The organism is Patescibacteria group bacterium (assembly GCA_018897195.1).
Taxonomy (GTDB): Bacteria; Patescibacteriota; Patescibacteriia; order Patescibacteriales; family UBA12075; genus JAHILH01.
On sequence record JAHILH010000004.1, the window covers coordinates 57,672 to 115,342 of the forward strand.

Annotated in this window: 59 protein-coding genes and 1 tRNA gene (2 of these 60 cut by a window edge); 19 read left to right on the forward strand and 41 right to left on the reverse strand. The window is 36.1% G+C overall.

What is annotated here, in order from left to right; translation table 11 throughout:
• The 12 genes from KKD45_03585 to KKD45_03640 form a co-directional block, all read right to left on the reverse strand.
• Nucleotides 1-45, reverse strand: partial view of a hypothetical protein gene (locus tag KKD45_03585; GenBank protein ID MBU4309580.1) — the beginning only. The gene continues 882 nt to the left of window position 1, outside the view; the window shows 45 of its 927 coding nt (coding positions 1-45); it begins with the start codon at nucleotides 43-45; its stop codon lies beyond the left edge, outside the window.
• A gap of 14 nt (nucleotides 46-59) precedes the next feature.
• On the reverse strand, nucleotides 60-1,118 hold the full coding sequence (locus tag KKD45_03590; GenBank protein MBU4309581.1) for a hypothetical protein: 1,059 nt from the start codon (nucleotides 1,116-1,118) through the stop codon (nucleotides 60-62).
• Nucleotides 1,119-1,147: 29 nt separating this feature from the next.
• Nucleotides 1,148-1,414 carry a hypothetical protein gene (locus KKD45_03595; protein ID MBU4309582.1) on the reverse strand — a complete coding sequence of 89 codons (267 nt, stop codon included), beginning with the start codon at nucleotides 1,412-1,414 and terminating at the stop codon, nucleotides 1,148-1,150.
• A gap of 39 nt (nucleotides 1,415-1,453) precedes the next feature.
• Nucleotides 1,454-2,563, reverse strand: a complete 1,110-nt coding sequence (locus KKD45_03600) for a 4Fe-4S cluster-binding domain-containing protein (GenBank protein MBU4309583.1) — start codon at nucleotides 2,561-2,563, stop codon at nucleotides 1,454-1,456.
• Complete coding sequence (gene hxsB / locus KKD45_03605; GenBank protein ID MBU4309584.1) at nucleotides 2,553-4,013, reverse strand: His-Xaa-Ser system radical SAM maturase HxsB; 1,461 nt, start codon at nucleotides 4,011-4,013, stop codon at nucleotides 2,553-2,555. The genes KKD45_03600 and hxsB overlap by 11 nt, the downstream gene beginning before the upstream one ends.
• 5 nt (nucleotides 4,014-4,018) lie before the next feature.
• Complete coding sequence (locus KKD45_03610; GenBank protein ID MBU4309585.1) at nucleotides 4,019-4,231, reverse strand: hypothetical protein; 213 nt, start codon at nucleotides 4,229-4,231, stop codon at nucleotides 4,019-4,021.
• Between the two features lie 11 nt (nucleotides 4,232-4,242).
• Nucleotides 4,243-4,692 (reverse strand): His-Xaa-Ser system protein HxsD, encoded by a 450-nt coding sequence (gene hxsD, locus KKD45_03615; protein ID MBU4309586.1) that lies wholly within the window; start codon nucleotides 4,690-4,692, stop codon nucleotides 4,243-4,245.
• 93 nt (nucleotides 4,693-4,785) lie between these two features.
• Entirely contained in the window at nucleotides 4,786-6,306 is a 1,521-nt protein-coding gene (locus tag KKD45_03620; protein MBU4309587.1) for a UbiA family prenyltransferase, read from the reverse strand.
• Between the two features lie 10 nt (nucleotides 6,307-6,316).
• Nucleotides 6,317-8,119: a YcaO-like family protein gene (locus KKD45_03625; GenBank protein MBU4309588.1), complete on the reverse strand. Its 1,803-nt coding sequence runs from the start codon at nucleotides 8,117-8,119 to the stop codon at nucleotides 6,317-6,319.
• 12 nt (nucleotides 8,120-8,131) lie between these two features.
• Complete coding sequence (locus tag KKD45_03630; protein ID MBU4309589.1) at nucleotides 8,132-9,508, reverse strand: class I SAM-dependent methyltransferase; 1,377 nt, start codon at nucleotides 9,506-9,508, stop codon at nucleotides 8,132-8,134.
• A 6-nt stretch (nucleotides 9,509-9,514) separates the two neighbouring features.
• A complete protein-coding gene (locus KKD45_03635; protein ID MBU4309590.1) occupies nucleotides 9,515-10,465 on the reverse strand; it encodes a U32 family peptidase in 951 nt (316 codons plus the stop codon).
• An 89-nt stretch (nucleotides 10,466-10,554) separates the two neighbouring features.
• Entirely contained in the window at nucleotides 10,555-11,409 is an 855-nt protein-coding gene (locus KKD45_03640; GenBank protein MBU4309591.1) for a carotenoid biosynthesis protein, read from the reverse strand.
• A 596-nt stretch (nucleotides 11,410-12,005) separates the two neighbouring features.
• Between KKD45_03640 and pyrH the strand changes: the two genes are divergently transcribed.
• From pyrH to recA, 6 genes are all read left to right on the forward strand, one after another.
• Complete coding sequence (pyrH, locus tag KKD45_03645) at nucleotides 12,006-12,689, forward strand: UMP kinase (protein MBU4309592.1); 684 nt, start codon at nucleotides 12,006-12,008, stop codon at nucleotides 12,687-12,689.
• 10 nt (nucleotides 12,690-12,699) lie between these two features.
• Complete coding sequence (locus tag KKD45_03650) at nucleotides 12,700-14,226, forward strand: YifB family Mg chelatase-like AAA ATPase (protein ID MBU4309593.1); 1,527 nt, start codon at nucleotides 12,700-12,702, stop codon at nucleotides 14,224-14,226.
• A gap of 71 nt (nucleotides 14,227-14,297) precedes the next feature.
• Nucleotides 14,298-15,734, forward strand: coding sequence for an extracellular solute-binding protein (locus tag KKD45_03655; GenBank protein MBU4309594.1), 1,437 nt, complete (start codon nucleotides 14,298-14,300; stop codon nucleotides 15,732-15,734).
• Nucleotides 15,735-15,752: 18 nt separating this feature from the next.
• Nucleotides 15,753-16,280: a pilin gene (locus KKD45_03660; protein ID MBU4309595.1), complete on the forward strand. Its 528-nt coding sequence runs from the start codon at nucleotides 15,753-15,755 to the stop codon at nucleotides 16,278-16,280.
• A gap of 77 nt (nucleotides 16,281-16,357) precedes the next feature.
• Entirely contained in the window at nucleotides 16,358-17,032 is a 675-nt protein-coding gene (locus KKD45_03665) for a helix-turn-helix domain-containing protein (protein MBU4309596.1), read from the forward strand.
• Nucleotides 17,033-17,138: 106 nt separating this feature from the next.
• A complete protein-coding gene (gene recA / locus KKD45_03670; protein MBU4309597.1) occupies nucleotides 17,139-18,182 on the forward strand; it encodes a recombinase RecA in 1,044 nt (347 codons plus the stop codon).
• Between the two features lie 63 nt (nucleotides 18,183-18,245).
• Here recA and efp read toward each other — a convergent pair whose 3' ends face one another.
• From efp to rpsF, 4 genes are all read right to left on the reverse strand, one after another.
• Complete coding sequence (gene efp, locus KKD45_03675; GenBank protein ID MBU4309598.1) at nucleotides 18,246-18,803, reverse strand: elongation factor P; 558 nt, start codon at nucleotides 18,801-18,803, stop codon at nucleotides 18,246-18,248.
• A 23-nt stretch (nucleotides 18,804-18,826) separates the two neighbouring features.
• A complete protein-coding gene (gene rpsR, locus KKD45_03680; GenBank protein ID MBU4309599.1) occupies nucleotides 18,827-19,042 on the reverse strand; it encodes a 30S ribosomal protein S18 in 216 nt (71 codons plus the stop codon).
• A 28-nt stretch (nucleotides 19,043-19,070) separates the two neighbouring features.
• A complete protein-coding gene (locus KKD45_03685) occupies nucleotides 19,071-19,502 on the reverse strand; it encodes a single-stranded DNA-binding protein (GenBank protein ID MBU4309600.1) in 432 nt (143 codons plus the stop codon).
• 91 nt (nucleotides 19,503-19,593) lie between these two features.
• Complete coding sequence (gene rpsF / locus KKD45_03690) at nucleotides 19,594-20,130, reverse strand: 30S ribosomal protein S6 (protein ID MBU4309601.1); 537 nt, start codon at nucleotides 20,128-20,130, stop codon at nucleotides 19,594-19,596.
• A gap of 303 nt (nucleotides 20,131-20,433) precedes the next feature.
• Between rpsF and KKD45_03695 the strand changes: the two genes are divergently transcribed.
• From KKD45_03695 to KKD45_03705, 3 genes are all read left to right on the forward strand, one after another.
• Nucleotides 20,434-20,943 carry a class I SAM-dependent methyltransferase gene (locus KKD45_03695; protein MBU4309602.1) on the forward strand — a complete coding sequence of 170 codons (510 nt, stop codon included), beginning with the start codon at nucleotides 20,434-20,436 and terminating at the stop codon, nucleotides 20,941-20,943.
• Nucleotides 20,944-21,042: 99 nt separating this feature from the next.
• On the forward strand, nucleotides 21,043-22,002 hold the full coding sequence (locus tag KKD45_03700) for a ribose-phosphate pyrophosphokinase (protein MBU4309603.1): 960 nt from the start codon (nucleotides 21,043-21,045) through the stop codon (nucleotides 22,000-22,002).
• Between the two features lie 85 nt (nucleotides 22,003-22,087).
• Nucleotides 22,088-23,266 (forward strand): hypothetical protein, encoded by a 1,179-nt coding sequence (locus KKD45_03705; protein MBU4309604.1) that lies wholly within the window; start codon nucleotides 22,088-22,090, stop codon nucleotides 23,264-23,266.
• Nucleotides 23,267-23,316: 50 nt separating this feature from the next.
• Here KKD45_03705 and ychF read toward each other — a convergent pair whose 3' ends face one another.
• Complete coding sequence (gene ychF, locus KKD45_03710; GenBank protein ID MBU4309605.1) at nucleotides 23,317-24,381, reverse strand: redox-regulated ATPase YchF; 1,065 nt, start codon at nucleotides 24,379-24,381, stop codon at nucleotides 23,317-23,319.
• Nucleotides 24,382-24,647: 266 nt separating this feature from the next.
• Between ychF and KKD45_03715 the strand changes: the two genes are divergently transcribed.
• The 5 genes from KKD45_03715 to KKD45_03735 all read left to right on the forward strand — a co-directional run bounded on the left by KKD45_03715 (nucleotide 24,648) and on the right by KKD45_03735 (nucleotide 30,605).
• Nucleotides 24,648-25,334, forward strand: a complete 687-nt coding sequence (locus KKD45_03715) for a response regulator transcription factor (protein ID MBU4309606.1) — start codon at nucleotides 24,648-24,650, stop codon at nucleotides 25,332-25,334.
• Nucleotide 25,335: 1 nt separating this feature from the next.
• The gene (locus KKD45_03720) at nucleotides 25,336-26,586 is read left to right on the forward strand and encodes a PAS domain-containing sensor histidine kinase (GenBank protein ID MBU4309607.1); all 1,251 of its coding nucleotides are present in this window, start codon (nucleotides 25,336-25,338) and stop codon (nucleotides 26,584-26,586) included.
• Between the two features lie 122 nt (nucleotides 26,587-26,708).
• Complete coding sequence (locus tag KKD45_03725; GenBank protein ID MBU4309608.1) at nucleotides 26,709-26,975, forward strand: metal-sensing transcriptional repressor; 267 nt, start codon at nucleotides 26,709-26,711, stop codon at nucleotides 26,973-26,975.
• Nucleotides 26,976-26,980: 5 nt separating this feature from the next.
• The gene (locus tag KKD45_03730) at nucleotides 26,981-28,360 is read left to right on the forward strand and encodes a sulfite exporter TauE/SafE family protein (GenBank protein MBU4309609.1); all 1,380 of its coding nucleotides are present in this window, start codon (nucleotides 26,981-26,983) and stop codon (nucleotides 28,358-28,360) included.
• 46 nt (nucleotides 28,361-28,406) lie between these two features.
• Nucleotides 28,407-30,605, forward strand: coding sequence for a heavy metal translocating P-type ATPase (locus tag KKD45_03735; protein ID MBU4309610.1), 2,199 nt, complete (start codon nucleotides 28,407-28,409; stop codon nucleotides 30,603-30,605).
• 204 nt (nucleotides 30,606-30,809) lie between these two features.
• Here the strand turns inward: KKD45_03735 and KKD45_03740 are convergent, their stop codons facing one another.
• From KKD45_03740 to KKD45_03770, 7 genes are all read right to left on the reverse strand, one after another.
• On the reverse strand, nucleotides 30,810-32,264 hold the full coding sequence (locus tag KKD45_03740) for an ATP-binding cassette domain-containing protein (protein ID MBU4309611.1): 1,455 nt from the start codon (nucleotides 32,262-32,264) through the stop codon (nucleotides 30,810-30,812).
• Nucleotides 32,265-32,358: 94 nt separating this feature from the next.
• On the reverse strand, nucleotides 32,359-32,754 hold the full coding sequence (locus tag KKD45_03745) for a response regulator (GenBank protein ID MBU4309612.1): 396 nt from the start codon (nucleotides 32,752-32,754) through the stop codon (nucleotides 32,359-32,361).
• A 69-nt stretch (nucleotides 32,755-32,823) separates the two neighbouring features.
• Complete coding sequence (queA, locus tag KKD45_03750; protein ID MBU4309613.1) at nucleotides 32,824-33,894, reverse strand: tRNA preQ1(34) S-adenosylmethionine ribosyltransferase-isomerase QueA; 1,071 nt, start codon at nucleotides 33,892-33,894, stop codon at nucleotides 32,824-32,826.
• A gap of 18 nt (nucleotides 33,895-33,912) precedes the next feature.
• Nucleotides 33,913-34,458 carry a PH domain-containing protein gene (locus tag KKD45_03755; GenBank protein MBU4309614.1) on the reverse strand — a complete coding sequence of 182 codons (546 nt, stop codon included), beginning with the start codon at nucleotides 34,456-34,458 and terminating at the stop codon, nucleotides 33,913-33,915.
• A gap of 3 nt (nucleotides 34,459-34,461) precedes the next feature.
• A complete protein-coding gene (locus tag KKD45_03760; protein MBU4309615.1) occupies nucleotides 34,462-34,716 on the reverse strand; it encodes a hypothetical protein in 255 nt (84 codons plus the stop codon).
• A 20-nt stretch (nucleotides 34,717-34,736) separates the two neighbouring features.
• Nucleotides 34,737-35,759: a Holliday junction branch migration DNA helicase RuvB gene (ruvB, locus tag KKD45_03765; protein MBU4309616.1), complete on the reverse strand. Its 1,023-nt coding sequence runs from the start codon at nucleotides 35,757-35,759 to the stop codon at nucleotides 34,737-34,739.
• A gap of 36 nt (nucleotides 35,760-35,795) precedes the next feature.
• Nucleotides 35,796-36,473, reverse strand: a complete 678-nt coding sequence (locus KKD45_03770; GenBank protein ID MBU4309617.1) for a class I SAM-dependent methyltransferase — start codon at nucleotides 36,471-36,473, stop codon at nucleotides 35,796-35,798.
• Between the two features lie 88 nt (nucleotides 36,474-36,561).
• On the opposite strand from KKD45_03770, the gene tsaD reads away from it, so the two are divergent.
• A complete protein-coding gene (tsaD, locus tag KKD45_03775; protein MBU4309618.1) occupies nucleotides 36,562-37,599 on the forward strand; it encodes a tRNA (adenosine(37)-N6)-threonylcarbamoyltransferase complex transferase subunit TsaD in 1,038 nt (345 codons plus the stop codon).
• A 55-nt stretch (nucleotides 37,600-37,654) separates the two neighbouring features.
• Here the strand turns inward: tsaD and ppsA are convergent, their stop codons facing one another.
• Nucleotides 37,655-40,045 (reverse strand): phosphoenolpyruvate synthase, encoded by a 2,391-nt coding sequence (gene ppsA, locus KKD45_03780; GenBank protein ID MBU4309619.1) that lies wholly within the window; start codon nucleotides 40,043-40,045, stop codon nucleotides 37,655-37,657.
• A 65-nt stretch (nucleotides 40,046-40,110) separates the two neighbouring features.
• On the reverse strand, nucleotides 40,111-40,425 hold the full coding sequence (locus tag KKD45_03785; GenBank protein ID MBU4309620.1) for a hypothetical protein: 315 nt from the start codon (nucleotides 40,423-40,425) through the stop codon (nucleotides 40,111-40,113).
• Between the two features lie 159 nt (nucleotides 40,426-40,584).
• On the opposite strand from KKD45_03785, the gene KKD45_03790 reads away from it, so the two are divergent.
• Nucleotides 40,585-40,669: transfer RNA gene (locus tag KKD45_03790), tRNA-Leu, on the forward strand.
• A 162-nt stretch (nucleotides 40,670-40,831) separates the two neighbouring features.
• Here the strand turns inward: KKD45_03790 and polA are convergent.
• On the reverse strand, nucleotides 40,832-43,627 hold the full coding sequence (gene polA, locus KKD45_03795; GenBank protein ID MBU4309621.1) for a DNA polymerase I: 2,796 nt from the start codon (nucleotides 43,625-43,627) through the stop codon (nucleotides 40,832-40,834).
• Between the two features lie 641 nt (nucleotides 43,628-44,268).
• Between polA and KKD45_03800 the strand changes: the two genes are divergently transcribed.
• Both KKD45_03800 and KKD45_03805 read left to right on the forward strand, forming a co-directional pair.
• Nucleotides 44,269-44,421 carry a hypothetical protein gene (locus tag KKD45_03800; GenBank protein ID MBU4309622.1) on the forward strand — a complete coding sequence of 51 codons (153 nt, stop codon included), beginning with the start codon at nucleotides 44,269-44,271 and terminating at the stop codon, nucleotides 44,419-44,421.
• Nucleotides 44,422-45,531: 1,110 nt separating this feature from the next.
• Nucleotides 45,532-45,690, forward strand: a complete 159-nt coding sequence (locus KKD45_03805) for a hypothetical protein (protein ID MBU4309623.1) — start codon at nucleotides 45,532-45,534, stop codon at nucleotides 45,688-45,690.
• Nucleotides 45,691-46,235: 545 nt separating this feature from the next.
• Here the strand turns inward: KKD45_03805 and KKD45_03810 are convergent.
• From KKD45_03810 to KKD45_03865, 12 genes are all read right to left on the reverse strand, one after another.
• Nucleotides 46,236-46,982, reverse strand: coding sequence for a hypothetical protein (locus tag KKD45_03810; protein ID MBU4309624.1), 747 nt, complete (start codon nucleotides 46,980-46,982; stop codon nucleotides 46,236-46,238).
• A gap of 83 nt (nucleotides 46,983-47,065) precedes the next feature.
• Entirely contained in the window at nucleotides 47,066-48,022 is a 957-nt protein-coding gene (gene yvcK, locus KKD45_03815; protein ID MBU4309625.1) for a uridine diphosphate-N-acetylglucosamine-binding protein YvcK, read from the reverse strand.
• Between the two features lie 5 nt (nucleotides 48,023-48,027).
• Nucleotides 48,028-48,363, reverse strand: a complete 336-nt coding sequence (locus KKD45_03820; protein ID MBU4309626.1) for an MscL family protein — start codon at nucleotides 48,361-48,363, stop codon at nucleotides 48,028-48,030.
• A 19-nt stretch (nucleotides 48,364-48,382) separates the two neighbouring features.
• Nucleotides 48,383-49,135 (reverse strand): 6-phosphogluconolactonase, encoded by a 753-nt coding sequence (locus tag KKD45_03825; GenBank protein MBU4309627.1) that lies wholly within the window; start codon nucleotides 49,133-49,135, stop codon nucleotides 48,383-48,385.
• Nucleotides 49,136-49,256: 121 nt separating this feature from the next.
• Nucleotides 49,257-49,547 (reverse strand): hypothetical protein, encoded by a 291-nt coding sequence (locus tag KKD45_03830; GenBank protein ID MBU4309628.1) that lies wholly within the window; start codon nucleotides 49,545-49,547, stop codon nucleotides 49,257-49,259.
• A 3-nt stretch (nucleotides 49,548-49,550) separates the two neighbouring features.
• Nucleotides 49,551-51,995 carry a phenylalanine--tRNA ligase subunit beta gene (pheT, locus tag KKD45_03835; GenBank protein ID MBU4309629.1) on the reverse strand — a complete coding sequence of 815 codons (2,445 nt, stop codon included), beginning with the start codon at nucleotides 51,993-51,995 and terminating at the stop codon, nucleotides 49,551-49,553.
• Nucleotides 51,996-52,013: 18 nt separating this feature from the next.
• Complete coding sequence (gene pheS / locus KKD45_03840; GenBank protein MBU4309630.1) at nucleotides 52,014-53,039, reverse strand: phenylalanine--tRNA ligase subunit alpha; 1,026 nt, start codon at nucleotides 53,037-53,039, stop codon at nucleotides 52,014-52,016.
• 79 nt (nucleotides 53,040-53,118) lie between these two features.
• Entirely contained in the window at nucleotides 53,119-53,502 is a 384-nt protein-coding gene (locus tag KKD45_03845; protein ID MBU4309631.1) for a hypothetical protein, read from the reverse strand.
• Nucleotides 53,503-53,864: 362 nt separating this feature from the next.
• Nucleotides 53,865-54,062: a hypothetical protein gene (locus KKD45_03850; GenBank protein MBU4309632.1), complete on the reverse strand. Its 198-nt coding sequence runs from the start codon at nucleotides 54,060-54,062 to the stop codon at nucleotides 53,865-53,867.
• Between the two features lie 78 nt (nucleotides 54,063-54,140).
• A complete protein-coding gene (locus KKD45_03855) occupies nucleotides 54,141-54,647 on the reverse strand; it encodes a hypothetical protein (protein ID MBU4309633.1) in 507 nt (168 codons plus the stop codon).
• Between the two features lie 3 nt (nucleotides 54,648-54,650).
• Nucleotides 54,651-55,061: a hypothetical protein gene (locus KKD45_03860; GenBank protein MBU4309634.1), complete on the reverse strand. Its 411-nt coding sequence runs from the start codon at nucleotides 55,059-55,061 to the stop codon at nucleotides 54,651-54,653.
• Between the two features lie 4 nt (nucleotides 55,062-55,065).
• A complete protein-coding gene (locus tag KKD45_03865; protein ID MBU4309635.1) occupies nucleotides 55,066-55,311 on the reverse strand; it encodes a hypothetical protein in 246 nt (81 codons plus the stop codon).
• A gap of 312 nt (nucleotides 55,312-55,623) precedes the next feature.
• On the opposite strand from KKD45_03865, the gene KKD45_03870 reads away from it, so the two are divergent.
• A complete protein-coding gene (locus tag KKD45_03870; protein ID MBU4309636.1) occupies nucleotides 55,624-56,091 on the forward strand; it encodes a response regulator in 468 nt (155 codons plus the stop codon).
• A gap of 60 nt (nucleotides 56,092-56,151) precedes the next feature.
• On the opposite strand, the gene KKD45_03875 is transcribed toward KKD45_03870, so the two are convergent.
• Together KKD45_03875 and KKD45_03880 are read right to left on the reverse strand one after the other, a co-directional pair.
• Nucleotides 56,152-57,156, reverse strand: coding sequence for an NAD(P)/FAD-dependent oxidoreductase (locus tag KKD45_03875; GenBank protein MBU4309637.1), 1,005 nt, complete (start codon nucleotides 57,154-57,156; stop codon nucleotides 56,152-56,154).
• A gap of 50 nt (nucleotides 57,157-57,206) precedes the next feature.
• Nucleotides 57,207-57,671: the 3' portion of a pentapeptide repeat-containing protein gene (locus tag KKD45_03880; protein MBU4309638.1), read on the reverse strand. The gene runs 114 nt beyond the window's last position; 465 of the gene's 579 nt are visible here — the last part of the coding sequence; its start codon lies beyond the right edge, outside the window; its stop codon occupies nucleotides 57,207-57,209.

A 57,671-nucleotide genomic window follows, 5' to 3' on the forward strand; every position in this document is an offset into this window, starting at 1 on the left:
CAAATTTATATTTTCTACTATCTCCCTTTGATGATCATCCAACATCGTTTAAAATATTATCAATCCTTAGAAAAAATCGCCAAACACTCTTCGTGCATAATTTTATTATCTGAGTCTCTTTGTGGAATTTTTTCACATAACTGCTGGTCTTTTTTTTCTTTGACGGCGTCAAGGGCATATTTTTCATAACAAAAATTGTCGTGAAAAAAATTATTTACCTCAGTCTTCAAATTATAATCATCATCCATGTTTAAGACAATACAATATTCACGCATAAATCTATCGTTAATCATGTCACAAATCCCCTTGTCAGAGGTCTTGGAGGCTTTTGATAAATAAACAGTCGACTGGCAACGCTTTTCCGCCCTCTCGGCCTCTAATTTACAGCCGATAGTACCGCCGTCGTCTTGCTTGCTCTTAATACAATCATTTGCGGCAATGCTTCTGTCAAAGACGCACATATCAGGATTTCCCGCCGCCATCGCAAAACACAATTTCTTGTCATATTGATCGTTAACAAGATTGCAATGATCTGCCGAGCCGTCAACAAGCGCCAACACTATTAATTTAGCATCATCTGTCAAATTGCTAATAACTTTATCACTATAATCTTTCAAAGACACCAACTTATAGTAAAATGAGTTGCAATTTTCCATTAATTCTTTTGAAAAAGAATTGCAATTATTATTATCCCTAGCAACCAACATGCGAATCATGGCATAATTATAGTACTCATCACCACTAAAATAGTCAGGTGTATTTTGAGAAAAAAAATCGGCAGCTAAGCAGATATTCAAATCGTTAAATTTCGACGACGGTTCCTTTTCTAATGTAGCCGGGTTTAAGCCATTGCCCAGGACTGATGGTTTTACAAATTTTAGAAAATCTGCATCAGTTGGATTTGGGGAAATTACATCATCAGAAGCTGGCGCTTGGCAAGCAGCACCATTATTATTACTATCACTGCTCGGGCTCCACGGTAAGGATAAAATTAACCCAGAAAGCGCCACACCTGGACTAATATGATTCTTCCAGGCGTAACTAAAGACTAAAATTATAACGGAAAGATAGGTCAATGACACGACCAATAATAAATAAAAAAGAATTTTTTTGAGCATATTTATAATTTGTAAAAAATAACAACCTACTAGCACCAACCACCTTCACTGTGTGAGCCATGAGAGGCGTGAGAGGCGTGAGAGGCGTGAGAAGCGTGAGAACAGTGCTGTGAATGAATACATAATTGTGCATTTGCGTCATGAACCTGCGCAACACCGCCGAGCATGGCGGCGACACCAATCAGGGCCAATCCCATCTTCGCGCCATTTTTCTCCACCATTTTTCCCTCCTCGCTAAGAAGGAAGGTTTTTAACTCTTTTTTAATTTTTGGTAATTTTTGAGACTTATTTTTCATATGTATATTTTAACACATTAAAAACTTTTAATCAACTTACTAGAATCTATATGTTTTAATAAATTTAGCGTTCAATTCCAATTCTTTTTTTATAGACAGGAATGTCTTAATGTAAATTTTTGAGATAAAACAATAATTCTCCCAGTGACTGTCGCCATCATTGTGTTGATAATAAATATAATGGCCGACGGGACAAAAACAATATTTGGCGTAATGACAGCGAGCACAGCCTAGTCCGCTATTTTTTAAAAAACCATTTCTAAGCTCTAATAACAAATCCGCTCTTTTCTCGTCATCCAGTCCAGCCTCTGCACTGCCAACGATATATGTTGAGCGTTCAGCCTTTTTTAAAGAAAGCACCTTGTCGCATACATAAAAATCTCCATCGATATTAAGATTTATTTTATTACATTGCCTTGCCTTATCAAGATTTACTTCATTAACAAAGCTGTCTAATAAATTGTTCTTAAAAACATCTCCCCCAACGTCAAATAAGCCAATATAATACTTTTTAAATTCCTTAAAAAAATTGACCAAGTGCCCTAAATCATCACTACTCCACGTGGCGTACAAATCCGGTAAAAAATTAATGACAGAAAACTTCTTGGCGTGTAAAAATTTTATATTCTGCATCAAAGTCTTTATGTCACGCGGTGCAAAAACCAAGGAAGAGGTTATGCCTGACTGGTAAACGTCTATACTGTTTATATTTTTAAAAATCAACTCAAAACTAGAATTAGCAGATTCTTTTAAAGGGCGATTAGCGTCGTGACAATTCTTATCTCCGTCAATGCTTACCTGGATGTTAATTTTATTTTTTTTAAAAAACTCAATTTTATCTATATCCAAAAGCGTTCCATTGGTTGCCAATTTATAGCTAAGAGAAATTTTTTTCTCCTTAGCTTTATTTGTGGCATACTGATAGACTCTTTTTATTAATGAAAATTCTACAAGGGGCTCGCCACCCAAAAAATTAATCATTTTTTTCTGCCCCGGACCGTCCAATAAAATATCCACCGCTTTTCTAATCAGTTCCTCATTAAGGGTAGAATCTCCGTCGTCGGATCGGTCAACAAAACAATATTTGCAATTCAAATTGCACTTGCCGGTAAAGAACAGATTTAATACTGATGGGTTATTATTTAACATCCTCCTCATGTCTTTCAAACCATTTTTCAAATATTTTACGATATTTTTTATTTTTAAGTTTCAAAAATAAATAATCAAACATAGCCTTATTCATCTTGCAACGATCAGTGTTTGATAATTGTGGAAACAATGTCCCATATTCCATGAAATTAATTAAAGGACAAGTGCCACAATACGGCTTATAAGCACAATTCATGCAACTCACATGACCATCAAGAACCGACGACAAACAAGTAGTCTTTGTCACATCATTGTCTATCAGGTCATTATATCGACTCTCGTTTACGTTACCAATCTGAAAATTATCATATCCCATTTTCTTTGCCATTCTGCCTTCATCGCAAGTATAGACTCTTCCATCATAATCAAAGGCCATCTGGCCTATGCCGGCGCCACATGGGGAACGCATCTCCAAATAACCGGAGTCCGTACCTTGTAATACTTTTTTAAGTGCCAAAAATGACATTCTTTCTACAAACAATAGTCCCTCCGAATTTAATTTTAAAATATAGTCCATCGCCTCCTTATAAAAATCAATAAAATCCTCGATTTTATAGCCTATCACATCAATGTGTTGCTTTGCCAAACCGATTGGACTCAAGGGCCGCAAAAAAATATTCGTAAAATCACATTTTATATATTCATCAATTATTTCCTTGGCATGTGGCAAAGAAAAGCGACTTACGGTTAAAATGGCATTCAACCTATCAATATGTTTTTCCTCGGACTTTTTTCTATTCAGCTTTATAACCCCCTGAATGTATTTAATTTTTTTAACAACCGCATCATAGCTATTACCATCTTCTAAATATACCCTATTTTTATTATGAATATTTTTTGGTCCATCAAAAGAACAACTAATATTCACTCTATTCTCCTCTAAAAATTTCATCTTCTCTTCATCAATCAGTGTTAAATTAGAGACCAGGCTGATTTTTAAATCCTTTTTAACTTCCTTGTTTAGCTCCCGTGCGTATTTAACGATAAACTTTAAAACTGGCCAATTCAAAAGAGGCTCCCCTCCCTGCAACTCAATGCCAATTCCTTGCGATGGGGTATTAAACAGCACGTCAATAGTTTTCTTGGCCGTAATCTGTGTCATGTTATAACCGTTAGATTGATGACTCTCAGGCGTCGCCTGACAGTAAAGACAGCGATGATTACACCTGGCGGTCAGCACGAGAATAAACAAGCTCGGCCCGCTCATGGCAGACTGATTCATTCTGAGATATTCACCAGCCAAATCTAATATTTTCTTATCGTCTGTTTTGTAAAATCCCTTTACGACTAATTCATTTTTGACTTCTTTTTTAGCGATATCTTTTCCACCCACAAAATCATCAAAATCACTTTGACCTAAAATCATCCAACCGCCACTGGCGCTTGTCAACAGAACATCTTTGCCAATATTTCTAAATCTAAAAAATGCCAAATTATTGTTTTTCGTCATACATATTATTTTACGCTTAAAAAAAGAGCGTAATTTTTAAACTCATTACTTATACCCGCTACATCATCAACAACGGGTAATTCAACCTCATAATACTTTGGGGTATTTTTCAATAAAATCTTCTCCTTACTGATCCATGAAAATTCGCTCATTGTCGTTTTGATAGCGCCTTCACTATAAATAGCCTTATTAAATTTTAATAAATTTTTTTCTTTCATCTTATTAAAAACTAAATAATTTTTTTAATATTCAAAGAGTCTGACTCATAATCACCGCCATCGATTTTTTCTAGTTCCTTTTTTAAAGCCTCGATTTCTTTTTCAACATCCATAACTTCATTGTCATTGTTAATGGGCTCCTTTTTTTCCAGTGCTGCCGAAATTGCTCCACCAACAATGTATTCAATAACTTTCTTGTTTTGCTTTACCAAGTCTTCTCTTAATATTGTATTAAGTAATTCATTGCTAAACTCGCCTTTAATTTTTTCCAAATCTTTTTTACTTAAAATATCTTTCCCCTTCAAAACAACTAAGATTTCATCCTTGCTTGGCTTATCTAAATAAACATACACTCTATCAATAAAAACATAGCAGGTTTTCATTATTATGGCCTGCGAATAAACACTGGTTTTTACATTAAAGCTGATTTCATTATTCTCTATTTTCATTTTAATCTTCATAGTTTTGATTATTAATTCTAAAGTTAATTTAGCACAGCATTGCTATTTTGTAAACGACAACGAATTAAATTGCAACGGAGGTTTCTTCATCAATTAAGAAGAAAATATATACGAAAAAATAAATGCAAGCCAGGAACTTAAATATAATACGAATATCTGTTTTTCCTTATACACTTTTTTATTAACCAAATAAAATTGCCACAAACCAGCCAAAATAGACAGTACTAAGAAATAAATATTATTAACAACAAAATTAAATAATAAATAATTAATAAGAAAAAAAAGCCCAATTATTATTTTTGAATTTTTTAATCCGAAAAAGACCGGCAAGGTTATAATACCCTCTTTTTTATCCCCCTCATAATCTTTAATATCAATAAATTGAATAGCGGCCGTAAAACCAATTAAAAATATCAAAATTATTAACCTTGGAAATGTTTTTAAGTCTGGTAAAAAATAAGAATACCCCATGAATATCAAAACCAAAGAATTTAAAGAAATTAATAATTTTGAAAAAAAGAAAACCCGCTTCAATCGTAATGGCGGCATTGAATATAGGAAATAATTTCCGATGAACAAAACTTGATAAAACAAACTCTTATACCCGTTCAAGCTGGCAAAAAATAAAGATAGGGCAAGGGCAACCCAGGCTAATTTCTTATAAAAATCTAAACTGATTTTTCCTTGCACCAACGGCCTGTCCGTGTTTGATATTTTGTCAATATTATAATCAATTATATCGTTTGTAATCCCAGAGAACAACAGACCAAAAATAATGCCCATGGCGGAAACAAAGATCATGTCAGGACGCAACACGGCAAGGGCATCATTAACGCCAATTTGCATCGCACCAATGATAATGCCGAAAAAAAACATTAAAAAATAATGCACCTGTCTTGAAAATCTGGAATCTCCAATAATTATTTTAAACTTTTCTTTTTCAAAAAGGAAAAATAAAATTACCAACAACAAAATACTGAACACGGAAAAATAATTAATAAGAACATTGGTCATTACAACAAAACAATCATAAATTCTACAATACGGCAACACGATAAACGGTGTAGCGGCAAAAAGAAAAAATATATTATAGGCAAAAAACAGACCCATCATTGATCTCAAAACACTCTTTGTTTTTAAAATAAAATAAAAAAAGATTAACAATAAAAAAATACCAGCCTCGACTTTCAAACCAGGCGTAATCCCATTTTCAAAAAACTTACCGACTGGAAAAAAATATCGATAAATTAAATTAGTATCGACTCCTGGTATTAAATAATCCATATTTAAACCTGCCCCTCTACTGACAACTAAATCAATTAAAGGCGGGAGCAAGATTAAGCCGAATGAATGCAAGGCGATATTAATAATTTTCTTAAACGACTCCCTGGTAATAATTCTAATTAAAAAAATGAAAGACAAGGCTATGGCTGGAAAAAACATAACAAAATGCAAGTGCATTTCTCGGGAAAAAAGATTGTCAGTGTCAGCAAATGATTCCAAAAAAACCCTCAACAAGATAATAAAAAGAAAAGATAAAAAATGATAAATAGAAATATTTATATTTTCTATATGATCCACCACTCTTTTGAAGAGCTGCCACGCACTATGCATAATTTTATATTTATTTATAAAAACTAAAAATGAGTTTTCTAAGATTAATTTCAAATTTTTTAGCGCAAGCATCGCCACAAGGTTTATCACACCAGGAAATGAGTGGATTTTTCACCGGTCTTTCTATCATAAACCGATAACACCCTTTAGCGCTAGCGAAATAATCCCTTGCCTCATTTATTTTTTGAGCTTTTATCAAAAAGCCTAATTTTTTGTAAAATTCAGAATTATCGGGATAAAAAGCGCCTAACAATTTCAACACTATTTTTAGTTTATCATATTTACCCAGAATAAAAAACAAAGATGCTAACAGCTCATATAGATTAATCGAACGACCATAAAGACCGTTCGTCTTAATGTAAATATCACTGGGCCTAGACTTGATGTGGCTTTCAATTTCAGCCATGAAGCGAGCTACCTCCACCTCAACAGATAACCATTTATTTGAAACGCGAAAATCATAAAACTCCTTGGGCCAATATTTTTCTATGGGCAAAATTACCCTATCAATGTTAAAGCCTTTCTCATATTCGGTATTTATCTCATCTGAGATACCTGGTATAACAATCCGCACGGCTGGAAATTTCAGAATAGGGTGAGTTTGATCAATCACTATTAATTCCGTGTTCATTGATCGACAAATTAATTTTATTTGATCGACGTTTTTGGCAAAATCAAAATCAGACTCTTCACTCCAAATATCCTTCATATTAATTAAAGGCCCTTTTTCCAAGAAACCTAAATCTCCGGTGTAAATATTTTTTTTCGATAAATCTCTATAAGTATCCTCTGGTTCATAATCAACTCCACCTTTTTTAAACCACTCTTTCCAAATAATATCTTGCTTGGAAAATTCTTTTAATTCATCAACGCCATCCACGCCCTGAATGTACGATGTAAAACATCTCATAAGTGCCTCCCTATAATCAAATGCCACTTCAACGAACCAACGATAACCATTCTCTCTTTTACTAATAGGGTTCCTCTTATGGCTCAAGTTATCATTAATAAACAAAACACCTAAACAAGGAAATTGTCCCTTGAAAGAGCAATCTTTTATAATCACTCTTATTTTGTTTTTGTAGAAAAATTTAATCAATCTCAGTATATAAAGATCATTAATAGATCCGACATTAATAGATGGTAAATTCTTTTTTTCTTTTACCGTTTTGTGCAAAATATATCTTTCAAAAATTTCATTTGCTCCATGCACAATGGCTTCCTCAATTGTATTGCCGGAAGCCAATCCATTTGTTCCCGAAATTCGGTGCACCAATCTCAGGGGCACTTTTATTTTTTTATTTCTCGTTACAGAATAACCATCAACCCAATGTTGTGACACTTCACTATCCTTGATTAAGCTTATTTCTTTTTCTGTTAATTTCTGTTTCTGGAAGATACTTTCTATAGCAAGAATCTCCCCCTCAGCCATCAGGGCCTGCTCTGTGTTTACATAACCTTTTAAATGAGAAAAATAATAAAACTTAAAATAATCAGCACTTTTAAGCTGCTCATGATTATCCTGGCTTAGGATGGGGAAAAAATTAAAAAACCCGCAAGAAATTCGTTCGGCAAGTTCAGCATAAGCACTAGCCTTGGCCAGTTCACTAGTAATACCCTTTCCGTTCACGGCATAATTCAAGGCTGGCACAACAAGGGCGCCTGAATACAGATTATCCTCATAAAACGTCATGGGGGTATATAGCACGTCTAGCCCTATTTTTTTTAAGCCTTCTTCTATTTTTTTAATTGTGGTTAAGGGATTTTCAGACTTAAAAGTAGTTCCATCCTTAAGACACTTTTTAATTTTCATTCCATTTAAATATTATAGCTTTTTTAAATATAGATAATATATACCTTCTACTCCCTGATCTTTATTAAAAATAATTTTTTCTATCAAAAACTTATTAGAATCAAAAAGATTAATAACTTGCTCCTTGGTATACCCATAAACTGGCAACATGTCTACATAAAAAAGCGGCTTCATGTCGCGATTATTATCATTCTTAAAAATCCGAATAAACATATATCCACCCTTCTTCAACGATGTATAATAATTTTCTATAATTTTTTTATGTTTACCCGGGTGAGTAGAGTGCAAGCACCCAGCATCACAAATAACATCAAAAAAATCTCTCTTATACAAAATCGACACGTCGTGCACGCTAAATTCCCCAACGGGATTATTCTCCTTGCTATACTTAATTGCTTGCGGTGATATATCAATACCATGAACAACTAAATCATTAGCAATAAAATATTTAGAATTTTTTCCATGTCCACATCCGGAATCTAATATCTTGGCTCCTTTTTTAAAAAAATTATAATATTTTACAAAATCAACAACATGATTGTCTGCATTCACCGCCCCCCATGCCGCATTATCGGAATGTTTTTTGTAATATTCATTCCACAAAATATCCTCATTAATATAAAAGGGTAATTCGGGCGAATACACGAGCCGATCCGCGCTTAATTCTTCTATATTTTTATTAACTTCTTCATTTTTATAAAATATTGAATTTCCCTTAAAAATTAATTTTGTCTCTCCGTCGGCAAGACTGGCGCGAAAAACATATTTTGTACATTCAAAATTACATCCTGACAGAGGAAGACAATCAGTTTGAAGTGGGTCTGCACAATAGGCTGTTATGCATTTTCTCGAAGTGGAGACATACACAAAAGGATAATGAAGTGATATTTTTATTTTTTTATGCAATTTAAACTTATATCCCTGAACAACATTATCCAGCTCAACTCTAAAAATATCATTTTTAATTAAAAAATTTTGAAAGTCCTTACTTTCTAAATTACATGTTTTAAAATAATCTAAGTTTTTTAGGTCCGTCGTTTTAATTCGCACATCTCTTTTTATTGAAATCATCAATCGCCCTAAAATCGGCACCAAATTATATTTTTTAATAAGCTCAAGCACCCCCCAATCACTAAAAACAACTTCCGTTCTTACGGGCAAGAGCGGTAATATTTCGCGCAACTTTTCAATGCCATGGTCAGTACAATATGGTGTTAACAAAGTGAGTGTTAGACCATTCTTATGCACATATTTTAACAATGCTAAAACCTCCCCCTTGTCAGGAATAAGATTTTCACAAAACTCATTTCCAAAATAAAGATTTTGCACCTTGGACAAATCTGTTCTTTTTGCAATATTAAAATCTCTAATATAAATAGCATTTTTCATATTTTCTCAACCCTTAAATAGGCACCTACGACCACAATGACCTCCAAAAATCTCCTTGTAAAAAATCCTCACCAAATCTTCATATTTATCTTTGGGCAGATGCACATATGAAAGGGCTTTTTTTATAAAAAACACATAGCGCAACCTCTGCTTAAACGGAGTTTCTCTGTCAATTATTTTAACAGTTCTTATATTCATGCGAGATAACTCCCATAGGGCACATGCACCGCAATTATTAAACATTATTTTATTATAATTATTCAACCTTGTCGCTATCTCACTTTCACTTGCACAAGAGGAATCTAAATCTGGTATCTCAGTGCCACTAACGACAAAATTATACATGGAGCTGCAGGCATTTTTAGATTTATCACAATCAAAAACACCATGCGTAAACCTACACAACCCGTCCACATTCGCACAATCGCCACCAAAGATAAAACACTCGAAATCGAGATCGCTACGCTCATCAGTCATTTTTTTAATTTCACTTATACTGAAATGCCTAGGAATAACAATTTTTTGTAAACCAATTTTTTTAAAGAAATTTATCGCATTTGCGTTTTGAACATGTGCTCCAGTACTGGCAACGATGTCTACATCAGAAAATTCTTTTTTAAGTGCGAGCATTAATCCTAAATCAGCAACAATATAGCCATCAATTATTCCCTGATTAGCTCTAATAAAATCGATAATTTTCGCTATCTGCTCATCTGTATAAAAATGTTCATTAATAGCCAACGAAATTTTCTTGCCATGCTCATGCACCAAAAAACAAGCTTTTTTAAAATCTTCCAGTAGATTAAAATTTGCTGCTTTCCAGGGCCGTCTATTAAGCAACCCGGAAGATGGACCAAAAATAATTTCACTATCGAGACCGGCATAAAACATATCCGCTCCTATTTTTATCAGACTACTGACTTCGTTTAAACCTGCCAACGGGCAATTGATTTGCATCATTTTACCAATAGTAAATAATTTAAATTATTTAATAATTTTATTACATTTTTTATTATTAATGATAAAAAATGAAGTTAAGTATTGTTTTAAATTATTTGCTCACTTTTAAAATTTTTCCTAGAAAAAAACAATATCAAATTAATTACCACCACTGGAATCATTGCAAAAAAACCAACTAGCATAAGATTATACATTTTTAATGTTGCTGCATCAGAAAGAAATGATAAACATAATATTCCATAATACAGAACGGGAATTAACATAACAGAATCGCTTATTTTATAAATTGAGCGTGGAATAAAATATTCAAACACTCTAAAAATGCCGGTTGTAATTATTGCCACAGTAAACCAGCCAATAAAATTAACGAATGGGACACCAAAATACTGTCCCTTACTCAACCATGTCCAGACACCAAATTTTACCAATATAGGCTCCATAAAAATATCTATTGCGGTTACAAGCAAACCGTCAAAAATTATTAATAATGGCAAGATTATAAAATCATTTTTATCTTTGGTCGGCCTACTTTTTCCTATCCAATTTAAAAATGAGTTTGAAATTGAATACCCAATGTAAATGAAAACAGCCCAATAGAGTGGGACGAATAATGGAACATTAAATAATATAAAAGAAAAGTTTTGACCCTGATAAACATAGTCAGCACCAAAAAATGTGCCATAATTTATTCCAATTACTTCAAAAACGAAACTCGTTAATGCTGCCAATAAAATCAAAAAAAATCCCCTAGAATAAGTCAACGTCCAGCTACTGTGAAAAAATAAAAGAATAATCGGAAGATATATTTTAAGTATTTCAAAAAAATAAATAGAACTTCCGCCTAATACTTTATTTATAATATCAACTATGTGCAGTCCTGTTATTATAATAAAGAACAACCACAATATATTAGTTTTGTTTATAAAATCAATCTTATTCATAGTTTTATTATTTTATTGATAAATTTTAAATCCACGTAATGGTCTTTATTATACTAAGAATTACTATTTTTTACCAGAACTAGTTTCAGTGTCACACAATATGAGCCTAATGCTCTCACAAAATTCACATCCAAGACAAACCTTAAGGTTAAAAAATTGCCAACTCGGCAAAATTGACTTAATACTATAAGATGAGGTGAAATAATTATTTACATCAAAAATTATAACTAACAATTCAACGGAAATTGAAAACTTTTCGGCGAGAAAAAGCTATTATCGACCGTGGCGAAGCTATGGGGACGATGTTAATAACGGGAGTTGTTTTTATAATTTGAAAAAAAACAGCTAACACTAAAAGTTATGTCAAATATACCAAAATATATGAGAAAAAAAGTTTAAAGATGCTTAAAATTATACACTTTAATACTAATTAATCACAACTATCATAATTCGCCTTTCGGGCTTATTTTTGAATAAAAAAAACTGAATAGATGCTATTCTATCATATCCACTAATGCATATTGTTCAGTATTTAGACAAAAAGTTATATCTATAGTAAAATATTAAAATCACATACTATTAATCTACATTATCCTATGAATAATACTTACATCATCTCACTCGGAGGCTCACTAATTGTACCTGGTTGTGGCATCGATTATACTTTTTTGAAAAAATTCAAAAACCTCATCAATGCCGAAATTAAAAAAGGAAAAAAGTTTTATTTAATTGCTGGCGGTGGTCATACGGCTCGACAATATATTGAATCAGCAAATAAAATAACCAAAATCTCTGACGAAGACAAGGATTGGCTTGGCATACACTCCACTCGGCTTAACGCTCACTTAATCAGGACTGTCTTTTGGGATACCGCTCATCCGGAAATTATCAAAAATCCAACCATCCACCTTCATTCAACAAAAAATATAATCGTCGGTGGTGGCTGGAAACCAGGTTGGTCCACAGATTATGTCGCTACCATGATTGCCCAGGAATATGAAGTTGGCACCATTATTAATCTTTCTAATATTGAATATGCCTACGATAAGGACCCGAAAAAATTCAAAGACGCAGTAAAAATAGAAACTAGTAACTGGCCCGATTTCCGTAAAATTGTTGGCGACAAATGGATTCCTGGCCTTAATATGCCTTTCGACCCCATCGCCTCCAAGAAGGCGCAACAACTTAATTTGAAGGTCATTATTGCCGATGGGAAAAATTTAAACAATTTAAAAAGTATTTTAAATAATAAGAAATACAAAGGCACAACTATTGCCTAAATTTAAATTTATGTCTTCAAACATTTTATCCGCGGCCGTTATTGGTCTTGATGCGGAAATTGTTGAGGTTGAAGCGGATAAAGGTGGGGGTGAATTAGGCTCATTTACAGTCGTTGGCCTGCCAGATGCATCAGTATCAGAATCACGCGAACGTGTCCGCAGTGCTATCAAAAATTCCGGCTTTCATTTTCAAAAAGCGAAGATGACTGTCAATCTGGCGCCGGCTGATCTCAAAAAGCACGGTCCGAGCTATGACTTGCCGATTGCCATCAGTGTTTTGATTTCTCATGACAGCATTGAAACGCCCGTTGATATTGATAAGATGCTTTTTATCGGTGAACTCGCTCTTAGTGGTGACCTTAGACCGGTTAACGGCGTTCTCTCCATCGCCTTGAAGGCACAAAAGATTGGCCTTAAAACGATTTTTTTACCAGAACAAAACGCTCGCGAAGCAAAGTTGGTTAAAGATATTGAAGTTATTCCCGTTAAAAATCTCAAAGAACTTATTCGCCATTTATCAGGTAAAGCCAAAATTACACCCGCCCCCGAAACAAGCATCAATTTTTCAAATAACAAAATCATGCATGACATGTCACACATTCGCGGTCAAGAACATGTCAAAAGAGCGATGGAAATCGCAGCCGCCGGCGCCCATAATATGGCGATGAGTGGCCCACCCGGATCGGGTAAGACTCTAATCGCGCGCACGATGCCTTCTATTCTTCCCGATCTCACCATGAGCGAAGCTTTAGAAGTAACTAAAATTTATTCCGTCGCGGGCATGCTTTCCGCCAACGATTCATTGGTTACCAGTCGCCCCTTTCGCTCGCCCCATCATACTGCCTCAGCAGTCGCCCTTGTCGGTGGTGGTGCTTGGCCGCGACCAGGTGAAATTTCCCTCTCGCATCGCGGTGTCCTTTTTCTTGATGAATTCCCTGAGTTTACTCGCCAATCACTAGAAAATCTACGACAACCTCTTGAGGATGGTATTATCCATATCAGTCGCGCAGCTGGCAATCTTCAATTTCCGGCAAAATTCATTCTTATCTCCGCGATGAATCCTTGCCCCTGTGGTTTCTCTTCTGACCCGGAAAAAAATTGCTCTTGCTCACCAATGCAAATTAGTAATTACAAAAAGAAAATCTCCGGACCGATTATCGACCGTATCGATTTGCACATCGAAGTGCCCAGGGTTGCCTTTGAAAAACTAGCTGGTGAAGCTAACGGCGAAACGTCGGCTGATATTAAAAGACGCATTGAAAAAGCGCGTGTTATTCAAAAGAAACGTTTTGAAGGTACACATTATATTACCAATTCCGAAATGAGCAGTGAAGCCGTCAAAAAATTCTGCCCCCTTGACGACACCTCTACCCATCTCATGAAAAATGCCGTTGACCGCATGCATCTTTCTGCCCGTGCTTATTTCCGCATTCTCAAATTGGCGCGCACCATTGCCGACTTAGCTGAGATCGAAACAATCTCCTCTACCCATATTGCTGAAGCCTTACAATATCGACCAAAGATTGATGAAAATTAACAAAAATCCCCATTGCGAAGTGGGGATTTTTTATTTTGAAAATAAAATAAACTGTGTTATAATATTCACATATGAAAAAAAACTTTCTCTCACTATTAATCTTATTAATATTACTCCCAGGCTTTGGCTTTGCCTGTACCCCAGCCGCCGTCCAAGAACAAACTCAACCGATTGAGCTAAACTATTGGCGCGTCTGGGATGGACCAGATGCTTTTGAGGGCACTATTGCCAAATATAATGCCCTTCATCCTTTTATAAAGATAAACTACAAGAAATTTCGCTATGAAGAATTTGAGCAAAAATTATTAGAAGGTTTTGCTACTGACCGCGGACCAGACATCTTCTCGATTCATAATACCTGGCTACGAAAATACCAAAAGAACGGCTTAATCTTGCCAATGCCGGCAACAATCAGCATGGTTTATCCAATTGAACAAGGCACCATCAAAAAAGAAACAATTCTTACAGTCAAGGAAACCAAAAGCATTACCCTCAAAGAAATAAAAAATAATTTTGCGGACGTTGTTTATAATGACATAGTTATTAATGTAAATGAAAACAATAAAATTACTTCTCAGGTCTATGGCCTGCCTTTGTCAGTAGACACCTTGGTCATGTTTTACAATAAAGATCTTTACAACAATGCTGGCATCACAGCCCCATCTGCATATTGGGACGCTAAATTTCAAAGTGACGTCAAAAAATTAAACAAACAAAACGCCAAAGGAGAATTAATCCAATCCGGTGCCGCTCTTGGTGGCAGCAAAAACATTGATCGTTCTATGGATATTTTAGCCGCCCTCATGATGCAGAGTGGCGCCGAAATGCTTAATGACTCAGGACAAGTTAAATTCAATCAAAGTCCTGTTAACATGAAACAGACCAATTATGTTCCCGGCCTAGACGCAATTAGATTTTATACCGATTTTGCTAATCCTGGAAAAGAAATTTACAGCTGGAATAAAGACCTTGATAGCGCTCTCAATCTTTTTGCTGATGGCAAGCTAGCCACCATGTTTGGCTACTCCTATCACACGCCACAAATAAAAGCCTTATCACCAAAATTAAACTTCGCCATTGCTAAATTACCGCAGATTGAAGGCAATACACCGGTGAATTATGCTAACTATTGGGCTGAGGTTGTTTCCAGTAAGATTCTTACCAATCCAGAAAACCTTAAGAAGGGCGCCAAATACGCCAAGAATAAAGCCGACGCCGCGTGGGATTTTATCCAATTTGAAACCAAGGAAGAACAAGCCAAGCTCTATTTAGAAAAAACCAAAAAACCAACTGCCTTAAAATCACTTATCAATTCCCAAACTGAGGATATGGAAATCGGCGTTTCCGCGGAACAAATATTAACCGCTAAAAGCTGGTATAAGGGCAATGACGCTAACGCCATGGAAACTATTTTTCAAGAAATGATTGAAGAAGGCAATGTGAATCCAGAAAAAATTAAAAACGCCCTTGATATCGGAGCGCAAAAAGTACAACAAACGATTGAATAATTTTAAATTTACAACCTTATGAAAAAACTTCTAGCGAGCTATTTACTCGTCTCTTCTTTGATTATTATTGGCATAATGCTTTTTAATGGTCGGCAAATTTTAGCGGCCGACACAGTCATGACTGACACAACTGGGTTTACTACCGAAGACTGTAAAAGAGGTTGCGGAGACAAAATTGACGATCCTAAAGTACAAGCATGTAAACAATACTGTGGCGAATACGGACTCAATGACTTTGTACTTCTTGGTATTAAACTTACAAAAATAATGCTCGGCCTAGTTGGCACTCTAGCCTTTGGCGCCTTTGTTTATGGCGGGGTAATGTTTCTTATTTCTGCTGGCGACGCCGATAAAGTTAAAAAGGGCAAGCACGCCATGACTAGTGCTGTCGTTGGTTTAGTAATCGTCTTTTCTAGTTATTTAATTATTCAATTCACCCTACAAACACTTGGATATTTAAAACCGACAGCAAATTCAACAGAACCAGTAGATACCAAAAATTTTGGGAATAGTTGGAATGAAGTACCAGCACCACCAAAAAAATAAATAACGCAGTATTGTAGTACAATATATTGCCGTCGACTTTAAAATCACATTCCGCTAAACAACAAATATCAGTATTTATGTCTGAAAATTTTACCCTCAATAAAATAACTCCAACAAACGAGCAAATTGCCGAAGAGTTAAAAGCTACTCGCCTACACAATGGCATTAATTTAGAAAAAGTTTCTGAAAAACTCAAAATCAACATCAAATATCTCAAAGCCCTTGAAGCTGGCGAACTAAAAAAACTCCCCGCGGGAATTTATGGTCGTAATTTTCTCAAAGAATACGCTCAATTTCTTCGGCTTGATATTAATCACCTCTTAGAACTTTTTGACAATGAAATCGGTGAAAAAAATAATCAAAAACCTAAAAATATCTTTATCAAAAAAACCGGCAACGCCTACCACTTCATTACCATTCCAAGAATCATCAAAAACTTAATTATTCTTGGCGTTGTCGGCATCATCATTGCCTATCTTGGCTTTTCAGTTAATAATATTATTTCGGCCCCTGAAATGACGATTCTTTATCCTGACAAAGACACTATCACTGAAGAGCGCTCAATCACCATCAAGGGAAAATCAGAATCAGAGGCCAAAATTACCATCAATGAGGAAACCGTCCTAATGAACGCTGATCTCATTTTTGAAAAAACTATTAATCTTAAACAGGGCTTAAATGATATCGAAATCATCGCTCAAAAAAAATATAGCAAACAAAACATAGTCACCCGAAAAATACTCGTAAAATAAGGTAAAATTGCTTTATTCCCTGGAAAATTATATAATAACAGACGGAGGGGAAAAAAGACCTCTTTTTATTTACTTAAAAATATTTAACTTATAATTTATGAAACCTATGTCTACTGACAAAAAAGTAAAAACGACTGATGCGGACGGCAAATTTCAAGCTGCCCAATCAGCTATCGAACAAATCCAAACTCGTTTTGGTGACGGTGCTATTATGAAATTCGGCGAAGCGCGTAAAGTAAACGTCGACGCTATTTCTACCGGCTGTCTTTCTCTTGATTTATCCCTAGGAATCGGTGGTGTGCCCCGCGGTCGCATCATTGAAATCTACGGTCCTGAGTCCTCTGGAAAAACTACCCTAGCCCAGCACATTGTCGCTGAGGTACAAAAATTAGGTGGCATCGCGGCCTTTATCGACGCCGAGCACGCGCTTGACCCTGACTATGCCGAAAAAATCGGCATCAACATCAAGGAGATGCTTATCTCCCAACCTGACACAGGTGAACAAGCTTTAGAGATTGTTGAAACCCTGGTTCGCTCTAACGCCGTCGATGTTATCGTTATTGACTCTGTGGCTGCCCTGGTTCCACAAAAAGAAATCGAAGGTGACATGGGTGACCAGCACATGGGCTTGCAAGCTCGTTTAATGAGTCAAGCTTTAAGAAAACTAACTGGTGTTGTTTCTAAAACAAAAACTGTCGTTATCTTCATTAACCAAATCAGAAATAAAATCGGCGTCTTTTTTGGCAGTCCGGAAACCACTTCCGGTGGTAATGCCTTGAAGTTTTACGCTTCGATTCGTATCGAAGTTCGTAAAGCCGCTCAAATCAAGCAAGGTGAAAAAGTTATCGGCAACCGTGTCAAAGCCAAGGTAGTGAAAAACAAAGTCGCTGCCCCTTTCCGTACTTGTGAATTCGACATTATGTACAATGAAGGCATTTCCGTTTCCGGTGATATCCTAGATATCGGCGTCGCCAACGGTGTGATTGCCAAAAATGGCAACTCTTATTCTTTTGGCGAAATAAAATTCGGCGTCGGCCGTGAAACAGCCAAGCGATTTATTGGCGCTGACAAGAAATTACTAGCTGAACTGAGAAAGAAAATTATTGCCACAATCGAGGCCAAGGATTTAGACGAACAAAATAAGAAATAAAGAATTATCACATAAAAAAAGACTTCGAAATTTCGAAGTCTTTTTTTTTATTATCTTGAAGTTTTATTCTCTCTCAGAATACTCACCCGTATCAGTATTAATCCGAATCACATCGCCCTCGTTGATAAACATCGGCGCATTGATAGTCGCTCCTGTTTCGAGTTCGATTTGCTTAGTCACACTCCCAGCGGAGTTACCTTTTACTCCAGGAGGAGCCATGGTTACTTTTAGAGAAACCTTGATTGGCAATTCAACGCCAACTGGTTTGCTCGAAAAATAAAACACATCCACATCGATTCCTTCTTTCAAGAATTTAATCTTGTCACCAATTTGCTCCAAAGGAATTTCAAATTGTTCAAAACTCGCGTTATCCATGAAAAAAGCGTTGGTCTCATCTTTGTACATGTAGTTAGCTTTTTTCTTTTCCGTATCCGCCGGCTCAGCCTTGTCATTACCCTGAAAAGTCTTGTCCAACATGTTGCCGGAAATAAGATTTTTCATCTTTACTTTCAAAACAGCACCGCCGCGACCAGTTTTATGATGATCTGTTTTGGTAATAGAGTACGGCTCATTATTAATAACAATAATTTTACCTACTTTGATTTCGTTTATGCTTAGCATATTTTTTAATTATTATTAATAAGCTATTTCACAAAAGGCAATAAAGCCATGATTCTTGAGCGCTTGATCGCATTCGCCAAATCTCTTTGGTGCTTTGAGCAAGTACCAGTCTTTTTACGAGGCTGGATTTTTTTATAAATGTTAATAAATTTCTGCAAAGTTCGAGTATCCTTATAGTCAACTTCCGCGATCTTGTTTGCACAAAAATAACATTCTTTTCTTGTTGTTGTTTTGTCCATATTATTTATTAGTTTAATTTAATTTAGTTTAGAAAGGGATATTCTCCACTTTTATTTCATCTTCAAAGTTCTCGTCTGGCATTGAGCTTGATGGTGATTGACCTTTTGGCTCAAATGAACCACCGCCTGAACCCTTAGAGTCAAGCATAATCATGTTATCAACAATGACTTCTGTTCGATATTTCTTCACGCCGTCTTGTCCAGCCCATTCACGAGTTTGTAATTTGCCTTCAAGATAGACCTTTGATCCTTTTTTTAAATACTGTCCGATTACTTCCGCCAATTTTCTCCACGCCACTACGTTGTGAAATTCAGTCTTCTCTTGCTTTTGTCCGGATTGATCAACCCAGGTAGTTCCAGTTGCCACTGAAAAGGAAACAACTGATTGTCCGCTTGGAGTAGTTTTTAATTCAGGATCACGAGTCAAACGACCGATAATCATTACTTTATTTAAATCCATATTTTTGTATTTTTAAACCATCTATTAATATAAACAATTTAAAATGATAATAAATATTTAGTTAAACTCTCTTTTGGTCACTTGATGAAGATTATAGCAAATCATCAGTTTCCAAAATCTTGTCCAATTTATCGTCCAAGTCTTGTAAGTTGATATCTTTTTTCTTGCTCACTGCCTCTTCTTGAGCAACTGCCTCTGATTTAGCTGGCGCTGCCACTTCGTCACGTTCCTCTTTGATCACTGCTCTCTTTTCACCAAAAGCATCTTTAAAGATTTTCTCAGCTTTGATCTTCTCGGCTTTAATTTCTTCAACAGTTTTTTTCTTGATAGACACAATTACATGTCGTAATAATTCACTCGACAATCTCAACTCATTATTAAGACCATTAACGTCTTTTCCGGCCATATCAAATTCAACTAAGAAATAATAACCATGACCAAAATGTTGGATTGGATAAGCTAATTTTTTCTTACCCCAATCTTCAGAGTAAGTTACAGTACCGCCGTACTTTGCAATGAGCGCGTCTACGTTGCCACAAATAGGCTTGATTTCCTCTTCTGTATATTTATTACTAACAATATACAAAAGCTCATAATGAGGAATCTCAGATGATTTCACTTTTGACATTTTTATATTTACAAATTCTAATGCGGGTCAAATAACCAGAATATAAAATTTGTTTTAATTAAGTTAAATTTAAATTTATAATAAAAAATCCCAAAAAGTATTCTTTTCGGGATCTTTGTGAGACCTGTAGAGAGAATACCTTTAATCACGAATTAACCGTGATTATACTACCTAAATTTGGCAATATGCGGGAAAGGTTTATATTGATTTATAGAAGTAATCTAACACTATTTCCAAAAAAAAGCAAGTCATGCTACAATAAAAAAGTATTTTGTTTTATATTAGCTAATAATAACTAAAATTATGCTTTTCTTGTACATCTTAATCTTTCTAATTTTAATTTCTGTAGCCTATACCACCTATTCTTTAGCTCCCTGGGTACCTTCTTTTAAGAAAGATTTTCCCAGAATATGTAATTTGGCTAATTTTAAAGAAAATGATAAATTCTACGATTTAGGTTGCGGCAATGGTAGTTTAGTGCTTTACGCTGGCAAGTATTACCCAATTAAAGCGATTGGCCTAGAGTTATCGATTCCCCTATATTTATTTTGCAAAATAAAACAAATAGCTGCCAAAAATGCCACTTTTAAGTTTCAGAATATTCTCTACGCCAATTTTAGTGACGCCGATGTCGTTTACCTTTTTCCCCTTTGGAAGAACACAATTAAAAAGCTAAAAACTAAAATGGAAACAGAACTAAAACGAGGTACTCGCGTAATCACCTACACCTTTCCAATAGAAGGCTGGATTCCGGAAAAGATTGATAAGCCAACAGATAAGGATTTAAGTGTTTATCTATATATTATAGAGTAACAGTTTGACAAATCGTTCAATACCTGCGAGCATATAGAAATTAAATAGCTCTTTCTAATTAAATAAATTTCAACATACAACCAGCTTGGAGGAAGTGCAATGAGTAGATTTGGCGCATTAAAGATTTTTTCCGGAACTGCTAATCCAAAATTAGCAACAGATATTTGTAGACATCTTAATATAGATCTTTCTCCAATATCCATAAATTTTTTTTCTGACGGTGAGCTTGATATTGAAATTGGCGAATGCGCTGACGGCAGAGGTGTAAGAGGTGATGACATATTCTTTATTCAACCAACATGCGGTCCAGTGAACGACAACCTGGTGGAATTAGTCTTGGCAATTGATGCATTTAAACGTGCATCTGCCGGGAGAATTACAGCTGTTATTCCTTATTATGGATATGCGCGTCAGGATAGAAAAGTACGAGCCGGTGTACCAATTAGCTCCAAGGCTATAGCGATAATGATTATGGGCGCAGGAGCAAACCGAGTTATTTTCATGGATTTGCATGCCCCACAAATTGGGGCCTTTTTTGAAATTCCCGTTGATCATCTTTATGCCTCACCTATTATCATCGATTATCTTCGTGCGAATCTTAAAGACTTCATTATGGTGTCACCAGACGCTGGAGGAGTAGAAAGAACCCGCGCCTACGCTAAACGACTTAACGCCGACCTTGCCATTATTGACAAACGACGTGAAAGAGCCAACGTTGCCGAAGCAATGAATGTCATCGGTGATGTTCGTGGTAAAAGAGCCGTCCTCGTTGACGACATGGTGGACACTGCAGGAACTCTGTGTGAGGCCGCCGCAATTCTTATCAAAAATGGCGCCACAGAAATTTACGCAGCTTGCGGACATGGCGTTTTGTCAGGCCCGGCAATAAAGAGAATCAATGATTCTCAGATTAAACAGTTGATAGTTGTTGACACAATTTCACAAGAGGAAAATGTTAAAAAATGCAACAAGATTAAGGTGTTATCAATAGCACCAATACTTGCTAAAACAATTACTGAGGTACATAAAGAAGGGACTGTTAAGGCTCTTTTTAAATGACAAAAACTCCAAAAGCGTTCCAAATAATCGGAACGCTTTTTTCTTTACAATTTGCAATTTTTTAAATAATCATTATAATAAGCATATGAAATATTTCTTCGCCCTGGGCAACAATCCAACTCTTTCCGTCGCTGAACTCAGCGCTGTTTTGCATTTCAAAAATATGATTTTGAGTAAGAATATTTTAATAGCGGACACGGACGAAATTAACGCATCTGAGCTAATCAAGCGATTCGGTGGCACGATTAAGATTGGTGAAGTAATTGAAGAAAATACCGATCGTAATAAATTACTTGAAAGTATTTTGAAAATCATTACTCCCGCCACCGAAGGTAAATACAAATTCGGCTTGTCTTATTATGGCGATAAGAAATTCAACGACAAACCGATTGGCATGGAAATCAAAAAATTTCTCAAAGAACAAGGCATCAGCTGTCGTTGGGTTATTAGCAAAGAAAAAGTTTTATCAAGCGTCGTGGTAGAGCAAAATAAATTAACCGGCAAGGGTGATGAGATTGTCTTAATTGAAAATGGCAAAAATATTTTTATCGGCAAAACTTTGGCCGTGCAACCATTCAAGGAGTTATCATTCCGCGACTACGGCCGTCCAGGGCGCGATGACGAGTCTGGCATGTTGCCACCAAAGCTGGCGCAGATCATGATTAACCTCACTAAGACTCGCGACTCGATTAAAGATATTACCTTGCTCGATCCATTTTGTGGCTCTGGCACTGTTCTCACTGAATCAATTTTAGTTGGCTACCAAAACTTAATCGGCTCTGATTTATCCGCCAAGGCAGTTAATGACACCAAAACCAATATTGAATGGATTAAAGATACTTACCGCTTCACTATTCCGCCCTACGAATTAATCAACGAATCAGCGACGACAATTTCAAAAAAAATTAAATCTAATTCAATTGATGCGATTGTGACTGAACCCTTCCTTGGTCCGCAACGTGGGCATTTAGATATTCGTAAGGTAACGCAAGACCTAGAATTACTTTATAACCAAGCCCTTCAAGAATTTAAAAAAATATTAAAGAAAGATGGCGTGATCGTTATGCTTTGGCCAGTCTTCATGACCGGACGCCAACCGCAGCCGATTAATCCCGATATTTCTGACTTCAAAATTATCAACCCAATCCCTGGCATTTTAATGAATAATCAAGTTATAAATCTAACTGACCGCGACACGATTATCTACGGCCGCGAAGGCCAACGCGTCTGGCGCGAAATTGTTGTTCTGAAAATTGCTAAATAAAAAACAGCCCTGGCTACAACCGGGGCTGTTTTTTTATACTCCACCTATCTTTATTTATTATGCAAGAAATGCACAACGTCGCCATCTTGCATGACATATTCTTTCCCTTCAATCCGCATTAAACCTTTTTCTTTGGCTGCAGCTTCCCCGCCAGCCTCAACATATTTTTCCCAATTAATAACCTCTGCTCGCACAAAACCTTTTTCAATATCTGTGTGAATCTCACCGGCCGCTTGCGGCGCTTTCGAGCCAACCTTCACTGTCCAAGCGCGTGTTTCCTCTTTTCCAGTTGTCAAAAAAGTCATCAAGCCCAATAATTTATATGAGGTTTTAATTAATTTATCCAAACCACTCTCGTCCAAGCCTAGTTCTTGTACATACTCTGCTTGTTCTTCCTCTGGCAAGCTCGCAATCTCGTCTTCTAGTTTAATATTCAAACTTAAAACTTCACCATCCCATTTCGTTGTATCTAGCGGTCTTGAAACATCAGATGTATTTACTACGTACAGAATTGGTTTCACTGATAACAAGTTCAAAGACTTCACAATTTTTTGTTCTTCCTCATCGAAAGTCATTGCCCGCACCGCCTTACCTGCCTCTAGTTGCGTTTTTATTTTTTCGACAATATCTCTAGTTTTAACCGTCAACTTATCACCACTCTTTGAATCCTTCACCAAGCGATCATATTTCTTTTCAACTGATTGCAAGTCCGCCAAAATTAATTCCAGATTAATTGTTTCCCGATCATCTTCAGGGTCGATTTTATTATTAACATGAATAATATTACTGTCTTCAAAATTACGCACCACCTCACAAATTGCATCACACTCACGGATGTTGGCCAAAAATTGATTACCCAAACCTTCGCCCTTGCTCGCACCCTTAACTAAGCCGGCAATATCAATAAAATCAATCGTAGTGGGGATTAATTTTTTTGATTGAGAAATAGCTGACAACTTTTCCAAACGTTCATCAGGTACTTTCACGACACCAACATTGGGATCGATGGTACAAAAAGGATAATTCGCCGCTTCGGCTTTCTTTTTTGTTAAAGTATTAAATAAAGTAGATTTTCCCACATTTGGCAACCCAACAATTCCGATAGATAATGACATGAAATTAAATATTAGTAAATTAACTATTTTTGTGGCGGAATAAGAATTCCTGACCATACAAAAATCTTGTAGCTTTTATATATCCTAGCAAATTTATTCTAGCTTTACAAGATTTAAACATAGGTATAAAATATAGAATGATTTTAATCTAAATTTAATCTTTTTGTAATATAGTAAGAATAGATTTATAACTTACGATTAATTTACTCATTTGCGTTATATATTGTCCTAAAAAGCAATAAGATTGGCGTAAAATAACCAAACATATGACAATACTCGTCGTCGAAGATGAAATCAAAATCTCTAAATTCATTCGAAAGGGCCTAGAAATGGAACACTACACTGTTGACTTCGCCTATGACGGCGAAGAAGCACTTGAAAAAGTCCAGATCAATAATTATGATATTATTATTTTGGATATTATGATTCCAAAAATTAATGGCATTGAAGTATGTCGTCAGATTAGAGAAAATAAAATTGACACACCGGTAATTATGCTCACGGCCAAGGATACGGTCGATGACCGCGTCAAAGGGCTTGACGTTGGCGCCGACGACTACTTAACAAAACCATTTGCTTTTGGCGAATTGGTTGCTCGTATCCGTGCCCTATTACGCCGGGAAAAAATGGTTAAACCAACCAGATTAGAAATCAGCGACCTTATTCTTGACCCACAAACACACGAAGTTCACCGTGGCGGTAAAGAAATTGCACTATCTAGTAAAGAATACAAGCTACTCGACTATATGATGCGACGACCAGGTCACGTTTGCACACGCACAATGATTGGTGAGCATATTTGGGGATACAACTTTACTGACGACTCCAATGTCATTGATGTCTACATTAGCTACTTGCGCAAAAAAATCGACAGTGGTTTCAAAAGTAGGCTCCTGCATACAGTTCGCGATGTCGGCTACAAAATTCAAGACAAAAGTCTAAAGAAAGTATAATATGACTGAACCAAAAAAATTGAATCATGAAGAGGATAATGCTGCTATTGCATCCCTAATGAAAACAATTGAAAAATCCAAGAAACAATATGAACAAGCAATCGATGCTATCCAAGATAGTATTTGTGTTGTCAATCGAAATTTTGAAATAACGAGCTGTAATAAAGCCTTCGCCAACAACGTCAATCTTCCCATCCAAAAAATTAAAGGCTTGATCTGTCGCAATGTCATTCCCTGTTTCAAAAACAATCTCTTCTCCACTCATTGTATACTGAATAATGACTGCAATACTTGTCCGACTCAGAAGGTTTTTCTAGATCAAGAATCCACTACGCTCGTTCAAGAATTCGTGGACAAATCTGGTAAAATTAATTACTATAAATTCAACCTATTTCCTATTAAAAATGAGAATAACACTATTGACCAAGTTGTTTTTGTGATTAAAGACATAACAGAAAATAAAATAACCGAAAAGAAAATTGAAGAGTTGAATAAAAACTTAGAAATAAAAGTAAAAAAAAGAACTGAAGAACTTAATCAAGCTAATAAAGAACTCAAAAGAGAAATTAAATTAAAATCAAATTTTATCTCAGATGCTTCCCATGAATTACGAACACCCCTAACCATTATTCAAGGAAACATCGATTTAGAGGTCCATGAATTAAAAAGCAAGAATAAAAAAATCCCTGAGCTATATGAAATAATCCAAAAAGAATTAACTAGGATGACCGGTATTTTAAATGATCTTACAGACCTTACCAACTCCGACGCCAAGACAGAAAAAATCGAGCAGGAAATAGTCAGTCTAAATATTATTACCAAAACTGCTGTACGCTCATTAGACATTCTGGCTAAACAAAAAAATATCAAACTAGAACTTGCCAAAAACAATCCTAATATCAATATTATTGGCGATGAACAAAAATTAGAAAAATTATTATTAAACATTATCAGAAACGCCACTAAATATACCGACGTTGGTGGTTGGATAAAAGTTCACCTTGAAGAAAAAAATAAAATTGCCAAAATCATAGTCGAAGACAATGGCATTGGTGTTCCCCCGGAAGATTTGCCTTATATTTTTGAAAGATTTTATCGCGTTGATAAAGCTCGCTCTCGTCAAGAAGGCGGGACCGGCCTTGGTCTCTCAATCTGTAAATGGATTGCCGAAGCTCATGGCGGCAATATCCAAGTAGAAAGCCAAGAAGGGGTAGGAACAAAGTTTATTTTAGAATTACCAATAACTATATAAATAAAAAGCTCTGACCAACATCGTCAGAGCTTTTTATTTATATTTGACACAAAACATAATAAGGATTATGATATAGATATACCTCCACCCCAGGTATAGGTAATAAATTATTAAACACACTTATGGACTACAATAAAACAATTGCGATTAACTTTAAAAAGGCCAAAAGCTTAATTGCCAAACTTGAAACAATGTTAGAGCAAAAAGAATACTGCATTGACATTATGCAACAAAATCTTGCCGCGATTGGAATTTTGAAATCTGCCAATCAACAACTTCTGGAAAAGCATCTAAATTCCTGCTTCAAAAATGCGATGGCTGCCAAAAATGAAGCTTTAAAACAAAAAATGATTGATGAAATAATTAAAGTTAACAAACTAGCTAAATAAATTATATGACGCAAATTAATTTTAAAATTAATGGCCTTCATTGTAAAAGCTGCAAAGCTCTAATTGAAAGCGAGGTTAAAGCCACCAATAAAATTGAAAACATTAACGTTGACCACATTAGCGGTGACACTTCTTTGGATTTTGACGGCAACATTGAAGAGATTTACAAAACCATCGAAGATCTGGGCTATGGCATTGTCAGAGAACCCAGCGCCGCTGATTCAAAAAAAAAAGATGTTGTAGCCGGTGTCATAACTAAAGAACAGAATCAATTTCTAGTCCCTGGTATTTCCCTGGCTTTGTTTATACTAGCTTATTTTCTGATTCAAAAATTTGATCTATTCAGGATCATGTCACAACTAAACGAAGCAAGTATTAGCTATGGTGTTATTTTTGCCATCGGTCTCTTAGCAAGCTTTCATTGCATTGGCATGTGTGGCGGACTTATTATAACTTATACAGCCTCAGGCAAACTCGATGAAAATCAAGAAACTAAAGACTCAAAAATAAAAAATCTACTGCCGCATATTCAATATAATCTTGGGCGCTTAATCTCCTACACCGTCATCGGTGGCGTCTTGGGCGGATTTGGCTCTTTCTTCGGAGTCAATCCAGTCTTTGCCGGCATTATGACAATTTTTGTCGCAATTTTCATGCTCTTAATGGGAATTTCACTATACTCTGAACACAGATTTTTAAACAAGATTAAATTAAGCACACCAGCATTTATTGCTAAGTTCATTTTTAGCAATAAACACAATCAAAAACCAAAAGGACCATTTATCATTGGCATTCTTACTGGCTTTATGCCTTGCGGACCATTACAGGCGATGCAATTATTCGCCCTTGCCTCTGGCAGCGTTTTTAATGGCGCGATGGCGATGTTTCTTTATTCCCTTGGCACTATTCCGCTCATGCTAGGCTTTGGCACTCTAATTAGCTCCATTAGCCATATTAAAATTAGACAACTCATGAGATTTTCCGGCGTATTGGTTGTGCTCTTGGGTTTATTGATGGTCAATCGCGGTTTGGTAAATTTTGGTTATGGATTTAACCCATCGATGCAAAAAAATACGCCGGTGCAAACATCAAACACCGACAAAAATTCCAAAGAAGTTCAAGTAGTTGAAATGGCTGTCACTTACAACGGTTATTCACCCAATGTTTTACATATCAAAAAGGATATACCAGTTAAATGGATTATTAAGGATAAAGGTATTACTGGTTGCACCAGTGCTATCAAATTATATTTACCAGAAGGCACAATTAATAAAAACTTAGTTCAAAAAAGTGATACCATTATCGAATTTATACCGACGCGGGCCGGCGAATTAAAATTCAGCTGCTGGATGAGTATGGTTTGGGGTAAGTTTATAGTTGAATAATTAAACTCCCGCCGTCGCTAATGCTATGGCGTGGCAAAGTAAAAATATGAAAAAAATAATTATTAAAATCACCGGCATGACCTGTGCAAGCTGTGCACTCAATAATGAAAAAACTTTAGGGAGCACCAAGGGCATTATCAGCGCGAATGTTAATTTTGCCAACAAGAAAGCAACAATTATATATGACGATAATATTCTAAACCAAACTCAGGTAAAAAAAATCATCATTAATAATGGCTACAATGTTGAGGAAGAAATAAAAAATAATGAAGATCATGGGCAACACATCCATGAAAATGGCGAAATTATTAAAGTACGCCGCACTTTTATCGGTGCCAGCATTTTCAGCCTTCCGTTATTACTTGAAATGTTTTATAAATGGCGACTAGGCATCATGTTCCTTCATCTCGACCTGGTGATGTATTTTCATTTTGTATTAGCAACTGTTGTTGTTTTTTACTACGGCTGGCGCTTTCATAAGATGGCCTTCAAACAAGCTTCTCATTTCCAAGCTAACATGGACACACTTGTCTCCATGGGCACCTTGTCGGCTTACTTTTATAGCTTCTGGTTACTAATTCAGGTCATTTTTTTCAACATTGAAAAGATGGGCTACTTTGAAACTGCAGCCATTATTATCACCCTAATCTTACTCGGTAAATACTTCGAAGCCCGCGCTGCCGGTCAAGCAGGTCAAGCAATGAAAAAACTCATGGAACTAGGAGTTAAAAAAGCCCGTCTACTTATCAATGGCGAAGAACGAGAAATTGATATTGAAAATATTAAGATTAATGACATTGTCATAGTTCGACCAAGTGAAAAAATCCCGCTTGATGGTATCATCGAAGATGGCGAGTCCAGTATTGACGAATCCATGTTGACTGGCGAATCTTTACCGTTAGAAAAAAAACCAGGTGACACTGTTTATGGTGCGACAATTAATCAGACTGGCGTCTTGAGAATTAAAGTTACCCAAATTGGCGAAGGCACAATACTGGCCAAGATTATCAAAACTGTCGAAGAAGCTCAAGGGTCAAAAGCACCGATTCAAAAATTAGCCGACAAAATATCTGGCATTTTTGCACCAGTCGTAATCATCATCGCCCTATTAACTTTTATCACCTTATATTTCAGCTCCGGTAATTTTGCCACCTCCCTAATCAATGCTATCACTGTTCTAGTTATTGCCTGTCCTTGCGCTCTTGGTTTGGCAACACCAACAGCCATTATGGCCGGTACTGGCCGTGGGGCTAAGAATGGAATACTATTTAAAAATAGTGAGAGCTTTGAAAGAGCCAAAAATATTACCATGATTGTCTTTGACAAAACCGGTACTCTCACCGAAGGCGCACCGCAGGTAAAAAAAATTATTACTAATCCAGAATTCAAATTCGAAGAGGCTCATATCATAAAAATCGGCGCCTCCGTTGCCCAAAATTCCAACCATCCTCTTTCGATGGCTGTCAGCCAATACGCCGAACAAAAGAACACGCAACTTGCCGAATTAGAAAACTTCCAGGAGTTAAGCGGTCGTGGCGTTAGTGGCACATGTAAAGCTCACAAAACTTCTCTAACACTTGGTAATAAAAAATTACTAACAGAAAACAATATCGACACTACGTGGGCTAATGAACTTCTAAGGGCCGAAAATCTGGAATCAGGTACAAGACTATTTGTCACACATGGTCAAAACTTAATTGGCGCCTTTATTATCGCTGATAAAATTCGAGCTGAGTCTGCTCAAGTTATCGCCGATCTTAAATCTATGGGCCTGAAGATTACAATGCTATCGGGCGACAATATTCAAACCGCTCAAGAAGTGGCCCGGGAATTGCAAATTGATAATGTAATCGCCGAAGTCTTGCCAAACGAAAAATCACAAAAAATTAAAGATCTACAGGCTAGTGGCGAAAAAATTATTTTCGTTGGTGACGGTATCAATGACGCTCCTAGTCTCGTGCAAGCCAACCTCGGCATTGCCATGGGCAACGCGACTGATATTGCCAAAGAAGCCGGGCAAATAATTTTAATGCAAAATAATTTGAATAAAGTTGTCGAAGCAATCAAATTGTCCAAAACAACTTTCCGCACTATCAAACAAAATATTTTCTGGGCCTTCTTCTATAACACCATTGCCATTCCATTAGCCATCCTTGGCGTTCTAAATCCAATCATCGCCTCGGCGGCCATGGGCTTTAGTTCCGTTTCGGTGGTCTTGAATAGTTTGCGGATATATAAGAAGTAAGAGTATCGTATAACTCCCTCTCCTGGATAGGAGAGGGCAGGGTGAGGTAGATTTTCGGTGACGGCTCCCCCACCCCGACCCTCTCCCGGCGGGGCGAGGGAGAATTACAGTCGTCTTCGCAGATAATAAAAAATGAGTGATTATATATCACTCATTTTTTATTATCCTATATTCGTAATTCGCAAATTTTTAATTGATAATTAATTATATCTTCCCTAATTCCAGAAACTGATTAAATTTAATCTGATCCGTAAATTCCTTCATATGACTCACCATGATCAATGTCCCTTCAAATTTATTCACCGCCTCAGCGATGATTGGGATATGACGGAAGTTAATATGATTGGTCGGCTCATCCATAATCAATAGTCCCGGTTTCATCAATACAATACTTGCCATCGATAACAAACCCTTCTGACCTTCGGATAAAGCGGATATTTTTCGGCCCATCAATTCGCCAGAGATTAAGAAACGCGCCGCAATACCACGTAGGTGCTCAACGCTTAAACCATCAGCCATTACCTTTTGCAAAAAATCCATCACCGTACTATCATAATCTAAATTCGCAAAATCCTGACTGTAATAACCAACTGTTACACCCTCAAGGATTTTCACACCCTCGGCTTTATTCTCAACCATTTTTTTCAATAATGTACTTTTACCAATTCCGTTTGGTCCAGTAATAATCATATGATCACCGCGACGCAAAATAATGTTTTGGGGCACGACAATTATTTCATAATTTTTCATCACGCTCACCGATTCAATCTCCACAATCTTACCAACAATCTCTTGTGCTGGAATATCAAAATCACGAATGCTCACATCTTCCTTGCGCACATCGACCATATTTTCCTCGGCTTCCTCAACTTCGTTTCTCATCTTCTGTGCTAGTTTTCTCATTTTACCACCCTTATGTGAAAAGAAATTGGCTTTTTCTTTACGATCTTGAATTTGTTTTTCCAAGCGTGCATTTTGCATCTTCTCTTTTTCCACACGTGCGGAAATATTTTCTACCACGGTGTAATAATCACCAGTATATTGTTCAACTTTGTGCGTGTGAATATCTAGATAAATCACGCCTTCAGTAAAGCAGTTTAAAAAATCCGCATCATGTGAAATGACAATTACCGTTTTGTCATACATGATTAAAAACTGAATCAAATGATCAATGCCCGCATCATCAAGATTATTAGTAGGCTCATCCAAGAGTAAAATATCGGGATTCTGAATCAAGGCGTATGCCAAAAGCAAGCGCGCCTGCTGACCACCAGACAAATCACGCACTTTCTTATCAATCGGTACATCTAAATTAACCGCACTCATCACGCCCGCGATGCGTCCTTTAATATTACCAGGTGTTTCATGAAAGGCTTGGGAAAAATATTCTTCCAAAGTAAAGTCTAAATCCTTTTTCTCAATTACCTGTTTCGCGGTGCCAATCACCACGCCATCGCCAAAATGAACCTTCCCCTCTTTAGGTTTATTTTCACCAGTTATTAATTTAAAAATTGTGCTCTTTCCAGCCCCATTCTGCCCCATTAAGGTTATTTTTGAACCATTACGGATACTAAAAGATGCCTCATCTAAGACTTTCTTCTTGTCCACGTATTCAAATGTCACTTCATCAAAGCGCAAAACGACTTTATTATCTGCCATAGTTTATAAATGATTATTTAATTACTAAAATATAATAACAAAAAAGACAACTTTTGTAAAGGTGTCTTTTTGATAACTTTTAAAATCTTAAAATCTAACTAACCGATGCTTCAAGTAATTTATTTATTTCCTGAGTTAATATTTCTGGAGTAATTCTCGATTTCACCAAATAAGCATTCACACCTTGCATATAAACCATCTGCTTATCTCGTTCACTGTCTAAATTAGTCAAAACAATTAAGGGAATATTATTAACCTTAGAATTTCCTTTTACTTTTTCAATCAAATAAAAACCGTCCTTTTTCGGCATCACCAGATCGGTGATAATTATGTCTGGTCTTTCATCTAAAACCACGTCGTATCCCTCCTTGCCATTTCGCGCGATATAAACAATAAAATTTTCCATTTCCAATTTTGCACAATACATATCCATTAGCACTTCATCATCCTCCACTAAAACAATTTTCTTTTTATTATCTGTTGTTTCCATAATTTTAACTCACAGTTTATTAATAACTATATTATAGCAAATTTTCAAAATAAGAAAATACCGGCAATATTAATTAATAAACATCCCGTCGCCATAACTATAAAAACGATAATTTTCTTTAATCGCCTCAGTATAAGCTTTTTTAATATTTTCCGTTCCAGCTAGGGCGGAAATTAGCATCAACAAGGTTGATTTGGGCAAATGAAAATTAGTGATCATCGCATCAACTATTTTAAACTCATAGCCGGGATAAATAAATATATTCACCAAGCCAGAATGAACGTTATTCAATAATTTAAAATTCTTCTGATTGTATGCATAAGCTTCCAGGGCGCGCGCTGAAGTGGTGCCAACACTAATAATCCGTCGCTCCTCCACTTTTGCCTCGACAATACGGCGCAAAACCTCTTTGCGAATCTCCACAAACTCAGAGTGCATTTTATGACCCTTAATATCATCAACTTTTACCGGTGCAAAAGTACCTAGACCAACGTGCAGGGTCACATATTCAATCTGTACGCCTTTGCCTTTTATTTTTTGCAACAACTCCGGCGTGAAATGCAGGCCTGCTGTCGGCGCCGCCACTGAGCCCTTTTTGTCATCATCAGCATAAACGGTTTGATAATTATGCTCATCATTTTTCTGCACATCATTCAAATTTAAAAATTCACGCTGCTTCTTGATATAGGGAGGAATCGGCACTTCACCTAAAATCTCAACCGCTTTCCAAAAATTTTTTCCATGCTTGTCAAATGAAATTTCAAAAGTTCCGTCATTATTGTCTCCCTCTACCTTGCCCGTCAATTCTTTTTTATTACCAAATTCAATCAGCATCCCCGCTTTCATACCCTTGCCACCGATTAAACATTGCCAATTATCACCTTGCAGTTGATGTAAAAAAACTTCCACCTTGCCACCCGTCACCTTCTTTCCAACTAAACGTGCTGGTACCACTTTAGAATTGTTCAACACTAAGACATCGCCCTTTTGCAAATATTCAACAAAATCGTAAAAATGCCTATGCTCAATCGCGCCACTATGCTTATTTAAAACCAAAAGCCGCGAATGATCCCGCGGACTAACTGGATGGGTTGCTATTAAATTTTCTGGCAAATTATAATCAAAATCTGATAATCGCATATGTTTCTCCCGTAAATTTTAAACTGTTTTATTTTCCTCTTTCTTATGATTCTCGGTCAACTTAATTATTATATCTCTCAGGCCGTCCGGGTCTGGCACATCTTCAAAAATAAACCTTTCTTTGGCGGCAGCTGTCTGAATATATAAATAACCGAATTTTAATAAGGTTGGTATTACGCCTTTTATTTCACTGGTAATATCCTGAATATTGGCAATTTTTTGTTCGGAAATTGTTCTCGAAAAAAAACCACGCTGTTCAATGTCTATAATTCTCTCAGTTGTTATAATCCAAAGATCTAAATAATAATCAACAAAATTAAAAAACAAAAACAACCAGACAAAAAGATAGTAAGCGCTCGCGCCAAGAGTTGCTAGCGGTAAAAAAATTTCATTATCCATTATTCCCGCCTTTCCCAAAATAAGCGCCGCCACAATAAGCAGTGGCAAAATCATTAATAATATAGACAATAAAACAGATTTAAACAAGATAAAAAAATCACGATGAATAACCTTAATCACTTTTTCCCCTGGCATTTGATTTGGTAATTTATAAACTGAAAACATAATTTAAAATTTAAATTGATTATTTGGATTAAAATCGATATTAAAAAAAGAAACTGGCGTTGTCCAATTAACTTGCTCTATATAATAAAATGACGATGACAGCATCAATCCAGATACACCAACAAAAACAACAGTGGCAAATACCGTTGCTAAATCACGAACTCCATAGGATAAAATATGAAAAAGAGAAATCACTGCTATCAATGCCCAGATAGCTAAAAAAATATAATAAGCGTAGAGAAATATTATTAAAGACATAGCTTAAATTTATTAAATTATTATTTTTGAATTTTATTTAAATGTTTGCGCGCAATGTCCGTAACAATTCGTCCTCGTGGTGAACGATCCAAAAATCCCAATTGCATTAAATATGGTTCATACACGTCCTCTATTGTAGACATATCCTCACCAGTCGCTGCCGCAATCGTATTCAAGCCAACAGGCCCTCCTTTATATTTATCAATAATCGTTTCCAAAATACGGCGATCAATCCAATCAAGACCAAGATCATCAACCTCTAACATGCCAAAAGCGCCGTGACACATTTCTTCATTAATAATACCGGCCCCCTTAACATCTGCATAGTCGCGCACACGCTTCAAGAGTCGATTGGCCACACGTGGCGTACGACGAGCGCGCTGCGCAATCGCTTGTGAAGAAATGTCATCAGTCGCCATATTCAAAATTCGTGAACTGCGACTAATAATCTTTTTTATGTCGTCATTGTTATAAAAATCCAAATGGTGAATCATGCCGAAGCGATCACGCAAAGGCGCAGACAACATGCTCGCTTTCGTCGTCGCGCCAATAATTGTAATCCGTGGCAAATCAATGCGTAAAGTCCGCGCCGATGGCCCCTTGCCAATAATAATATCCAGGGCATAATCCTCCATCGCCGGATACAAAATCTCTTCAATCGTCTTGTTCAAGCGGTGAATCTCGTCAATAAACAAAATATCTCCTTCACTTAAATTCGTCAGAATCGCCGCCAAGTCGCCACTCTTCTCAATCGCCGGCCCGGAAGTAATCTTAATATTCGCCCCCATCTCATTCGCAATAATATGCGCCAATGTTGTTTTGCCTAGTCCTGGCGCCCCATACAACAACACATGTTCAATTGTCTCATTTCGATTCTTTGCCGCTTGAATTGCAATCTTAATATTTTCTTTAATCTTATCTTGCCCCACATACTCCTCAAAGTTTTTTGGACGCAAAGAAAAATCCAGCGCCTTATCAACGCCAGTTTCCACCGGACTAATCACCCGCCCTTCTTCATCTTCACTAAAAGTAGAGAAATTCATAAATATATTATATAATTTTGGCAGTAATTTAGCAAACTATTTCTTCCTCATCCAAAAAACCCAAAACTTCAACGGATAGTCTCCTTTTTGCATTTCTTCTTTTTTCAAAATTTCAAAATCCTTCTGAAACAACTTTTCAACTTCCCAATCGTAAAAAATGTGATTATAGTGGCCATTTTTAAGAGACCAGTTTTTTACCTTGATTCCGCGGGTAAATTTCTTGATATTACGGTCGGAATTAATACTGAAACAAATTAAAAAGAAATAACCGCCTGGTTTTAAAACAAAATTCAAATTTCGCAAATATTCCCGCCATTGATATTTGCGAATGTGGTGAAGACAACCAGAGTCGAGCACTACTTCAAATTCTTCTTTAATATAAGGCAAATTTAAGACGTCGCCAACTTGAAAATCAACTGAAACTTTGGATATTTCAGCATTTTTTTTGGCTAATTTTACTGCCTCTTCTGAAAAATCAATTCCGCTGCTTTTTAAACCTATTTGCGCAAAAGGAATCGCTTGACGCCCATTGCCACAGCCAAAATCCAAGAATTTACCATTAATTTTCTCTTTCTTGATAAATTCGACAAATTTAAAAATCACCGGATACGGTGTTTGTGAGGAAAAGTGCCAATTATCACCCGAATAACCCCCTTTTAAATTTAGCCAAAATTTATCGTAAAATATTTTCTCTTTTTTAATAACTTTATCCATAACCTCATTTTACCTGCAAAATTCAATCTTTACAAATACCCAAAAACGTTGTAGGATATGCGTATAATTAATCGATTATTTTGACTCTATGATCATTCTCGGAATTGAAACCAGTTGTGACGAAACCGCCGCCTCAATTATCAAAGGCGAGGAAAACAAAATTGAAGTCTTATCAAATATAATTTCTTCTCAAATAGATATTCATCGCCAATATGGCGGTGTAGTTCCCGAGGTTGCCGCTCGTGAACATGTTTTGAATATTATGCCCGTCATCGACGAAGCCTTAAAAATTGCCAATCTAAAACACGGCGCTATAGACGCAATTGCTGTCACTGTCGGCCCTGGGCTAGTCACCTCATTACAAACTGGCGTTGAAACAGCTAAGGTCTTGTCTTATGCTTGGAATATTCCCGTTATCGGCATTAATCACATCGAGGGGCACATTGCGGCGAATTTCATTGGCGAATTTTCAGTTTTAAATTTTGAATTTCCAATGATTGTGCTTACAGTTTCTGGTGGACACACAATGCTTATTTTATCCAAGCAATTAGGTCAATTTGAAACCGTCGGCGAAACCGTTGATGATGCGGCTGGCGAGGCTTTTGATAAAGCAGCCAAACTAATGGACATTGGCTACCCCGGCGGTCCGATTATTTCCACTGAAGCCGATAAATTCAACGAAATTAATAACACTCAACCCGCCATCAAACTCCCGCGCCCGATGCTCACCTCTAAAAATTTTAATTTCTCTTTCTCTGGTTTAAAAACTGCTCTTCGCTATGCCCTAGAAAAAGATTCTACATGGCAAAATCGGATTTCAGAATATTGTTTTCATTTTCAACAAGCCATTATCGATGTTTTAATTCACAAAACAATCAAAGCTGCAGAAAAATACAATGCCAAGACAGTAATGTTGGCCGGTGGCGTTTCAGCTAATAAAGAATTGCGCTTACAATTGGAAACAGCTGTTAAAGAGCGGTTAATTGGTACTAAGTTTAATTTACCAGATTTGAAATACACCACCGACAACGCGGCGATGATTGCCGCGGCTGGCTATTTCAAAGCCCAACAACAAGAATTTACCAAATGGTCAGATTTAAAAGTTGATAGCAATTTAGAATTATAAAAAGAGTCCCGAGAATAAACCTCGGGACTCTTTTTCTTTTGTCTTGAATTTTATTTTATTTCTTCTTTTTCTTAGCCATTTCTTCTTCCTTTTTTAATACCGCTAATGTTGTCTTCACGACTGTATCTGGAATCAAGGAAATGCTATCAATGCCCTCCTCTACCAAGAAAGTCGCAAACTCAGGAAAGTCACTCGGCGCTTGTCCGCAAATACCAACCTTAGTCTTGGTATCTTTACCAACCTGAATTAAATACTTAATTAAAGTCTTCACAGCCGGATTCTTTTCATTGGAAGGACCAGCGACATCAATCATGCCAGCGGCATCGCGATCAATACCCAGTGTCAATTGTGTTAAATCATTAGAACCGATAGAGAAACCATCAAACTCTTTAGCAAAATCAGTTGCTAAAATGATATTCGCTGGAATCTCGGCCATTACGTAAACCTCTAAACCATTTTTTCCTTGTACCAAGCCATTTTCGGCCATAATCTTTTTCACCGCCTTACCTTCTTCTACGGTTCGACAAAATGGAATCATGATTTTTAAATTTGTTAAGCCCATGTCATCACGCACCTTTTTCAAAGCTGCACATTCCAATTTGAAAGCTGGTAAAAATTTCTCAGAATAATAACGACTAGCGCCACGATAACCAATCATGGGATTTGATTCTACTGGTTCATACTCCGCTCCACCAATCAAGTTCGCATATTCATTTGATTTAAAATCAGACAAACGCACAATTACATCCTTGGGATAAAAAGCGGCCGCAATCATAGCCACACCAGAGGCTAATTTTTCCACAAAGAAATCGGTTTTGTTTTTATAACCGAAGGTAATCTCGTCAATTTTTCTTTTAACTTCCTTATCTTTTATCTTAGTATAATTTATCAAAGCCAGAGGATGAATCTTAATATAGTTATTGATAATAAACTCTAAGCGCGCCAAACCGACACCATCATTCGGAACAAATGAAGTTAAGAAGGCCTGATCGGGCTCACCGACGTTCATCATGATCTTGGTCTTTGGTTTTTTCAAATTCTTCACGTCAGTTCTATTGATCTTATACGGCAATTCACCTTCATAAACAAAACCTTCTTCACCCTCCGCACAACTCACGGTAACTTTTGTGCCTGTTTTTATAGTTGATGATGCGGTGTTAGTACCAACCACACAAGGAATGCCCAGCTCACGAGAAATAATCGCCGCGTGACAAGTTCGTCCGCCTTTATCAGTCACAATCGCTGACGCAATCTTCATAATCGGCTCCCAATCAGGATCAGTCATATCAGTCAAAAGCACATCGCCTTTTTTAAAACTCTCAATCTGCTTAATATCCATGATTTTGTTCACGGTACCGGCACCAATACGACTACCAACACTTTGTCCGCTAATCAACAATTTACCTTTTGCTTGCAAACGATAATCTTCCAAAACATTCACATCGCGAGTGCTATGCACTGTCTCTGGACGCGCTTGAATGATATATAACTTGTTATCGTTGCCATCCAATGCCCATTCCATATCCATTGGTCGGCCATAATGCTTTTCAATAATCATCGCCCATTTCGCTAACTGCTTAATTTGCGCATCATTAATAGAATACTTAGCTTGCTCAGCCGGAGGCACATTGATATCCTTCACTGGATTTTTTGGATCAGAGCTGTAAATCATTCGTAAATTTTTCTTACCCATTTTCTTAGTAATAATTGCACCCGTTGGCTTAAATACATAGAATTCATCAGGATTTACTTTGCCCTGCACGATGTTTTCGCCCAAGCCATAAATAGAATTAATCATGACCACATTTTGAAAACCAGACTCAGTGTCGATTGAGAACATAACACCGGAAGAACCCTTATCAGAGCGCGCCATTTTTTGCACACCAGCTGACAAAGCAATTTGAAAATGATCAAAGCCTTTGTCCGTTCTGTATGAAATCGCGCGATTAGTAAACAAAGATGCAATACATCTCTTTACTGCATCAATTACATATTCCGCGCCTTGAATGTTTAAGTAAGTATCCTGTTGTCCTGCAAAAGAAGCATCAGGCAAGTCTTCTGCTGTCGCTGATGAGCGCACTGCCACATCAACATTCTTCATTTTATGACTCTTGGACAACTTGGCATAAGCAGTTCGAATTTCCGCCTCTAATTCTTTTGGCAGTCTTGCAGCTAAAATAGTCTTACGAACTTTAGCTCCCCTCCTCACAAGATCACCAACATTCTTGGTGTCCAAACCTTTTAAAATTTTCTCAATCTCTTTCTTTAAACCACCTTTTTCCATGAAGAAATTGTAGGCTTCGGCCGTTGTGGCAAAACCATTTGGAACAGTAATTCCTTGTTTTGTTAACTTTTGATACATCTCACCTAGAGACGCATTCTTTCCACCAACCATCGGCACATCTTTGATGCCAAGTTCGTCGAAAAATTTAATAAATTTTGACATAGTTTTCTCCCTGTCCGCCCCTGCAGAAGCCCTGACGGATATAGTATTAATAAATAATTTAAAACTTAAAGTTTAATTTTTTTACTCAAATCATAAACAAAAGGAATTTTCCACCATTCTCCATTATATGCCTTTACCGCCGCTGTCGCTGAAACAACAATTAAGGCTAAAAGTAAAATCTGTCCAAAAAAAGGCACGATAGTGGCAAAGCTTAAACCAAATAAAACTAATCCTTGCTTCGCATGAAACTGCGCATACTTAGATTTCTGCTTAGTCAGCAAGGGAATAAGACATAAGATCCATAAATACCCGCCCGCCGCGATGGTTTTATTCTTTTCAATGTCTGGATTTAACGATTGGTTGTTTTGTTCTTCGGTCATATTTTTAAATTTAATAATAGTTAATAACACCTCCCATTATACAAAATATTATACCATAAAAATTAAAAATTATAAAATATTTGACTTTTCCTAAAATACCGTGTAATAATATAGATATAGAAAAAACGTAAAAAATTGCTTTTTGCGTATTTTTTTTCTGCGGACGTGGCGAAATTGGTAGACGCACTTGCCTTAGGAGCAAGCACCGCAAGGTATGAGAGTTCGAGTCTCTCCGTCCGCACCAAAAAAATAAAAGCTGACATTTTTGTCAGCTTTTATTTTACAAAGATTATTACATAGTTCCCTCTCCTGGATAGGAGAGGGGCAGGGTGAGGTAGATATTCGGTGACGGCTCCCTCACTCCGACCTTCTCCCGGCGGGGCGAGGGAGAAATCTTGAATACAATTTATATCTTCTCCATCTCCCCCCAACTCTGCCCTACTTTCGCATCCACCACAATCGGCACAGTCAAAGTAATCGCATTTTCCATAATCGCTTTGATCTGAGGCACATATTTTACGACCAAGTCTTCGCGCATCTCAAAGATTAATTCGTCGTGTACTTGCAATAAAACTCTTGCATCGCTGTCAGTTATCTTTGCCAACACCTCAATCATCGCTTTTTTAATTAAATCCGCCGCCGTGCCTTGAATTGGAGTATTGACCGCCATCCGCTCGGCCGCTTTGCGAATTTGCATGTTCGATGAGTTAATGTCAGCCAAGAAACGACGACGACCGAACATGGTTTCAACAAAACCCTCCTCTTTTGCCTTAGCAATAGTGTTATCAATAAAATTTTTCACACCGGGGAATTTTTTGAAATATTCTTCAATAAATAAGCGAGCTTTTTCAAAAGAAATATCCGTCGCCTGCGCAAGTCCGTGCGGCCCTTGGCCATAGAGAATACCAAAATTGATTGCCTTGGCTTCACGACGCATTGTACTCGTTACTTCCGACAAATCCACTTCATTAATCTTGGCCGCCGTTAAAGAATGAATGTCAACATTATTTTTAAAAGATTCTAGCATTGTCTCATCACCAGACATATGTGCTGCAACCCTTAACTCAATTTGCGAATAATCAAAAGCAACTAACATATAACCAGCCTTAGCAACAAATGCCTTGCGAATCTCACGACCCATCTCGGTACGCACAGGAATATTTTGTAAATTTGGCTCAGTCGATGACAAACGACCCGTCGCAGCTACAGCCTGGTTGTAGCTCGTGTGGATTCTTTTTGTTTTCGGATTAATTAATTGCGGTAGGGCTTCGATATAAGTACTAATCAACTTCGCCAACTCGCGATATTCCTGAATATATTTAATAATCTCATGACGATCTTTCATTTTTTCCAATTCATCAAAAGCCGTGGAAAAACCAGTTTTCGTCTTTGTAATTCCCTCGGCTGAAATCTGCAACTTATCAAACAAAACTTCTTTCAACTGTTTGGTCGAGTTAATATTAAAATCACCGCCCGCCAAAGTCCAAATTTCTTTCTTAATTTTATCAATTTTCTTGGTTAATTCTTTATTTAATTTTTGTAAAAAACCACCATCCAAAGAAATTCCGTTCTCCTCCATTTCTACTAAAACAGAGATCAACGGCATTTCCATTTCATTAAATAAAGTTTCTAATTTTTGTTCTTGCAACTGCTTACGCAAAACCTCAACCAAACGAAAGGTAAAATCCGCATCTTCGCACGCATATAAGGATAATTTTTCCGCCTCTACGTTAGCGTATTCAATTTTATCTTTACCCTTACCAAGCAAATCTTCTTTATTGATTTTTACAAAACCCAACTCCGCAAACACAACAGCGTCTAAATTATGTTGTCGATTATCTGGATTCAAAAGATAAGAAGCAATCATGGTGTCAAAGTTAATTCCCTCGACATTGACGCCCTGATTCTTTAAAACCCGCACATCATACTTCATATTGTGTCCATATTTTTGGATACTTACGTCTTCTAAAATTGGTTTTAATTGCTTTAACCAATTATTATCAACTTGCGCCTCTTCTTTAATATCAGACATGCTACCATAATTAAACAAGTTAGTTTCCTGTTCTCCCTGCTTCTTTTTTGCGGCTTGTAATTTCAAATAATAAGCTTCACCTGCTTTCCAAGAAAAACTCACTCCTAAAATCTCACATGTAATCGGATCCAATGAAGTCGTTTCAGTGTCCACCGCAAATGCCTTTTGTTTTTTCAATTCAGTAAAGAATTTTGCAAACTTTTTTTCATCATCCACTAAAACATATTTAAACTCCGTTCGATTACGTTCAAATTTATCAATTACTTCCTGAGCACTTTCTGCCTTGGTTTGATTAGCTCCGGATAAATCCGCCACGCGGGGCAATAATGATTTAAAACCTAGGTCGCTAAACACGTCCACTAAACCATCTTTATCATAAACACCAAACTTAGCTGCCTCCAAATTAAAATCCATCGGCACATCAAGTTTTATAGTTGCCAATTCTTTAGACATATATGCATCTTCCTTGTGAGTCTTCAATAATTCCGCAATCCGCGGTTTCACTTTGTCTAGATTTTTATACAACTCGTCCAAATTTCCAAATTCCTTCAATAACTCCGTCGCTGTTTTTTCACCGATCCCCTTCACACCCGGAATATTATCCGAGGTATCACCACGCAGGGCCTTGTAATCAATTAACTGCGCCACCTTCAATCCATATTTCTCTTCCACTAATTTTTCATCATACAAAACACTATCCAAAATCCCTCGACTCATCGTGTAAACTTTTGTATCCGCCCGCACCAATTGAAAAGCATCCGCATCACCTGTCACAATAATCTTATCAACTTCCGGCTCGTGCCTCGTAATCGTCCCAATCAAATCATCCGCCTCAAAACCATCCATCTCAAAAATCGGAATCCCAAACGCCCGCACCACTTTCTTCACCATCGGAATCTGCGCATACAGCTCATCCGGCGCCTTCTCGCGATGCGCCTTATACTCCGTATATTGAATATGCCGAAAAGTTGGCGCCTTCCGATCCAAAGTCACCACCACATACTCCGGCTTAAACTCTTTAATTGCCTTCAACAACACAGTCGTAAATCCATACACCGCATTTGTCATTTCCCCCGCGCTATTTTTCATAGTCGGCGGTAAAGCGTGAAAACTACGATGAATCAAAGCGTTCCCATCAATGATAATAATCTTTTCTTTTTTTATAATCATATTTCAGTAATTATTTACAATACTTCCATTATACCACAGAAAACAAAAAAAAATAGCTCAAAATAAAAAAAATAATAACTTATTCTCTTAAAGATAATCAATATTTTGATTATTTTATTAGAGAGCGAAATTTTTACCTCTCCGAGAACCAACTATTTATTCTATAGCTAGACTGATTGCCCGCTTACCAAAATATATTTTACAAGCCAGGTAACTGCTTACTTTATTATTACTGAGATATTAAAGAAATTCCTCATCCTTGCCTTTGTCCTAAATTGAAGCAAGGTGTTCCCGTTTATTTTTCGTCGGCCTGGCGGGAGTCCGACTATATCGAAGAGATCAAACTCTTTGATATAAAAACCGCTTTAGATTGACAAATCTACTCATCACAGCACCTCAAATGAACGAGGTTTATTACTTTACTACATTATTAAGCTGCGTTTTTTATAAATTAACCAATATTTTTTATTGCCGTTCTCATCTCCTAAATCTCACAAAGATTTAACTACAAAAAAACTTCGCTTAAAATTGTAGACGATATTTCCATAAGATTAATGAATTATTTTTTATAGATCCATTTATCATTATTTCAATATCCCAATCTTTGCGAAGTTTTAGGAGATGAGTATTTTCATATACCGATGTTAACGTTCAAGGCACGACCCGCCGAGGCGGATCATAATGAATTAAGTTTCATTATGACAAGCATGAAATTTAATTTACTTTGTTTGCTGCCGACTCGTGAATTAAACGAAGTCAGAAGCGCTTTGGTCTTAAGCAATCTTTCAGCTTAATAAATCAGTATAGCAAACATTTTGAAACTTGTCAATAGTCTTTGACGGAAATTATCATTATTAATTATTTATTGCTAACTTTAAATATAATTATAATCAATATCTTGTTATTTATATAAAACAAAAGTAGGCTAATAATGTAATATAAATAATATACATTTATTTTCGCATTATAGACAATACATGATGCTTTCTTAACACAATGAGATTATGCATTATGATTTAAGAAAATAAGTGCTGCCTCCCTCTCCTTTGTAGGAGAGGGTTAGCGTAATCCTCGTCCGATTAATTATAAAGGGGACGGGGTGAGGTAGAACGGGCGAGGGAGAATACAATGGCAAACTTCTCGATATATTTATTCAAAATCATAAATTGCATATAAAACTAAAAAAGACCAATTTTTTAGATTGATCTTTTTTATTACTTATATTTTTATCTTCCCAGACATCGCAAGATTAATACAATAAAACTTCGCTTAAAATTGCATCAATCAATACGAAGTTTTGGGAGATAATATAATGTACAGGCTTGAAAAAGCCATTGGGACAAATCTAAATGTATTTAGCACAACGTTTTTTGGAATAAATTCTTTACTCGTTGTAAATAACTTTGAAGAAAAGATAATCATTCCATATTTATAACCACATCAGATAAACCACTTTAGTCGCAACAACGAAATAAAATAGTTCATGTAGAATATTAATTCTAGGTAGATGTAACAAGTGTGGAAAATTTTAGATTTGTTTCAATGTGCTTTTTAAGTTAATTTGTCAGTTTAGCAAACATTTTTAAAAATGTCAATAATAAACAACAATTTTACAATATTAATTAATTAATAGCTATTATTAAATAAAATAAAACAATAATATATGTCACATGCATACAACTTTAATAAAATTATCTGCCAAAATAACTATATCCGTCAATAAGTATTGACAAATATTTTTAAGTATGCTAGACTAATATATTAACTCAGAACATTCAAAACTAAAAAGGAAATTACCCCCTGTAAAGCCTTCAACAAATTATGGTGACGGCCTTACAGAGGAAGAATTATAAAAAATATCTGCGCAAAGCAGAATCCCCTCTCTAAATCATAAAGATAAATATATGATGAGATCAATTTCCGGAACCTTGTCGTTGATGCTATCAATGGCAGTCCTACGAACAACACTACCTGAAGCCGCAGATCTTCTAGGTCAAATCCTAGTAACGTCATTAACCATGGTTAACGGCTTACTACACCACGCCGGATCATTGCAGATATAGAAACCCAAAAGGGATTCGAAGAATCCCTTCTTTTTCCGGAAGAGGAATTACAAAGCGATTTAGCGAGCAACATCACTCATGGAATTACTTTGTCATTTCTGACAAACAGCACATTAAAAACACAAAGACTACTGTTTGTATCGCAATCAACTAATTTTGTCTCTTCTTACTAAGAGAGATAATATATTTTTTTCACTACAATAATGGAGGTGTTATATGGGTGGATGAAATTGCATAAGCAAAATCGTCTGTGGTTCTAGTAACTGGACTAGAACCATAAAACCTACGTGACATTTTAAAATCCATAAGGAGAAAAATGAACGGTTAATCAGCTTTCAAATCATCGGTAAGGGAAAAATAACTAATTTATTTTCTACTTTTCTGGAGAAAAAAATGAACGGCTAAATTCCAACTAGGCATCTCTAATATTGATGAAGTTGATTGTTTTGACACAAAATAGAAAAAATCTATAAGCTGGTATAATCACTACCACTTAAAACAAAACCCCCTTCGAATAAATTCGAAGGGGGGTCTTTTTTTATAAACTATTTTTTGGATTTTAAATACTTTAGAGCTAAATCATATAAAATTTTAAAAGTATTCGCTATTTCCTTATTTTCAATAATTACACCGCTCGACGGACCACTTTGGGATATAATCCTGATTTTATTTCCAAAAATGGCAATATCACTATTAATTTTATAATCCTTTGACGATATTCGTACCACATCAGCGTCTGTTTTTAATCTTTTTTTATCATCATTGGTTATAATTTCAGCATTTATTTTTTTATTCTGTCTTTTTTTCCTCATTTCCAAAACTTCTTCTTCGGTAAACATTTTCAACAAAAGATCATAAGAATATATCATTCTAAGTTTTTCATCACCATTCTTAAAATCAAATATCTCTTCTGCGATTGCCCTCATGCCTTCCTTGCCTTCAAAATACCTAACAGTTGGGCCCTCTTTGTCTCTAGATTTTAATGCTTTTAAATTCGGTAATATCCTATCTAAATACTCTTGCTTTTTTTGTATCTCCATTGCCTGCTCTCGAAACAATAAATTTAATTTCTCCGGTGATTCCGCATAAAAATATTGCTTTTTATTCTCATAGGCGCTACTCATTAACCCCTTTTGAATTAAAGATTCAATAACTACATAAGTAGTAGCTCTATTCACTTTTGCCTTTTCAGAAATCTTCTGCACGGTGCTTTGTCCCAGCTCTAAAGTAGCTAAATAAACCTTAGCCTCTTTCTCGGCTAAACCGAGATTTTTCAATTCTTTATAATCCATATATAATATTTATTATTAATATCTAATTACAGTATAGCAAAAAAAACAAAAAATGTCAACGAGCGTTGACATTTTTTTTCTATTTATATAATCTTCTCAATAATCGCCGCTAACTTCTCCTCATCATGTCGGACAATTCCTCCCTGGGTACTAACAATATCCTCCCTAATTACCGTCCGTCCATTCCACTTTTTCTCGCGGTGCATTTTAACCGGCTCTGCTTTTTGTTTCTTATATTGTTGTAAAATCTTTTTATCCAGAATCTTCGAATTAAAAATCACAAAATCGACTTTTCGCCCCATCGCTTTTTCCAAATCATAAACAAAATCCTCGCCTTTAAAATTATCTGTTTCACCAAACTTGGTCATCACATTGACTACGTAAATTATTTTCGCTTGGGTTTTTTTAATCTCCTCTTTCACCTCGGCTATTAAAAAGTTCGGGATAATACTAGTAAACAAATCACCAGGTCCAACAACGATATATTTCGCCTGCTTAATTGCCTTTAACACCGGTGGATAGACCTTGATACAATTAGCATGATGTGGCACAAGATAGGTTTTTTTAATTTTTTCTCTTTGATTCCCGCGGGGAACATCAATCGCCGCTTCGCCATAAAGACGACTACCGTCTGTTAGTTCAGCCACCAAAGTAGCTTTGTCGGTGGTAACCGGCAAAACCTGACCCTTAATATCCAAAACTTCGCCCAAGGCCTTAATGCCGTCTGGAAAAGAACCAGCATATTGCGACAAAATCGACAGTAACATATTGCCAGCATTGTGTCCGCTCAAACGATTATCGGAATTAAATCTTTTTTGCAAAATTTTACGTGCATAGTCACGATCTGGAGACAAAGCCAGGACACATTTCAAGACATCTCCAGGCGGCAAAACCCCCAACTCATCACGAAGGCGACCAGTGCTGCCACCACTATCCACCATGGAGACCACAGCCTTAATATTTATATTTTTAACATCGCGCAAACCGGAAAGGAGGACAAATTGTCCAGAGCCGCCACCGATAGTTACAATATTTTTCATAGATCTTATTTTTTAACTAGCACATCCTCCATTTTCAAAATTTTCTTCACAACAATATATAATATTGTCATGACAATCAAGAAAGTCAAAGCGCTATTAATTACAATTCCAATATTAAATTCCACTCCATTAACAAGGTAAACCAGTTGACTAACACCTTCACCTGGAATCATTAAATTAATCGAGGGCATTAAGATACCTTTAACCAAGGAGTCAACCAAGTCTTTCACGATTTGGGCGACCACCACACCAATAGCCATACCGATTATGGCATTGTTTTTTAAAAACTCAAACAAGCCTACCCAAAGTGATTTATGCTTATCTCTTATTGCTCCAATCATAGATTTAAAAATTAATTAATTATTTCTTTTCATTCGCTTCTTTATCACATAAACAAAGAACATCGCGATGTAGCCATAATAAAGAAGCTGGATTTTGAGTAGAAATTTTCTTCTCTTTAAATTTAGCAAATATTTCTTGTTTGCTTTTACCGCTAACTAAAAATAACACTTTCTTCGCTTCAAAAATACTGCGCATTCCTAATGTTAAACCATAAGAAATATGACCATCGCTTTTCTCTGTCATGGTGTGATGTAAAGTCTGCTCACTTAGATTGTGCGCCACGTGCGCTTCTAATTCCAAAGTTTCAGCTGGATCGTTAAGCCCAATATGCCCGTTCTTACCAAGACCCAAGATACACAAATCAATCCCGCCCAAAGCGTCAATCTTGACTTGATAATCAACCAAGCTTTGTTCCATTTTTTCTGGAGTGTTGTCGAAAGTAATATAACGATCACTAGAAACATTTAGTGGAACAATAATTTTTTCATTAATCTCGGTTTCACAAGTGGCTGGATCATTCAACGGCACGCCACCCCATTCATCTAGTTTTATAATATAAATTTGTGCAAATAGCTCTGGTGATTTAACACGCTCTGCGGCCAACAATTCATAAGTCCGACTAGGCGTCGCCCCGGTCGCAATACTTATTACCGTTCGTTGCTTCTTTTTTAAAGCCTTAATAATTTCTTCAGCTGCTTTCTGGCTCATTGCCTCGTAGTTTTTGACCACTTTGATTTTAAATTTATTCTTCATATTTTTGCGCCACGCCATATTTTTTTTAGCGATAACTGGATTAAAAATTTAATCAATATCTTAATTTTATCATCTATAACACTTTTAAGCAAACAAAAACTGTTCGCAATAGAGAACAGTTTTTTTATATAAAGCTATATTATTTTTTCTTTTTCTTATCTTTCCCGGAATAGTCCTTGGCAATTTCAACTACTTTTTTTATACCCTCACTGATCAACAATAAATAAGATGTACTATGTTCGATTTTTTCCTTCACGCTCTGAATCACATCGTCAATTTTGTTAAGTCGTTCTCGCGTTTCGCGGACTATTTTAAAAAGATCGCGTACGATTTGAACCAAATAATAAAGCAGTATAAAGGTAATCGCCGATAAACTAATTACGGCTGCTGTTTTTGCAATATTTAAGATGTCTTGTGAAGTTTCAAACATATTTTAAAAATTTCTTACCTTCGCCTCAAACCTTTCTTCGATTTTTTTGATCAAATCATTTTGCCATTGATCAACCTCCTCGGAAGTCAGGGTCTTTTCAGCTTGGTAGATAATATGAAAAGCTAAGTTTTTGTTATCTTTGCCAATTTTCTCACCTTGATAAATATCAAAAAGTTCAACCTCCTTGATGTATTTATTAAAATTTTTAATCTCGGCTACAATATCATTATACAATATTTTTTCATTTACCACAAAGGCTAAGTCGCGAGTTAAGGCTGGATATTTTTCAGATGGCACATACATCTTAGCAAAAGACTCATCGATAGTTTGCAAAAGTGACTTTAAAATAATTTCCACAAACACCACCTTCTTTTTAAGGCCGTTTTTCTTGGCGATTTCGTCATCCATTTTACAAATATTGCCCAATTCAGTCTTACCGCAACAAATAGTAGCCGACATTTCAGGATTAGCCCAGTTGGGAATAGATTCTATAAAATCAAATTTCACTTTCAAGTCCAAGTTCGCCAGTAAGTGCTCAACCACTCCCTTGGCTTCACCAAACAACTCCACGTCATTTTTGCCTGCCAATATAATACCTAGTCTTTTTTCTTGATATGGGATGCTTTCCTTGGAATCGGTGCTTTTCTTCACACTGCTTTCAGTATCAACAAAAACTGAACCGATTTCAAAAAATTTCAAATCATCATATCGCGCTTGATTAGCGCGAATGTTGTTGAACATATTTGTCGCCAAAGTTTGACGTAACATTGTTTGATGGGAAGCAATTGGATTTGCCAAGCGGATATGTTTGGAGAAATCTACTCCCAGTTTTTTAAGCTGCTCCTCACCTACAAATGAATAATTATAAATTTCAGTCAATGCTGGTGCGCCTGATAGTATTTTTCTAATTTTTCTTTCCAAGGCTTTATCTCTTTTCAACTCCACTGACTCAATCATAATTTCCGGCATCACTGCCTCAATGTTATTAAAACCGTAAATACGCGCAATCTCCTCAACGATATCTTCTTTTAGTTCAACATCCTTTGTTGCCCGCCAAGTGGGAATAGTCACGGCTAAAACGTCTTCTTTTTTATCGACACCAAAGCCAAGACTGGTTAAAATTCGTATAATCTCTTTTTCTTCAATTTTCTGCCCAATAGTCTGAGCAATCCAATTAGCTGTTAGTTCCACTGGTCCAGTTGTTAAATGAAATTCTTTTTGATCAGTAACCTCGCTAATCACTTTCGCGCCCGGCACGATTTTCTTAATCAATTCCACCGCGCGCATCAATGCCACGTCACACAGACTCGGGTCCAAGCCTTTTTCATAACGCATTGACGCTTCACTGCGTAAAGCCAGCTTGCCTGATGTTTTCCTAATAGAGGTATAATTAAAATTTGCTGATTCTAAAATAATCTTTTTAGTCTTATCATCAACTTCGCTACTCTCACCACCCATTACACCAGCAATTGCCAAAACTTCTTCATCATTGGCAATTACCAACATCTCACTGTCTAATTTTCTTGTCTCGCCATCAAGGGTTACTACCACCTCATCCTTCTTGGCATTCCGTACAGTAATTTTTACTTTCTGATTCTTTTTCATTTTTTTAATTTCTATTTTTGAAAAATCAAAAGCATGCATTGGTTGTCCCAATTCAAACATTACATAATTCACCGCGTCCACAATATTGTTAATCGGCTTCACATTAATCGCTGTTAATCGTTCTTGCATCCATTTCGGAGAAGACTTCACGGTAATACCATCCATTGCCACTGCCATATAGCGCGGACATAATTTAAAATCATCATTTCTTACCTCTATCTCAATTTCCTCATTAGCTTCTTTTTTCAAAACGTCTACATTAGGCTTATACTCATTAAACTTCTCATCCAAAATTACTGCCAACTCCCTGGCAATACCCATGTGTCCCCAAAGATCCGGTCGATTGGATAAAGATTTATTATCAACTTCTAGAATTGTGTCCTTAAAATCTAAATAATCCGCAAAATCCTGACCAACTTTGGCTTTTTCCAATATCATAATCCCCTCATGATTCTCACCCAATCCCAATTCATCTTCGGCGCATAACATACCAAAAGATTTCTCCCCACGGACTTCCGCCTCCCTAATTTCAATATTACCAGGCAAAACTGTGCCTACGGTTGCAACTGGCACCAATTGTCCAACCTCAATATTCGGCGCACCACAAACAATATCTAATTTTTCGCTTCCCGTGTCCACTTTGGCCAATTGCAAACGATTCGCATTTGGGTGTTTGCTAATTTCCAAAATCTTACCAACCACTACTCCCTTAAATTTCTCCGATTGTTCTTTAATACCTTCAACTTCAACTGTATGCATCGTCAAAACCTCACCAATCTTTTCCGCCGTTGTCGACTTTGGTAAATTTACATATTCTTTTAACCAATTTAAACTTAAATACATATATTATAAAAATTAATTTTAAAATTGTTCCAAAAATCTCATATCACCGCTATTAAAAGTTCGAATATCCTCGATACCATATTTCAACATTGTTAAACGATTCAAGCCGAAGCCAAAGGCAAAGCCAGTATATTCATTTGGATCAATACCACCTGCCTTCAAAACATTCGGATGAATCAAGCCACAGCCACCAACCTCTAACCAGCCCGTCTTCTTACACAAATTACAACCCTGCCCATTGCAAAGAAAACAAGTATATTCAATGTTGGCACCTGGTTCTACAAATGGATAAAACTTCGGACGCATCCGCACCTGTGTTTCCGCACCGTATAAACGCTTGCCAATCTCGGCTAAAATGCCTTTTAAATGTGAGAAATTAATTTTCTTATCAACCATCAAACCCTCAAATTGATAAAAAGTATGTTCATGGCGCACATCAGTTGCCTCACAACGAAATGTTCGTCCTGGCACCACCGCGCGCAGGGGCGCACCATGTTCCTGCATCGCTCGCACCTGCACTGGTGAAGTGTGCGTGCGCATCACCAAATCCATATCTCCATCTTTATTTTTTTTATCAATATAAAAGGTATCCTGCATATCGCGTGCAGGATGAGTCGAAGGAATATTCAAAGCTTCAAAATTATAAAAATCACTTTCTAGTTCCGGCCCCTCCAAAATCATAAAACCCATCGACATAAACAAATCTTCCAGCTCATCTTGCACAAGAGAAATCGGATGAATATGACCACGGGCGATTTTCTTACCGGGTAAGGTTACATCCATAAAACCAATTTTATCTTCAGCTGTTAATTCTTTTCTAATATCCAAAAAAGCTTGTTGTATATCGTTTTTAATTTCATTAGCCAGTTTGCCAATTTTTTTGCGTTCGTCCGCTCCCAAATCAGACAAGCTGCGCAACAGTGTCGTCAATTCACCCTTGCGTCCCATATATTTAGTCTCTAACTCGCTCAAAAACTCCGAGTCTTTCACCTCTTTTAACTTCGTCAAAATTTCTTCTTTAATTTTTTGTAATTCTTTTTGCATATACGTATATTATAAAAGCCTAGGGCTTTTTGTCTAGTCGGAATACTAAAACTCAACGACTGTAAAATAAATTTAAAAACTAGTTAACCGGCTTCTCATATCCCAACAAGAAAAATTCTAAAATTGACAACCCACCAATCAGATAAAACAAATTCAACCACGTAAATAAATCCTTTGCTAATAAATACAGGCCAATCACCACTAACAATGAAAACAAGAACGATTGTCGAAAAGCCTCTTTTACTGATTTAAACGCCAAGGCCCTTTTCAAACCAACAAAACGCACCAAAAAGCCAACTATCGCCGCCGTGCCCACTAAAGAAATAAACAAGGTTGAATAGAACATCGTAAAGCCCACAAAATTAGTCTGCGTTGGATCAATTGTAAGCACCACATAACCAAACATTACCCAACAAACAAGGGTTAAGGCAATCATTGTTGCTAAATATTTTTTCAAATTCATACCTTACAACCTTATCACCTTTTTTGATATTTTTCAAGATAAAAAAACTGGAAACTGAAAATGTTTATCTATTTTGCGACTTTTCCCAACACTACCATTGATTTTACATTTTTATAATTAATTTTACCCAATAATAGCAAAAAAACAGAGCTAGTTAAATTATCTTAACTAGCTCCAAAAATAAATAAAAAATTACTTTTATTTTTCTTTTTTTAAAAGAAGATTTTTACAACTAAAGTCTTTGGGGAAAGGATTTAGAAAAAAAAATCCTTTACACGTTTTAAATTGACAATATCGAAGACATTGCTCCTTGTCTTTGCAATTCATTTTTGTGCCGCGTTGCATTATTTCACCCTCCTTTTTTAATCTATTCCTTTGGAAAAGGAATAATTACCTTTTTCTAGGTCCGCGGGTAACGACAACACCTTTGCATTAGAGCCACAGATTGGGCACCCTGGTTGATAAGCCAAAAAATTATTGCCACATTTTTGACATTGATGCGTGTGTCTTAGTTCGCGCTCAAAGTTCGTAATACCATCATCTTCGGGATTTTCACACATGTATTATCTCCTTTGCAATTATTTATATAAAGAACAACATTTATTTTACCTTTTCAATAAATATTAAAACGAGATCATTTATTTTCTATCTAAAATTTTACCTGCAATATAACCATTAACTAACGAAAATATTAACACATAAATCGAGACGACCACTGTAAAAGCTAGACCGAAATAATGAATCATAACTGGGATAAATACGGGTTGAACATTACGGTTACTAAAAAAAGCAACAATCAAGGAGTTTTTCATGCCATTTTTTTTCAACTCTCCAAAAATCGGAAACAGCACATATGGTGGGCCCACAATAATAACCGAGCCTATAACTACATAAAGCCACTTCCTCCATCCAACATCCGCCCCTAAGTGCTTCTTAATCATTTCCGGTTTAACGAAAAGATTAACTAAAAATATAATAATAAAAACTAAAACTAAAAAAGGCAAAACCCCTTGAAGCGCCGTCCAGGACTCCTCAAAAGCTTTTTTGGTTATTTCCTGCCTAAAATATCCAACTACAAAATAAACCAAAACAACTCCAAGTAGAAATTTTTGACCATTGGGTATTTTTTTAATAAAATTAAACATATATTATTTCAAGATATTCATAGTCAGCACGGTTAAAATAGCAATAATAATTGAAGATAGAAAATTTAAAGAATTTCTAACAAAGGCAAAACGCTTACCAAAAATCGAAATCTCCAGTGGCAGCATAACCATCCCAACTGTTGCCCAGGTTAAAATAAACGCAGTCACTGCCAAAAGACTAACCCCAGTTCTTAAAAGCTCTCCACCTGCCACGTAGCTTGCAATCGGAATACCAAAGGAGATACTACCGGCAATTGCCCCAATTAAGGGATCAATAAAATAATCTCCTGTAAAAATCTTTAAATAAAGCCCCTCTAGAAGCGGATTCAATAAACTAAACAACATCAAAACTCCCACCACAATCGGTAAAGCCGTCTTGATGTTTTTGACAGTTTTTTGCAAAGCTTCCTTCATTGTTTTATTTTGATAAACGAGTTAATATTTTTAAAATCTTATCTAATTTTTCATTTGCAATTTCAAACTGATTAACACTTGTCTTGCTACTAAAACGTTCAATCTTATTATCATCGCCATCACTACTCTTAGCAAAACAAAAACTACAAAGTATCGGTTTTTTACCATTCGGTTTAAACGGCACTTCACAGTCATTGCCACATTCACTACAAGTGGCTTTATATTTTGTCGACTTCTCATCTTTCTTCATGCCAAAACTTCTGCTAACCGGTATTTCCTCTCTTTTGCCACCAAAACTTCTTCCGCTGGGCTTGTCTCCCCTTCGACTACCATCAAAACTTCGACCACTTGGTCTCTTGCTATCGCGCACATTATTATCTTTTTTAAAAGTTTTCATATTTTTAAAGTATTTATTAATTAGATAAACTAAGAATAGCCTTGAAATGGGAAAATAGCAAGAGTAAAAATACTTATTTGACAAACACCATTACACATACTAATATACTTAATTAAGTATAAATTTGTAAAATCGTTCTTTAATAATAAAAATGGAGACACTGCTATGCCGTCATTTAACCATAAAACAAAAATATTGATTATTGAAAATGAAAACACGGCACGCACCATGGCCAGGGGTATGTTAAATCGTATGGGCTATTTACAGGTTGACGAGGCAGAAGATGGCGAAATCGCTTGGAATAAAATCTTAACGAACGAACATCTTAAAAGTGTTCGTCCAATGTACGAATTAATTTTGTGCGATTTAGACATGCCAAATATGTCTGGCCTCGACCTCTTAAATAAAGTCCGACTAGACATACGTTTTAAAAACATTCCCTTCATTATGATAACGGGACATACCGCCCAAAGACATGTTGTCGCCGCAGCCGCCGTTGGCGTAGACGATTATCTCATCAAGCCACTAACGGAAAACCTCCTCCAGGCAAGCTTAAAGAAGGCTTATGAAAAATTCATCAAACGTCAAAAAAAACTAGAAAGCGTTAATGAAAAAATTTTCAAACGGCCATAACAACAAAAGGGATCATATTTTGATCCCTTTTTTATTTGTTAATAAATTTGGATTTATTTTTTAATTTCCATAATAAATTTGAAACCATTTTTTTCCCACCAAATAAGCAAAAGCTCTAAACAACATTAATTGCATAAATGGCAACAATATAAATAATTTCAATAATCGCTCTTGCCGACTCTTAAGCACTAAAACTTTATTTAACTTAATCATCTGATATTTTTGATTTAGTATTTTTTTAGCAACTTCTTCTCCGCTTATTAATGCGAAAGAAATACCTTCTCCAGTTGACTTAGATGCCAAACCAGCAGCATCGCCAACAAGAAAAATATTTTCAAAAACACAGCCTTTATACAAATAACTAATGGGAGCAGCCTCAAACTTACTATCAGAATAATCATATTTATTCAAATTTAAAAACTCTTCCAAAAACGCTCTTGCTTTTACCGAAGAAACATTATTGGGGTCAAAATAAACCCCGACATTCGTATAATTAATATGAGGAAAAACCCAGACGTAACCAGCTTTTAATTGTCGATGATTTAAATGCCAAGAAAATCTGCTTACCCCTTTATTAATATTATAATACATGCCTATGTTGATTTTTGTTTCAAGACCAAGATGCCTTCTAACAATTGAACTTGAACCATCTGCGCCAACTAAATATTTGTAATAAAAGTCTCCAATAGATGTTTTTATTATGTCTTTTTTTATTTCTTCAACCGAAACATCGGTCACAATTTTTATATTTCCACAATTGTTTATTTTACTCAATTGATACTGTCCTAAATCTAATCTAGAAATAGTTTTTAAAGGATTTACAAGTTTTATGAGACGTGGTGTATTTTCAAGAAAAAAATCATACTCTTGAAAACTCCTTATTTTATCCTTTGGGATATCAAAATCAGAAACCAAGGTGGTTAACCCGCCAGCACATACCTTGGGACCTATTATTTTGTTTTTTTCTATTAGAAGAACTGATAAGCCAGTATTTTTTAGTTGTTTCGCGCATTCTAATCCGCCTGGTCCAGCACCAATAATAATAACGTCGTATATTTTTTCCATAAAAAATTATTATTAACAAATCCCCAAAGCGCCTCCTCCAGCGTTTAATATTATTTTAAAATAATATTAAACGAATCTAGTAAGGTCGAAGCTTCGGGATAAGAAAATTTTGCGCCCTTAATTTTATTCTGCATCAGGTCAATATAGTAATTTTTCGCCCCGGATAAATCTGCTTTTTCCAAAATTGTATTTTGAAATTTACTGCCTTGCAAATCAGAGCCGGAAAAATCAACTCCCGTTAAATTAGTTTTAGAGAAATCCGTTTCTTTTATAGTACAGTCAATAAATTTCGTCAATCGAATTTCTAAGCTTTGAAAATCACAAAGATCGATAACACAATTATGAAACGACCATTCTATTAATAAAGTCTTTACACTCGAAAAAGCGACACCGACTATTTTACAATTTTTAAAAACAACATTTTGAAAACTACAATTATCAATCTTAATGTTGGCAAGATTTGAGTCTGTAAAAGCACAATCGACAAACGACGCGCCGGAGAATTTACTATAACT

What these genes read in the sequence shown, in the direction of transcription:
- KKD45_03590 (MBU4309581.1), bottom strand. Translation starts at nt 1,118, where the DNA reads ATGCTCAAAAAAATTCTTTTTTATTTATTATTGGTCGTGTCATTGACC.
- KKD45_03595 (MBU4309582.1), bottom strand. Translation starts at nt 1,414, where the DNA reads ATGAAAAATAAGTCTCAAAAATTACCAAAAATTAAAAAAGAGTTAAAA.
- KKD45_03600 (MBU4309583.1), bottom strand. Translation starts at nt 2,563, where the DNA reads ATGTTAAATAATAACCCATCAGTATTAAATCTGTTCTTTACCGGCAAG.
- hxsB (MBU4309584.1), bottom strand. Translation starts at nt 4,013, where the DNA reads ATGACGAAAAACAATAATTTGGCATTTTTTAGATTTAGAAATATTGGC.
- KKD45_03610 (MBU4309585.1), bottom strand. Translation starts at nt 4,231, where the DNA reads ATGAAAGAAAAAAATTTATTAAAATTTAATAAGGCTATTTATAGTGAA.
- hxsD (MBU4309586.1), bottom strand. Translation starts at nt 4,692, where the DNA reads ATGAAGATTAAAATGAAAATAGAGAATAATGAAATCAGCTTTAATGTA.
- KKD45_03620 (MBU4309587.1), bottom strand. Translation starts at nt 6,306, where the DNA reads ATGCATAGTGCGTGGCAGCTCTTCAAAAGAGTGGTGGATCATATAGAA.
- KKD45_03625 (MBU4309588.1), bottom strand. Translation starts at nt 8,119, where the DNA reads ATGAAAATTAAAAAGTGTCTTAAGGATGGAACTACTTTTAAGTCTGAA.
- KKD45_03630 (MBU4309589.1), bottom strand. Translation starts at nt 9,508, where the DNA reads ATGAAAAATGCTATTTATATTAGAGATTTTAATATTGCAAAAAGAACA.
- KKD45_03635 (MBU4309590.1), bottom strand. Translation starts at nt 10,465, where the DNA reads ATGCAAATCAATTGCCCGTTGGCAGGTTTAAACGAAGTCAGTAGTCTG.
- KKD45_03640 (MBU4309591.1), bottom strand. Translation starts at nt 11,409, where the DNA reads ATGAATAAGATTGATTTTATAAACAAAACTAATATATTGTGGTTGTTC.
- pyrH (MBU4309592.1), top strand. Translation starts at nt 12,006, where the DNA reads ATGAATAATACTTACATCATCTCACTCGGAGGCTCACTAATTGTACCT.
- KKD45_03650 (MBU4309593.1), top strand. Translation starts at nt 12,700, where the DNA reads ATGTCTTCAAACATTTTATCCGCGGCCGTTATTGGTCTTGATGCGGAA.
- KKD45_03655 (MBU4309594.1), top strand. Translation starts at nt 14,298, where the DNA reads ATGAAAAAAAACTTTCTCTCACTATTAATCTTATTAATATTACTCCCA.
- KKD45_03660 (MBU4309595.1), top strand. Translation starts at nt 15,753, where the DNA reads ATGAAAAAACTTCTAGCGAGCTATTTACTCGTCTCTTCTTTGATTATT.
- KKD45_03665 (MBU4309596.1), top strand. Translation starts at nt 16,358, where the DNA reads ATGTCTGAAAATTTTACCCTCAATAAAATAACTCCAACAAACGAGCAA.
- recA (MBU4309597.1), top strand. Translation starts at nt 17,139, where the DNA reads ATGTCTACTGACAAAAAAGTAAAAACGACTGATGCGGACGGCAAATTT.
- efp (MBU4309598.1), bottom strand. Translation starts at nt 18,803, where the DNA reads ATGCTAAGCATAAACGAAATCAAAGTAGGTAAAATTATTGTTATTAAT.
- rpsR (MBU4309599.1), bottom strand. Translation starts at nt 19,042, where the DNA reads ATGGACAAAACAACAACAAGAAAAGAATGTTATTTTTGTGCAAACAAG.
- KKD45_03685 (MBU4309600.1), bottom strand. Translation starts at nt 19,502, where the DNA reads ATGGATTTAAATAAAGTAATGATTATCGGTCGTTTGACTCGTGATCCT.
- rpsF (MBU4309601.1), bottom strand. Translation starts at nt 20,130, where the DNA reads ATGTCAAAAGTGAAATCATCTGAGATTCCTCATTATGAGCTTTTGTAT.
- KKD45_03695 (MBU4309602.1), top strand. Translation starts at nt 20,434, where the DNA reads ATGCTTTTCTTGTACATCTTAATCTTTCTAATTTTAATTTCTGTAGCC.
- KKD45_03700 (MBU4309603.1), top strand. Translation starts at nt 21,043, where the DNA reads ATGAGTAGATTTGGCGCATTAAAGATTTTTTCCGGAACTGCTAATCCA.
- KKD45_03705 (MBU4309604.1), top strand. Translation starts at nt 22,088, where the DNA reads ATGAAATATTTCTTCGCCCTGGGCAACAATCCAACTCTTTCCGTCGCT.
- ychF (MBU4309605.1), bottom strand. Translation starts at nt 24,381, where the DNA reads ATGTCATTATCTATCGGAATTGTTGGGTTGCCAAATGTGGGAAAATCT.
- KKD45_03715 (MBU4309606.1), top strand. Translation starts at nt 24,648, where the DNA reads ATGACAATACTCGTCGTCGAAGATGAAATCAAAATCTCTAAATTCATT.
- KKD45_03720 (MBU4309607.1), top strand. Translation starts at nt 25,336, where the DNA reads ATGACTGAACCAAAAAAATTGAATCATGAAGAGGATAATGCTGCTATT.
- KKD45_03725 (MBU4309608.1), top strand. Translation starts at nt 26,709, where the DNA reads ATGGACTACAATAAAACAATTGCGATTAACTTTAAAAAGGCCAAAAGC.
- KKD45_03730 (MBU4309609.1), top strand. Translation starts at nt 26,981, where the DNA reads ATGACGCAAATTAATTTTAAAATTAATGGCCTTCATTGTAAAAGCTGC.
- KKD45_03735 (MBU4309610.1), top strand. Translation starts at nt 28,407, where the DNA reads ATGAAAAAAATAATTATTAAAATCACCGGCATGACCTGTGCAAGCTGT.
- KKD45_03740 (MBU4309611.1), bottom strand. Translation starts at nt 32,264, where the DNA reads ATGGCAGATAATAAAGTCGTTTTGCGCTTTGATGAAGTGACATTTGAA.
- KKD45_03745 (MBU4309612.1), bottom strand. Translation starts at nt 32,754, where the DNA reads ATGGAAACAACAGATAATAAAAAGAAAATTGTTTTAGTGGAGGATGAT.
- queA (MBU4309613.1), bottom strand. Translation starts at nt 33,894, where the DNA reads ATGCGATTATCAGATTTTGATTATAATTTGCCAGAAAATTTAATAGCA.
- KKD45_03755 (MBU4309614.1), bottom strand. Translation starts at nt 34,458, where the DNA reads ATGTTTTCAGTTTATAAATTACCAAATCAAATGCCAGGGGAAAAAGTG.
- KKD45_03760 (MBU4309615.1), bottom strand. Translation starts at nt 34,716, where the DNA reads ATGTCTTTAATAATATTTCTCTACGCTTATTATATTTTTTTAGCTATC.
- ruvB (MBU4309616.1), bottom strand. Translation starts at nt 35,759, where the DNA reads ATGAATTTCTCTACTTTTAGTGAAGATGAAGAAGGGCGGGTGATTAGT.
- KKD45_03770 (MBU4309617.1), bottom strand. Translation starts at nt 36,473, where the DNA reads ATGGATAAAGTTATTAAAAAAGAGAAAATATTTTACGATAAATTTTGG.
- tsaD (MBU4309618.1), top strand. Translation starts at nt 36,562, where the DNA reads ATGATCATTCTCGGAATTGAAACCAGTTGTGACGAAACCGCCGCCTCA.
- ppsA (MBU4309619.1), bottom strand. Translation starts at nt 40,045, where the DNA reads ATGTCAAAATTTATTAAATTTTTCGACGAACTTGGCATCAAAGATGTG.
- KKD45_03785 (MBU4309620.1), bottom strand. Translation starts at nt 40,425, where the DNA reads ATGACCGAAGAACAAAACAACCAATCGTTAAATCCAGACATTGAAAAG.
- polA (MBU4309621.1), bottom strand. Translation starts at nt 43,627, where the DNA reads ATGATTATAAAAAAAGAAAAGATTATTATCATTGATGGGAACGCTTTG.
- KKD45_03800 (MBU4309622.1), top strand. Translation starts at nt 44,269, where the DNA reads ATGTTAACGTTCAAGGCACGACCCGCCGAGGCGGATCATAATGAATTA.
- KKD45_03805 (MBU4309623.1), top strand. Translation starts at nt 45,532, where the DNA reads ATGATGAGATCAATTTCCGGAACCTTGTCGTTGATGCTATCAATGGCA.
- KKD45_03810 (MBU4309624.1), bottom strand. Translation starts at nt 46,982, where the DNA reads ATGGATTATAAAGAATTGAAAAATCTCGGTTTAGCCGAGAAAGAGGCT.
- yvcK (MBU4309625.1), bottom strand. Translation starts at nt 48,022, where the DNA reads ATGAAAAATATTGTAACTATCGGTGGCGGCTCTGGACAATTTGTCCTC.
- KKD45_03820 (MBU4309626.1), bottom strand. Translation starts at nt 48,363, where the DNA reads ATGATTGGAGCAATAAGAGATAAGCATAAATCACTTTGGGTAGGCTTG.
- KKD45_03825 (MBU4309627.1), bottom strand. Translation starts at nt 49,135, where the DNA reads ATGGCGTGGCGCAAAAATATGAAGAATAAATTTAAAATCAAAGTGGTC.
- KKD45_03830 (MBU4309628.1), bottom strand. Translation starts at nt 49,547, where the DNA reads ATGTTTGAAACTTCACAAGACATCTTAAATATTGCAAAAACAGCAGCC.
- pheT (MBU4309629.1), bottom strand. Translation starts at nt 51,995, where the DNA reads ATGTATTTAAGTTTAAATTGGTTAAAAGAATATGTAAATTTACCAAAG.
- pheS (MBU4309630.1), bottom strand. Translation starts at nt 53,039, where the DNA reads ATGCAAAAAGAATTACAAAAAATTAAAGAAGAAATTTTGACGAAGTTA.
- KKD45_03845 (MBU4309631.1), bottom strand. Translation starts at nt 53,502, where the DNA reads ATGAATTTGAAAAAATATTTAGCAACAATGATTGCCTTAACCCTTGTT.
- KKD45_03850 (MBU4309632.1), bottom strand. Translation starts at nt 54,062, where the DNA reads ATGTGTGAAAATCCCGAAGATGATGGTATTACGAACTTTGAGCGCGAA.
- KKD45_03855 (MBU4309633.1), bottom strand. Translation starts at nt 54,647, where the DNA reads ATGTTTAATTTTATTAAAAAAATACCCAATGGTCAAAAATTTCTACTT.
- KKD45_03860 (MBU4309634.1), bottom strand. Translation starts at nt 55,061, where the DNA reads ATGAAGGAAGCTTTGCAAAAAACTGTCAAAAACATCAAGACGGCTTTA.
- KKD45_03865 (MBU4309635.1), bottom strand. Translation starts at nt 55,311, where the DNA reads ATGAAGAAAGATGAGAAGTCGACAAAATATAAAGCCACTTGTAGTGAA.
- KKD45_03870 (MBU4309636.1), top strand. Translation starts at nt 55,624, where the DNA reads ATGCCGTCATTTAACCATAAAACAAAAATATTGATTATTGAAAATGAA.
- KKD45_03875 (MBU4309637.1), bottom strand. Translation starts at nt 57,156, where the DNA reads ATGGAAAAAATATACGACGTTATTATTATTGGTGCTGGACCAGGCGGA.